The sequence below is a fragment of the Rothia sp. HMSC061D12 genome, from assembly GCF_001836735.1.
Lineage (GTDB): Bacteria > Actinomycetota > Actinomycetes > Actinomycetales > Micrococcaceae > Rothia.
This window is the reverse complement of sequence record NZ_KV830311.1, coordinates 94966-137903: the sequence shown is the minus strand read 5'-3', so window position 1 is coordinate 137903 and position 42938 is coordinate 94966. Positions and strand designations below refer to the sequence as shown.

The following is a 42938-nucleotide window of genomic DNA, read 5'->3' as shown; positions in this document are numbered from 1 at the left end:
TTAGTGGGTTTAGCCCAGTGCCTCAGCCAGCTGAATGCCCTGTGCCACGCCACCGAGGGTTGCAGCAATACGGATCAGGTCGTTGACCTGCTCCTTGGTTGCGCCCTCTTCACGCAGGGTGTGCTCGTGAGCCTCAACGCAGTGGGAGCAGCCGTTGACTGCGGACACTGCCAGAGCGAACATCTCGAAGTCCAGCTTCTCAATGCCACCGTTCTTACCGATAATCTGCATGCGCAGGTTTGCACGCTGGTCATCGTATGCACCGTGCAGGAAGCCACGGGTGCGGTAGAAGATGTTGTTCATGCCCATGATGGTCGCAGCACCCAGAGCAGCCTCGTAAGCGGTGTCGCTCAGGTGTTCCTTAGCCTCTGCAGCAATCTCAACAACAACAGAGTCAACCTTGGTTGCTGCTGCGGTTGCGAGGATTGCGCCCCAGAGCTGCTGCTCGGTGAGGGAGGTGATGCGGGGCAGGGAGGACAGGTTGAGGTTCATGTCCTTCGCGTAGGAAGGCAGAGCCGAACGCAGGTTATCGATGCTCATGGATTACTTCATCTCCTTGAATGCGTCGATGGTTGCTGCACCCTTCTTCCAGTTGCATGCGCACAGCTCGTCGGACTGCAGTGCGTCCAGCTGGCGGAGCACCTCGTCGGTGTTACGGCCGACGGAGTCAGCGGTAATGGAGACCGACTGGATGGTGTTGTGGGGGTCGATGATGAAGGTTGCGCGGTCTGCAACGCCGTCCTTGTTCAGGATGCCCAGTGCGCTGGTCAGCTCACGCTTGAGGTCGGATGCCATGACGATGGGCAGGTCCACGAGCTCCTCGTGGGAACGGCGCCATGCGTAGTGGGTGTACTCGTTGTCAACGGAAACGCCGATCACCTGGGTGTCGCGTGCCTCGAACTCGTCAGCGAGCTTGCCGAATGCAGCAATCTCGGTGGGGCAGACGAAGGTGAAGTCCTTCGGCCAGAAGAAGACGACGCGCCAGGTGTCTTCGTCCAGACCCTCGGAGGAGACGGTGGTGAAGTAGTCTTCGGGCTTGGTTGCTTCGATGTCAGCCAGCTTGCCGGGGACAACGCCGGTGAGCTCGTATGCGGGGAACTGGTCGCCGATGGTCAGAACTGCCATGGTGTTCTTCTTTCTGCTTTGTGCCGCGCGGATTCGTTGCGCGGCGCTTGTTCTAGTGGTGCCCATTGGGCGGGCTTGGTACCTATTTTATTATGAATAATTCATAATAATCAAGTGATGGCGACTGAAAACGCGAGTATTAAGTAGTGATTTGTATCACTGAATATTCTGGGATGTTCACAAAAGCTTTTCCGACGCGCAAACCCGAGGGTTTAAGCTCGAACCATGACCCCCGAACACAGCGAATTTTCTGAGCACAGTGACTTCTTAGAGCGCGGTGAATACGCAGAGCCCAACCAGCCCGAACTCATTACCGAGCGCCTCACCCTCCGCCACATGCGCGAGGCGGATATCCCCGACATCGTGGAATCATGCCGCGACGAGGTAACCCTCCGCTACACCCGCATTCCCGTGGGCTACACGCGCGCCGACGCTGAGGACTACCTGCTCACCACCGCACGCCAGATTGCCGCCGGGCAGATTCAACGCTGGGCGATTGACGCCTCCGGCGTGTTCGCGGGGAGTATCGAGCTGCGCCTACCTGACGGCACCCCCGAAAGCCCCGGAACCCGCGCCGAACTGGGCTATTACACCGCCCCGAAGGCGCGCGGCAAGGGCTATATGACCGAGGCGCTGCGAGCCGTCCTCGGCTACGCTTTCGACCCGCTCGGGCTGGGTCTCGAGACCGTCCGCTGGACCGCTCTGGCGGGTAACGAGGCATCTGAACGAGTGGCGGTTAAAGCGGGTTTCACCGGCATCTATGACGATATTGACCCGAACTCCGGCCGCCCCGACAAGAACGGTCACCCGGTGCAGCATCGGGTGCGCCGCGCCGATATGACCCGCGCGCAATTCGCGGCGCTCTGGGCTAACTAGGCTCGGAGGCAATCTAGCTACCTGATGCCGAAGCCGCGGAACGAGCCGCTCGGCTCCTCCCACTCGACGAGTACCTCATCCACGCGCCCGGCGGTGTCATCACCGCGCAGCACATCCACCAGGCGAGCGCAGGAGGCGGCGGTACCCTCCGCAACGACTTTCACACGCCCGTCGTCGAGGTTTTCGGCGTAGCCGGTCAGTCCCATGGGCTTGGCGGTTCCGGCGCACCACCAGCGGAAGCCCACACCCTGCACTTTGCCGCGCACGAAAGCGACGAGGCGGATTTCGGCGGGTTCTGCCGGGGTGCGGTCGGTGAAGAAATCAAAGAAACCCATGGGTCCTCCCGGGGTCATCTCATTGTGAGTGGTCTGATGGGGGTGAGCGCCGGTGGTGGCGCTCTGACAGTTTCTATAGCTTCAGTCTAGAGGGTGCGGGGTGCCTGTTGCTTGGTTGCCGCGCGCACGTGCCGTGGAGAGTTGAATATGGGTAGAGCAACCGAAGCCGCGCTCTGAAAAGGAGTAACATTAGGGGCATTCACTAAGCGGCAACGCCGACCACGCAGACATCTACCCGCATGCAACCCATCCTATGGAGGATCATTGAGCTCACGCCCTAAAAAAGCGCCTCTTGTCGGTAACCCGGCGAAGACACCCTACAAGCCCTGGCCTGCTCTCTGGTCCCTGGTTGTTGGCTTCTTCATGATTCTGGTGGACGGCAATATTGTCACCATCGCCCTGCCGCACATGCTGCAGGATCTGGATGCGTCGCTGTCGGCGGGTATGTGGGTGACGAGCGCCTACCTGCTGGCGTATGCGGTGCCGCTGCTCATTACCGGTCGTATGGGTGACCGCTTCGGTCAGAAGAACCTGTACATGATTGGTATGGGTATTTTTACTGCCGCTTCCCTGTGGTGTGGTCTGGCGCCGAATGTTGAGTCGCTGATTACCGCCCGCGTGGTGCAGGGCCTGGGCGCGTCGCTGATGACCCCGCAGACCATGTCTCTGATTACGCTGATGTTCCCGCCGAATGCGCGCGGTGTCGCCATGAGCATTTGGGGTGCGACTGCGGGTGTCGCCTCGCTGGTCGGCCCGATTCTGGGCGGCGTGCTGGTGGATACCCTCGGCTGGGGCTGGATTTTCTTCGTGAACATTCCGGTTGGCCTGGTCGGTCTGTTCTTGGCGTGGCGTAACGTGCCGGTGTTTGAGCAGAAGAAGCACAGCTTCGACTGGCTGGGCGTGGTCCTGTCGGCGGTCGGCCTGTTCCTGCTGGTCTTCGGCATTCAGGAAGGCTCCACCTACGACTGGGGCATCATGACCGATTCGTTCCTGGGCACCGGCATCGCGGTGAGCGTGTGGGGTCTGATTATTGCCGGCATTCTGGTGCTGGGCTTGTTTATCGGTTGGCAGGCGGTAAACCGCCGCGAGCCGCTGGTGCCGTTGAGCCTGTTCAGCGACCGTAACTTCTCGGTGTCGAATGTGGCCATCGCGGCAATGGGCGTGGTTGCTATCAGTATGGCGTTCCCCCTGACCCTGTACCTGCAGCAGGTGGAGGGTCTGGACCCGACCCAGGCTGCGCTGATGACCGCCCCGATGGCGTTGTTCTCGGGTGCGTTGGCGCCGGTGGTGGGTGCGCGCCTGAACCGTAACGACCCGAAGTGGATTGCCGTGATTGGCTTTACGCTGCTGGTTATTGGTTTTGCTCTGCTCCGCCCGACGATGGTTGCGGACGGCAACCTGTGGCTGATGGTTGGCCCGATGATTATTCTGGGTGCGGCGAACTCCTGCATTTGGGGTCCGCTGTCGGTGTCTGCGACCCGTAACCTGCCGCCGCAGCGTGCCGGTGCCGGTTCGGGCGTGTACAACGAGACCCGCCAGATGGCGTCGGTGCTGGGTTCGGCTGCGATTACGACGATTATGGCTTCTGCGATTACCTCGCACCTGTCCGCGTTGGGTCCGGCTGCCGCAGCGGGCGGTGGTTCTCACGGCGGTGCTGCTGGAGGCGTACTTCCGCAGATGCTGCGTGAACCCTACGCGGCGGCAATGGCTGATTCCATGATGCTTCCCCTGGTCGCCGCGGCAGTGGGCGCGGTCGTGTGCCTGTTCTACGCCTCCAAGAAGACCTCTGAGGCGAAGGGCGCCGCACAGAACGCTGAGGTGGAGGCCACTAAGTAGAAGGCTTATCAGAGCGCTTTACGTCATAAACGGTGCATAACTTGAGATGCGGTGCAAATACCGGGACAAACTAGATGCACTCTGTGTATGATGAGGCGGGTCACCGTCGAACAGAAGAGAACCAAGAATGGTTCCTTTGCCTCCACCGGAGGGTTCGGCAGTGACCCGCTGTCTTTTAAACGCCGTGCTCACTTGCGGCACACCGGTTACATGCTGGCGGCAGCGACACACATGACCACTGAACCACGCGGTAGCCGCCTGATACTCACCATAAAACCGGACCCGTACGACCCATACCGTGCGCAACGTCAGATGATGCAACCTCCCGCGTGGTCAAGATATGAAGAGAGATCCTATGTCTTTTCTGACCTCAACTCGCGTAGTGCGTACCGCGCTCGCTTCGGCGGCACTGCTTGTGCTCAGCTCGGTTGCAGCTCCCGCAGCCCAGGCGTACAACCCCGATATCGACGGCGACGGCATCCCCAACACCTGGGAAATGAAGGGCTACGACGCCAACGGCGACGGCAAAATCGACGTGGACTACCCCGGCATGGGCGCCAACCCGCTGAAGAAGGACATCTTCGTCGAGATGGACTACATGCCCGGCCTGCTCGCTAGCGAAGAAGAGCTCGACCGCATCACCGAATCCTTCGCCCAGCTTCCCCTCCGCAACCCGAACGGCACCACCGGCATCAACATCCACCTGGAGAAAGAGAGATGGCTAAAATCCCCACCTTGAGTTTGGTATTTTTGCCATTGTCTTCCTTGATTTGTTCAAGATCTTGAGCCAAAATCCTCACTTCCTCTTTCTAAAATCTAGTTTTTAAAAAAATAGGCTATCTACCAGAAGTAGATAGCCTATTTTTTATGAGATGCTTGGGTGCTTACGCTTTCAATTTGTCAAACTTTGCTTTGACATTCGCCTTGAATTCTTCAAGCTTAGCCTTGCGTTCGGCTTTACGTTCAGCCTTCATCTGTGCACGCGCCTGGTTGTAGAGGTCTTCTTGGACTTGCAGAGCTGCTTCGATTTCGGCTACGACGGTTGCTACATCCCAACGCACGATTTGGGTGTCGTACTTGGTGAAGTAAGCATCGATGACTGCTTCGTTGTCTTCTTGCACCAAGGCAACAACGGCTGTTTCACCGTTAGTCAATTTTTGAGAAACAACGTCAATCAGGCCAGCTTCTGCCGTATCAACGGTATCACCAGCAACCAAACCATAGAGGCTACCAATACCATAACCAAACAAGACGCCGATAGGACCACCCAAAAGCCCGATAACTGCACCGAGCAAGCCACCTTCTAGGGTTGCATCCGTCGTTGAATCTTCAAAATCATAGCGTTCTTTTTCAACGATATGACCGTTTTCATTTTTGACCAGGGCGATTTGAGCAACCTTGGTCGTCTGAGTTTGGCGGAAAGCCTTCAAATCTGCAAAGGACTGATAAGCTTCGCTTTCGGTGTTAAAGACTGAAATTACTAGGTTTTCCATAGTTGGTACCTCGTTCCTAAAGACTATATATACATTGTAATACAGTTCTCTTTTTTTGGGAACTACTTTTTGCGACAATTTACCTCGGCGGCAGCCGGTAGGCTGAGTCCTAAAGCAGAGGGGCCCGGCATCCAGTATGGATGCCGGGCCCCTCTCTGCTTGCTGTGGCGTTAGCGGCTGATGGTTGCCGAAGCGCGCAAACCAGCCAGGTCCTGGAAGGTGTACTCGCCGCCCTCGGTCAGCTGCATTGCGACGTTACCGCTGGTGATCTGAGCGGTGGTGGTCAGGGTATAGCTGGAGGTCACCTCGGTGAAGTACACCGGAACCAGCGAAGCCAGCACCTGCGCGTAGCTCACGCCGTCCTTCGCGGTGGCTTCCAGGTAGTCGGAGGTGCGGATGTCCAGTACGCCGGTCCAGACGTTGTCCTCGATGACCGGCTCGTAGAACTTCGCAGTGTATGCGATGCCGTTGAACGCAGCCACGGCGGGGTTGTTGGTCTTCGCGCCGCCCTCGCTCTTAGCGAGTGCCGGAATCTCAACGTCGTTATCGACGTCCCACAGCAGCGGGTCGGTGACGTCCTCGGCGGTGGGGAAGGTGAACTCGAAGGTCACCTGCAGGTGCGCCTGCGGGTACAGCCAGGAGCTACCCTGGAACTCGCCCTTGGAGTTGATGGGTGCAGAAATCCACAGACCCGCACCACCGTAGAGGCCTGCACCGACGCTACCGCCGGGGGTGAAGGTGCCGCCGCCGCCGCTCTGCGGGGTGGTGGAGGTTGCGGTGATGTTGGGTACCTGCACGGTGTAGGAGTCCAGGCCGTAGCGGGTATCAAAGTCGTTGGCGGGGTTCGAGTTGAACGCCTGAGTGAAGACACCGAACTTCAGGGTCGGGGTTTCTAGCGCATCGGTGGACGCCGCGTAGGCGGGTACCGCCGCTGCGGTTGCGATGACGGGGGTGCTCCACGCGGCACCCTTGATGAGTGCGCGGCGGTTCAGGCCATTAGTGGTGTTCGAGGAAGAAGTCATGGGATCTCTCTTGTCATTAAAAATGTGGTGATGCGTGTGAGTTGAATTACTGATACTCTAATGTAATTCAGCTCATCTTCAAAATTATCTCAACTTTTACTTCAATGTATGAACATTGCGGCACCCAGCTCACCTAGCGCGTGAAACGGGAGCATCATGGAAACCGTGGAGAACGCCCTCCCGGAAAACTCCACAGAAACCCCACCGGTCACCACACACTAAGGAACACAACATGGCATTTCTGAAGAGCGCACGCGTCACGCTTGCCTCCCTCGCAGTGCTCTGCCTGGGCACCATCGCAGCCCCCGCGGCAAACGCCTACAGCCCCGACATCGACGGCGACGGCATCCCCAACACCTGGGAACTGAAGGGCTACGACGCAGACGGCGACGGCAAAATCGACGTCGACTTCCCCGCAATGGGCGCAAACCCCAACCACAAGGACATCTTCGTCGAGATGGACTACATGGCGGGTCTGCTGCCCAGCGAAGACGAACTGGACCGCATCACCAAGATTTACGCCGACCTGCCCATGCGCAACCCCGACGGCACCACCGGCGTGAACATCCACCTGGACGCCGGTAGCGCCCGCAGCGCCAAGTACAACCTCGGCGGCGGCAATGAAATCAGCTACCAGGAGCTCGACAGCGAGTTCAAGGCGCTCCACCGCATCAAGGCGACCGAAGGTAAGTTCAACCCCGCCCGCGAAGGCACCTTCCACTACGTCATCTGGGGTGACTACTACGACAACAGCACCTCCTCCGGCATCGCTAACTTTGGCGGCCGCAACCTCATGGTCACCGTCGGCCCGCACTTCTGGGGTAAGGCAACCAGCGACATCCGCGTGGCAGTGTTCGTGCACGAGCTCGGCCACAACCTCGCGCTGAGCCACGGCGGCTGGGATGAAATCAACTACAAGCCCAACTACTACAGCGTCATGAACTACCAGTACACCCTTACCGGCGTGCCCATGGCTGACGGTAGCCGCTACTTCGGCTACTCCACCGCCGAATACCGCATGCTCAACGAGGCGAAGCTGTACGAGGCGCGCGGCTTCGGTCCCCGCGCGGCTGGCTTCCTGTACAAGGGCAAGCCCGCCAACCAGCCGATTGACTTCAACGGCAACGGCAAGATCGACACCGAGCCGGTATCCGTGGACCTGAACGGTGACGGCATGATCACGAACCTGGGTGCGGCAAACGATGTGAAGATGATCCGCTTCCAGGCGACCGAGCACCCCGAGAAGGACAAGGGCCCCGAGCACATTGAGCCGAGCGGCATTACCGCCGAACACGCTCGTTCGCTGGGTCTGATTTAAGCGGCGCAACGCCGATAAAGAGCCTTGTTGGCTCTATAAAACAGTAAAGGTGCGGATACCGAATCATCATTCGGTATCCGCACCTTTACTCTATGTGGCTTTCAGCTCAGCCTAGCGTTCAGCTCAGCAACAGAGCCTAGACTGCCTCGCTCACGCGGCCGGTATCCACCAGCACCTGCGCGATGTGGCCCAGCGCCTCCTCATTCTGCAGCGAAGAAACATCGCCCAAAGAACGGCCCTGGTACAGCTCACCGAGCAGACGGCGAGTAATCTTACCCGAACGGGTCTTCGGGATATCGGCAACCGCCACAACATCCTTCGGCTTAGCAATCGGGCCGATGTGCTCACGCACGTGTGCGGTCAGCGCCGCCTTCAGCTCATCCTCAGTCAGGTCCTTACCCTCATCGGTGAGCGTCACGTAGGCGACCGCCTGGTGACCGGTCAGCTCATCCTCCACGGGGCAGACACCAGCCTCAACCACAGCCGGGTGAGTCACCAGTGCTGACTCAATCTCAATCGTGGACAGACGGTGCCCCGAAATGTTAATCACGTCATCAATACGGCCGAGGATGTACACGTTACCCTCTTCGTCTTCCTTCGCGCCGTCGCCGGCCAGGAACCAGCCGCGCTCGCCGTAGTGGCGCCAGTAGGAATCCAGGAAACGCTGCGGGTTCTGCCACACGGTACGAGCCATCGAGGGGCCAATCTTATCGACCACGATGAAGCCCTGCTTGCCGGGTTCGACCGGGTCGCCGTGCTCATCCACCACGCGGGTGGACACGCCGGGAACGGCGCGGGTAGCGCAACCAGGCAGAGGAGTGCAGTGCGGGGTGCCCTCCGGGTAGGTGCCCTCGGGTGCGAACGCCGGGTCGTGCGGGCGCGGGGAGCACACGGTCGAACCGGTCTCCGACTGCCACCAGGTGTCGATGAACGCCGCGGTGCCGCCGCCCACGTGCTCGCGCAGCCAGCGCCACGCCTCCGGGTTAATGGACTCGCCCACCGAACCGAGCAGGCGCACGGTCGAGAAATCGTACTTGCCGGGCTCCGGGCCGTTCGGGAACGCACCCATGAGCGAACGAATCAGGGTCGGCGCGGTGTAGTAGTTGGTCACGCCGTAACGCTCGATGACCTCAAAGTGGCGACCGTAGTGCGGGGTGTTCGGGGTACCCTCGTAAATCACCTCGGACACGCCGTTGACCAGTGGACCGTAAATTTCGTAGGTGTGCGCGGTCACCCATGCGAGGTCGGCGGTGCACCAGTGAACGGTGGATTCTACCTTCTCGGGGTCGTTGACCGCCGACAGCTCGTCGGGGCGTAGCACGCCGTTCTCGTCCACGTAATCCGGCAGCAGATCGTACAGTAGCGCGTGGGTGTACGCGGTCTGCACCAGGTATCCAGCCATGGTGTGCACCAGGCCCTTGGGCTTACCGGTCGTGCCGGAGGTGTAAATGATGAACAGCGGATCCTCTGCGTCGTGCAGTTCGTAGGCGTGGGTGTCCGGCTGGTCGTCCACCAGGTCGTGGTACCAGACGTCGCGGCCCTCAGTCCACGGCACAGCGGCGTGCGCTACCGGGTCGGAGGCGCTGGTACGGTCCACCACGATGACGTGCTCGATGTTGTTCTCACCGGAGCATGCTTCGTCGGCGTTGACCTTCACGGGAACGACCTTGCCGCGGCGGTTCTGGCCGTCGGTGGTGATGAGCACCTTCGCGCCGGTGTCTTCCACACGGAACTTCAGCGCCTCGGCGGAGAAACCACCGAACACGAGGGAGTGAATCGCGCCAATACGCGCGCAGGCGAGGGTGAAGATAATGGTTTCGGGGATGACGGGCAGGTAGATGACCACGCGGTCACCCTTGCGCACGCCCAGGGACAGCAGGCCGTTGGCGGCCTTCGCGATGCGGCGCTGCAGTTCGGCGTAGGTGATGGCTTCGCGGTCGCCGGGCTCACCCTCGAAGTAGAGGGCGACCTTGTCGCCGCGGCCCGCCTCCACGTGGCGGTCCACGCAGTTGTAGGCGACGTTGAGCTTGCCGCCCTCGAACCACTTAATTTCGGGGATCGTGAACTGTTCGATGCCTTCCTCATCGAAGCCGAGGGACTTCGGCTTCTCGAAGCGGTGCGCGGTGTGCCAGGGCTCAGCCCAGGTGAGGCGCTGTGCCTGCTTCTCCCAGAACGCGACGCGTGCCTCGTCAGATTCGAGGGCGGGGTTCGGGGTGGGGTTCAGCGGGTCGGTGAACGAGTAGGGGGTGGGCAGTCCCATTATTCTCCCATCGGTTGCTGGCATTAGCACCCTTGCTTGCCGTGCCGCTGTCTGTGTGACCGTGGGGTCTGTGTGTGCGTTGGCGAGGGGGTTGCTGCGACGTCACGGAGCCAGGTCTCTCGGTCGCTCTGGATGGTTTGCCTTCTTAGTAAAGCGCGCTCCGGGCCAGGAAGCAAAGGAGCCCGTCATATTCGGAATGGTGAGTACCAGTTCGTAATATAACGACATATTTAAAGACCCCGCCCCGCGCTCACTGCTGTGGGGCGCGGGGCGGGGCACATCATCATCATTCAGTAGGCGACAGGTTTCCCCGCCGACTTCTTTCTCCGGCGCGTAGCGATGATTAGCTCACCTTCAGGGAGCAACCACGCGGCGGACATCTCTCCTAAAACTCAGCGTGAACGCCGAGCCTTTTCTATTAGTTGCTGGGGTACTTTGCCTTCACCCAACGCTCGAATACGCCCACCAGCGCGTCGGTAATCTTACCGAGCACCGCCAGCGCCACGATGGCGAGCAGCAGACGGTCGGTACGGCCGTTGTTCTGCGAGTCAGTCAGCAGGTAACCCAGACCCATGGAGGCGCCCAGCAGCTCGGCGGCGACCAGGAACAGCCACGCCTGAGCCAGCGCCAGACGCAGACCCGAGACCACCGACGGCAGAACCGCGGGAAGCTGAACCGTGGTGAACAGGCGCAGACCCTTCAGGCCGAAGGCGCGTGCCGCCTCCACAAGCTTGGGGTCAACGTGCGCCAGAGCCGCAGAAACCGTGGTGTACACCGGGAAGAACGCACCGATAGCAACCAGGGTCACTTTGGAATTCTCGCCGATACCGATCCACAGCAGAAGCAGCGGAACCCACGCCAGGGACGGCACGGCACGCAGCGCACCAATGGTCGGTGCGGCAATCAGACGCACCGGCGCAGAGAGGCCAATCAGCGCACCCAGCACCAGGCCGAGCACGGCACCAATGCTGAAACCAATCAGCACACGCTGAGTGGAAATCGCCACGTGGCGGCCCAGCTCGCCGCGCTGCGCCAGCTCAATGCCAGCGCTGACCACGCGGTCGGGGGAGGGCAGCTGAACCTGGGTGAACACGCCGTTGGTGCTCAGGATGTACCAGAGGGCAATCAGCGCCAGGGGCAGAATCAGGCCCAGGTACTGCTTACCGGCGAACGGGTTCGACGGCAGCTTCACAGAAGTAGCACGCTTCTCGGCACGCTCAGCGCGAGCGCTGGAGGCGGCGCTAATCGTTGCGGCGGTCATTACTTCTCCACCGCCTTGGCAATCTTCTCGACAGCTGCGCTGTCAGCCTTCTTCGCGAACTGGTCGTCCACAATGCTGTTCAGCGCCTTGTCCACGTCGGACTGGGAGGGGACGTCGCCGGACTCAACCAGAATCGGGCCGACACCCTTCAGAACCTCAACCTGCTTAGCGCCCGGAACCGGGTCAATGTCCAGGTGGGTGCGCTCCATGACGACCTGGGCGGTCTCGTGCTTAATGCCGGACTCCTCCTCGACAATCTTCACTGCCTCTTCGGGGTTCTTCTTAGCCCAGGCGCGAGCGTACTCGTACACGTCTACAATGGTCTGTGCGGCGGTCGGGTTGGACTGAATGAACTTCTCGGTTGCGTTCAGGAAGCCGTAGGTGTTGAAGTTCAGGTTGCGGTAGAAGAGCACGTCGCCGCTTTCCACCTCGGCGGCAGCCATGATCGGGTCCAGGCCGCTCCACGCGTTGACCTGACCGTTATCCAGGGCGGTGCGGCCGTCGGCATGCTGCAGGTTCTGAATTGTCAGATCCGATGCGGAAATGCCCTCCTGCTTGAGTGCCTGCAGCAGCAGGAAGTAGGGGTCGGTACCCTTGGTCACGGCAACGGTCTTGCCCTTTAGGTCCGTTACCTTGGTGATGCCCGAATCCTTGCGGGTTACCAGAGCCGACCACTCCGGCTGAGAGTACAGGCTGATGACCTTGATGGGGGAGCCGTTAGCGCGTGCCAGCAGAGCCGCCGAACCGGCGGTCGAGCCGACATCAATATTGCCGCTACGCAGCGCCTCATTCGCCTTGTTCGAGCCGGCCGACTTGACCCACTCAACCTTCTTACCCTCGGCGGCAAGGGCGGTTTCAAGCCAGCCCTTCTTGCGGATAATCAGGGACAGCGGGTTGTAGGTCGCGTAGTCAATGGTCACGGTGTTCTGGTCGCCACCACCGGCAGCACCGGAGGCGTTAGCGGAACCGGAACCTTCACCGGCGCAGGCGCTGAGCAGAGTAGCAAAAGCGGCGGCTGCGGCAAGGGACTTGAGGGCGGTACGGCGAGACGGGGAGTAAGTCATGATGAAATCTTTTCGCTTCTGAAGATGATGATGTGTGGTGATGAGAATGCGTTACGCGGCAGAGCTGGTGTTGCCTGCAGATTTAGGCGTTATCTTCCACGCCGAGCTCAGCGAGCAGTTCGCTACGCAGCGCCGTGATCTCTGCATCGGCGCGGTCACGCGGGTGAGAACGGTCAACGGTCACAATGCGCTGGATGGTGGCGGGCGCCTCCGGGGTGTCCTTACCGAGGACGATCACCCGGTCAGAGAGATACAGCGCCTCTTCCACGTCGTGGGTGACCAGCAGAATCGTGGTCGGGTCCTGACGGTGCACGTCCAACAGCAAATCCTGCATGTTGATGCGGGTCAGCGCGTCCAGAGCACCGAAGGGCTCGTCGAGCAGCAGCACGCCGGGGTTGCGTGCGAGCGCTCGCGCCAGGGACACGCGCTGAGCCATACCGCCTGAAATTTCCTTGGGACGGTGGGTTGCGTATTCGCCCAGGCCGACCAGGTCGAGCAGGCGCGCTACGGATGCTGCGCCTTCAGATTTTTTGGTGCCCTGCGGCAGTCCGAGCGCCACATTGTCGGCGACGGTGCGCCAGGGGAGCAGGCGCGGTTCCTGAAAGCCGATAGCTACGCGGGGGTCGAGACCGGTTACCGCCTTCTCGCCGATACGCACGGTACCTGCGGTGATGCGGTTCAGGCCTGCTGCTGCACGCAGGAGAGTGGATTTGCCGCATCCGGAGGAGCCGATGACGGAGATAATCTCGCCGGGGGCTGCGGTGAAGGAGACTCCGCGAAGAACTTCGTGGGTTCCGCCGGGCACGGGGAAAGATTGTCCGACGTCTTCAAAGCTCAAGGGGACGGCGGCGGTGGATACGGCGTGGTGGCCGCTGTTTTCACTGGTGGGTGCGTCAGTTACTGCACTGTTGAGTGTCATGTCACTTCCATCGTTCCTGGCGTTAGCACCGGGGGCGGAAGAATCCGTGCCGGTTGCTGCGACGTCGTGGAGCCAGGTCTCTCAGTCGCTCTGGATGGTTTGCTCCTCCAACCCTATGGGCTGTGGCGTGCCTCAATCAACCCTACGGGCGCGTATGAATTTCTATGACTCTTTATTTCGCATTTATCACGAAATATTTCGGTTCTACGTCACAAAAAGATTTTTTCGTCACAAACGTGACCTCCCTCCCGCGCGCCCCGTACACTCAAACCACGAGATCATGAGTCCCGGCGCTAAGCTCTGGCTAGCCGGGCGGCAACCCTCTCCCGTAGCGGGGTGCCCCAGATGATGATCTGGCCTCAACGTTACGAGGCAAGTACGGCGCGAACGCGCCACCTGCACGAAGGCCACCACCGAACGCAGAAGGCATCAGGAGGCGGCGCGCGGGGTGCAGGGTACAAACCCGATCGTCCCCGATCATTCGCGAAAGGAAAATCGATGGCTGAGCAGAAGAAGCGCATCGTAGTTAACGCATTCGAAATGACCTGCATTGGTCACCAGAGCTTCGACCTCTGGCGTCACCCGCGCTCCCGCGCAACCGAGTACAACACCATCAAGTACTGGACTGACCTGGCTAAGACCCTTGAGCGCGGCCTGTTTGACGCCGTGTTCATCGCTGACGTTGTTGGTATCTACGACGTGTACAAGAACTCTGCCGCTCCCGCCATTGAGGGTGCCGCTCAGGTTCCCGTGAATGACCCCGCAACCCAGATTTCTGCAATGGCTGCAGTGACCGAGCACCTCGGCTTCGGTGTGACTGCTGCCGCTACTTTCGAGCAGCCCTACACCCTGGCTCGCCGCTACGCCTCCCTCGACCACCTCACCGAGGGCCGCGTCGGCTTCAACGTGGTGACTTCTTACCTGCCGTCGGCTGCTGAGAACCAGGGCCTGCCCACCCAGATTCCGCACGATGAGCGCTACGATATCGCTGACGAGTTCCTGGACGTCTGCTACAAGCTGTGGGAAGGCTCCTGGGAAGACGGCGCAGTCATCAAGGACCGCGAGCGCGGCGTCTACGCTGACCCCTCCAAGGTCCACCCGATTGGCCACAAGGGCAAGTACTTCTCCGTGCCCGGCATCTCCCTGACCGAGCCGAGCCCGCAGCGCACCCCCGTGATTTTCCAGGCTGGCGCATCCAGCCGCGGTCAGAAGTTCTCCGGTAAGCACGCTGAGGCTGTGTTCATCAGCGCCCTGCGCCCGGACCTGACCCGCGTTGTGACCGACCGTATTCGCACCGCTGCCGAGGAGCAGGGCCGTAGCCGCGACGACGTCAAGATCCTCGCAATGCTCTCCGTCATCGTGGATGAGACCGAAGAGAAGGCAAAGGCAAAGTACGAGGAGTACAAGAAGTACATCAACCTCGACTCTGCACAGGCTATCATCGGCGGCTGGTCCGGTGTTGACCTGTCCCAGTTCGACGAGGACGAGGTCCTGAACTACGTGCAGACCGAGTCGATTCAGTCCTTCCTGACCCCCTTCACCCTGCAGGCGAAGGACAAGAAGTGGACCCGCAAGGCCATCGCTGAGCACACCACCCTTGGCGGCATGGGCGATGTCATTGTTGGTGACCCGGTTCAGGTTGCTGACGAGCTGGAGCGTTGGATCGACGAGGGTGGCCTGGACGGCATCAACCTGGCATACCACGTCTCCCCGGGCTCCTTCGAGGACTTCATCGAGTACGTTGTTCCCGAGCTGCAGAAGCGCGGCCGCTACCGCACCGAGTACGAGGGCAACACCCTGCGTGAGAACATCTTCGGTAAGGGCCACACCAAGGTTGCTGACAGCCACCCGGCTGCTAAGTACCGCGGCGCATACGTGGGTAAGCCTTCCGCGGCTGACACCCCGGCTCGCGCGATCGCTGAATAAGCGTTGCCGCTGAAGCGTACCGTGTAGGTTCGCTCAAACTTAACGATTGAAAACAAGAACGCCCGTTCTGCTGGAGGATTTGTATCCCCGGCGGAGCGGGCGTTTCTTTATACTGGGTGGCATGACTGAACTGAACCAGGTTGAACTTAACCATGATGACCGCTGCCCCTGCTCGAGCGGCGAGGTGTACGGCGCCTGCTGCGGCAGGTTCCTGGGCGAGTTTGCCGCCTCCGGCACGCTGACTGCGCCTGCGCCGGAGCAGCTGATGCGCTCGCGTTTTACCGCGTTTGCGACGGGGGACGCGGCGTACCTGCTGGCGAGCTGGCATCCGAGTACCCGCCCGGCGACTCTGGAGTTGGAGGATGATATCCGCTGGTATCGCCTGGATATTCTGGGCGCTTCGGGTGGCCCCTTTGACGCCTCTGGTACGGTGGAGTTCGTTGCGTATTACCGTTCGGTGCCGGGCACGCCTGCGGAGGAGCGGGTGAAGGGCAACATGCATGAGCTGTCGCGCTTTGAGAAGGTGGGCGGCGCCTGGTTCTATGTGGATGGTGACGTCCGCTAACTCTAGCTCTCGCCGCCTCTGTCTCGTACAGGGTGTGGGCACATAAAGAAATGGCAGAATCATTCCGAAACCGGAACGATTCTGCCATTTCTTGTTTTAGCTAGCTTCTGTCTTTTAGAAGCTTTTCGAAGTCAACCTGAGATATCAGCCAGACCAAGCCAAGAGGCACGCTCTGCCCCAATAGCAGGAATCAAAATAGGGGATGCGGTCATAACTAAGAGGCCTTCCTGAAAACAGAATCTTGAAGAATGCGTTCTGCCTCAGCGGAACTTCGCGGATCCCCCAAATCTAGAAGATCTACCGCCACATGCAGGGGCAGAATATGGGGCGGGTCATCGCATTCACGCAAGATAACATTCGCTGAATCTGCGGACGCCGGAACCAGATTGTACAGAAAAATGATGTTCTCTAAATCCTGATGCGAGATATATGCATCAACCATTGAGCCGTACACCTGCGAAATATCGCTACTAATGCCGGTCAGCGACAACGCAGGGTCTTCCAAAATTGCAGGAATTTCAGCGGGAGGGGCTTGTAGGTGATGCACTTTCAACCCGCGGCGGGCTCGGTATCGTTCAACAGAAGCTGGACCCTGTTCCTGAATCGCTGAGGCGCGTTCTTTTGCCCTGCGGCGTTCCTCAGCAGATAGAACAGACAACTGCCCATCGCAGTAACGCGCCAAAGCGTTGAATGCTTCAAAAGAAATAGGGCGGCCAGCATTACTGCGGTGTGCTGCGGGAATGGCTTCGACAACCCAGCGGCTTCCCAACTTACGCCCCTGGAGCATTCCGCGTTCTAGGCGGGCGCGTACGCTTCGCTCTGAAACCTTAGCTTCTTGAGCATACTCTTGAACGGACATCATGGCAGAATCATACCGGAAACGGAATAATTCTGCCATGATTTTTCCTTGCACCCAGGCGCGATAAGGAACGTGTAAGAGCGAATCAGATACACAAAAGGCAGGTCCTTCGGCAGCTTGAAAACTTACGTTCTCAACCGCCTCGGGAACCTGCCCTCAGCAAATATGTGCTCCGTTGGACTTAGTGGGTCCAGCCGTTAATGATGCCCATACCGAAGTAAATCACGAACACTGCGGAGACCAGGTACATCAGCCAGTGCACGTCCTTGCCGCGGCCCTGCACCAGGCGAATGAAAGTGTAGGACACGAAGCCTGCACCGATACCGTTCGCAATCGAGTACGACAACGGCATGAAGATAATGGTCAGGAACGCCGGGATGCCCAGGCCCCAGTCGGTCCAGTCAATGTTCACGGCCTGGCGAATCATCAGGAAGCCGACCACGACCAGAGCCGGGGCGACCGCCTCGAAGGGAACGATGGTGACCAGCGGCGAGATGAAAATCGCCAGCAGGAACAGCACACCGGTCACAATGTTCGCAAAACCGGTGCGTGCACCCGCACCAATACCGGTAGCGGACTCCACGAAAATCTGGTTCGCCGAACCGGACGCGCCACCACCGACAACGGAACCGAAAGCGTCCACGAGCAGGACCTTGTCGATGTCCTCAACCTTGCCGTCCTTCATGGTGCCAGCCTCGGCGGCAAGACCCACCGAAACGCCCATCGCGTCGAAGAACACGGACAGCAGAATGGTGAACACCAGCAGCGACGCAGCCAGCGGGCCGATGTGGGTAAACGCGCCGAACAGGTCAGCGGAACCGATGAGGGAGAAGTTCGGGGTGGTGAACTTCATGTCAGCCAGGGAGGGCACGTTCAGGGACCAGCCAGTTGCAGCCTTCTGCACGGAACCGGAGGGGACAACCGCCTCCAGAATCAGGGACAGCGCGGTGGATGCGAGCACACCCCACAGGATCGCGCCCTTCACGTTACGGATGAACAGGGCGATGGTGAAGAACAGGCCGAAGAGGAAGACGAGGGTGGGCCAGCCGAGCAGGTGACCGCCCGCGCCGAGGCTCACCGGAACGGTGGTGCCAGCTGCGTCAGGCATGCGGCGGATAATGCCGGAGTCGACCAGACCGATAAAGGAAATGAAGAAGCCGATACCGACCACAATCGCGGTCTTGAGCGACTCGGGGACCGCCTCAAAAACCGCGGTACGGAAGCCGGTGAGCACCAGAACGGTCATGATCAGACCGGCAAGAACGACCAGGCCCATGATGTCTGCCCAGGTCAGGTTCGGGGTGGTGGCAATGGTGGAGGCGAGCAGCGCATTCACGCCGAGGCCTGCCGCCATGGCGAAGGGCTGCTTGGCGATAACACCCATGAGGATGGTCATCACGCCGGCAACCAGCGCGGTCACAGCCGCGACGGGTGCGATACCGAGGGTGCGTTCGGATGCGTCAGCACCGGTACCGATGACGAGGGGGTTCAGCACCACGATGTAGCTCATGGCGAAGAATGCGGCGAGGCCACCGCGGAATTCTGCGGCGATGGAGGAGCCGCGTTCGGAAATCTTGAAGTAGCGGTCGAGTGCGCTGGTGGGCGCTGCCGCCTTCTGGGGTTCAGACATGTGAGGATCCGTTGATGTTGTTCGGTGTGTACTGTGTTGCGCCGCCGGTTTCCGCCGCCGGTTTCCGCCGCCGGTTTCGCGGGTAAAGCTCGCGGGAAAATCCCGGGTTGGGCGCCACAATGGTTCAACCATTGTAGGCGCCGCCTCCTAGCTTGTGCCGTTGAAACGCGTTGTGTGCGGCGGTTCAATCGGCGATGTGGTGTTTCCCCGACCCCTGCAACCAGAATTGGGTAGTTGGGGTAGAGGGAAGAATAGCGCAGGGCGGGGTACCGGCAACCCAAAGGTGCCGATACCCCGCCCTGATGGCGCCCGCGCCTCCACATGTGGAGGGTGAGGCACCCGATGTATTTAGTGCATCCAGCCGGTAATCAGGCCGTTAGCGAAGAAGATGAGGAACACAGCGGAAACCACGTACATGAGCCAGTGAACTTCCTTGCCGCGACCCTGCACCAGGCGGATGAAGACGTAGGACAGGAAGCCTGCACCGATACCGTCCGCGATGGAGTATGCCAGCGGCATGAAGATGATGGTCATGAACGCGGGGATACCCAGACCCCAGTCGTTCCAGTCGATGTTCACTGCCTGGCGAATCATCAGGAAGCCAACGAACACCATTGCGGGTGCAACAGCTTCGAAGGGCACGATGGTGACCAGCGGGGTCAGGAAGATTGCGACGAGGAACAGTGCGCCGGTGACGACGTTCGCGAAGCCGGTGCGTGCGCCCGCGCCGATACCGGTTGCGGACTCCACGAAGATCTGGCTTGCGGAGGAGGAGGTGCCACCGCCGGCTACGGAGCCGAGGGCGTCCACGAGCAGGACCTTGTCGACGTTCTCGATCTGGCCGTCCTTGATGGTGCCTGCTTCGGTTGCGAGACCGACGGAGGTGCCCATTGCGTCGAAGAACGCGGAGATGAGGATGGTGAAGATCAGCAGAACAGCTGCCATGCCGCCGAGGGTGCCGAAGGCAGCGAACAGGTCAGCGGAGCCGAACAGGGAGAAGTCGGGCAGCTTGCTGGTGTTGGAGTCCCAGACGGGGACGTTCAGGGACCAGCCGGTGGGGGAGGCCTGCGAGCTGCCGGAGGGCACGACCTTCTCCAGGATGATGGAGAGGGCGGTGGAGGCGAGCACGCCGTAGAGGATTGCACCCTTCACGTTGCGGATGAACAGCGCAATGGTGAGGAACAGGCCGAAGAGGAAGACGAGGGTGGGCCAGCCGAGCAGGTGGCCGCTCACGCCGAAGGAGACGGGCACGGTGGTGCCTGCTGCGTCGGGCATACGGCGGATGATACCTGCGTTGACGAGGCCGATGAAGGCAATGAAGAAGCCGATACCGACGACGATTGCGACCTTGAGCGATTCGGGGACCGCGTTGAACACTGCGGTGCGGAAGCCGGTCAGCACGAGGATGGTCATCAGCACACCAGCCCATACGACCAGGCCCATGATGGCTGGCCAAGTCAGGCCGGGGGTGGAGGCGATGGTGGTTGCCAGTAGCGCGTTCACGCCGAGGCCTGCCGCCATGGCGAAGGGCTGCTTGGCGACGACGCCCATGAGGATGGTCATGACGCCTGCGACCAGTGCGGTCATTGCTGCGACCTGCGGCACGCCGAGCGCGTTGCCGGATGCGTCCTTGCCGAGGCCGATGATGAGGGGGTTCAGCACGACGATGTAGCTCATCGCGAAGAAGGTGGCGAGGCCGCCGCGGAATTCTGCGGCGATGGTGGAGCCTCGCTCAGTGATCTTGAAGTAACGGTCCAGTGCGCCCTTGGCTTCTGCCTTGGGGCTCTGGGGAGCCGCGGTGTTCTCAGAAGACATTCGTGAAAATCCGTAGATACTCATAGTCGGGGCGGGGTTCGGGGTTCCGATCCCGCATAAAAAAGTGCCACTTCCCGGTGTGTTGGGGAGGTGACACTGTTGTACCGAAATATTCTACGGTTAAAGTTTCTCTAAGCGTTAATCCAGGAAATTCCCAGCTTTCGTTCAGGAAGCCTAATAAGGCACGATAAAAACTCTAAAATCCGCTGACTAGTAAAAAAATATATGACATGAATCTAAATAATTCGAAAATCTATACCATTTAGGTTATAAAGGTGGTAGTCTTCTAGCACCAGGCCTGGGGCGGTGAAGTTTCATACCCGCCCGCTACAGACGGGGATTCAACGATGAAAAATGCTCTGAGAGTGTGCGCAGTATTGTGCACGGTTCTGACCTTTCTGCTGGGTAGCGCCCTCATCTCTGTCCTGGAGACGCAGACTCCTCTGGGTACCAATGCGCAGGCACAGCTTTCTCTGCGTGCTTCGCAGCAGTCTAAGTCTGAGCTGATTCAGAACTTTGATACTCTGGTGGATCGCTACGCTACCGATGGTGCCCAGCTACTCAAGGTGGTCGCCGACCCCGAAGATTTCTGGCACGGAAAATCCATCTACGTTTTTGGGGCAAATTCACTGAGCTCTGACGGTGAAACTATCGATTGGTTCGACCCGGATAAGCACGGGAAAAAATATCCATCACGAGCACTCGGGGATTCTTCGCTTGACGGCCAATACGCGCTAGCAGGTAGCCAAGAATTTGTGCGTGCTTTTGAAAACCTTGCCCGTGAACAAGGCATGGATGTTAAAGTTACCTCCGTTAACCCGGTGCGTGTTGTCTACGGGGCAGTTACTTCTTCGGGCTCTCTGACGAGCCTTATCTGCCTGGCTGTGCTCTTCTGTACCGCAATCATGGGGTGGTTGTCGGTCCGTTCGCGAACTAAGAATATTCTGCTTCTGAACGGATACTCCCCGCAGCGCCTGCAGCTAAGGGATGTACAAGACCTCCTGCTCCTGGCGCTACCTCCTGCAGCGGTAACAGCATTGTGCATGGGATGCGTAGAGGGGTTCGTGTACGGTGTGGCGCATCTTCCTCAACTGATGGGGGTTACGGCGCTAATTTTTGCCGTGTTTACCGTTCTCATGCTGGTTGCTCTACTGCTGATCAACCTCATGACTTGGCCGAGTATTACTGCTGTGGGACGTAGGGAACCGGCGTATCGACGTTTTACAGTTCCGAGTGCAATCGCTAAGTATGCTGTGGTGGTTTTAGTGGCGTGCACTATTCCGGGTCTGGTCTCAAGTGCTCAAGTGAGTTTGGGTAGGAGCGATTCGGCGGCTGGCTGGTCTCTTCTTTCTGACCAGTACACCTTACGGGTGAACGTGCCTGAAGCGACGATTCGGGATGAACAGGCGCTCGCCTCCTACGACCAGGCTACAGTGCGTGCTTTAGGTTCTCTTGAATCACGGAACGGTGTCCTCTTGTCCTATGCGTTGGAAAACGTTAAGGGTTTGGAGGGTAGCGGATACGATGGCGCCCTTATGGTGAACCGCGCCTATGTGGACCTTCTTCAGCAGCGTCTTGGCTTGTCGTTCAAGAACGTTGAGGATAGCAACTTCCCTGGGTCTCAGTCTTTGCGTGCAGAGTATTCTTTCCACCAGAAAGACCGGGAGGATCGCGGATTTACTTTGCTCACTGTGGAGGATAAAACCAACTCGTCGGGGGTAAAGGTGCCTGCTTTGAGCTCTCAGGATTCACGGCTTCTGAACTATAAAAAGCCTGTTCTTGTGGTAACCGAATCGGCGACGCAGAATCTACAACCTTCCTTTATTTCTGCGGCCTTGACTACCGGTAACATCATGGTCTCTCAGCCTGCGTCTGTACGGGCTGCCTACAACGCTGAGGAAATTGGGCAGACCCTACTTTCTGTGGACCGTGCGGGAGAGGAACACCTTTACATCGCGCAGCTGGAACGTAACCAGTATGTTGCGCATCTAGTGGGCCTAGCAATTCTCTGTGCGGCACTCGTTATTGGCACAGCAATTAACACGTACATTACCCTTGCGGCTCGTGCTCGTAATGATTTTGTTTTACGTACTGCTGGTCTGCCTCTCAGAACAATTTTTAGTGGGTACCTTCTGAAGGAAGCCTGCATTGTGGGCCTTTGCTCTGCTGCTGGGTTGGTACTTCTTCTGGTGCAGGGAGCAGAGTACGCTTTTTCAGCGTTGGCGGCACCGCTGTTGTACGGCACTATTCTGGCGCTGGTGCTGAGACTGAGTTTTAACCGTATCTTCTCCGCGACGGTTCACCGTCGTCACGTATAGGAGTGAATGATGAGGAATACTGTTTATCCCTCTGGCAATGTGGAACACCCTGAGGTAACTATCGCCTCCCGCAACATTGTGGTGTATGCGCAGGGGCAGCCCATTCTCCAGAGTCCCCACTTTGAGGCATATGCGGGGGAAGTAACCGGAATCGTGGGTCCGAGCGGATGCGGTAAGACGACGCTTTTGAATGTTCTGGGTCTGCTGATGCCACCTCACGAGGGCGAGGTGGTTATCGGGGGCCGCCATATGGAACGTGCTCGTGAGAAGGAACGTCTTGCATTCTGGGCTGATGAAGCTTCCTTCGTATTTCAGGATTACGGAATTATTGAGGAATGGAGCGTTATCGAGAATATTCTGCTTGACCGTAAGACCTTTGGCCGTGCTCGTATTACGGATGAGAGCCGCGAGCTTCTGAGCGTCATTGGTCTTGAAGGGAAGGAACGTACTTCGGCTGCCCTGCTGAGTGGTGGTGAGAAGCAGAGGGTGGGTATCGCTCGGGCAATCCACAAGGGTGTTCGCTACATTTTTGCGGATGAGCCGACGGCAAGTCTTGATGCTGAGAACCGGGCATTGGTTGTTGAGCTGTTGAGCTCTGCTGCTCGGCGTGGAGCCACAGTTATCGTGGCGACTCACGACGCAGATATGATGACCGCCTGCGATAGGCTATGCCGTCTTGAAGCCCCTACCCGAATTCCCGATTCGGGACTAGCGGATGTAAGCGTAAATTCTCATCAGAAGGAGAAGGAATCATGACGACCAGGAGCCCCCTAGCTCGTGATGAGTATGATCGTGTGCCGGAAAATTCAGGAAGCGATGCCCCTCAAAAGAATGGATTGCGGCATCTGCCGCGAAAAGTGGTGGGCGTCCTAGCGGCTTGCGTGGTGTTTGTTGGTGCTCTGCTGGGCTTGTACTGGGGCGGGGCTTTTGAGCCATGGCTGAATGAGTATTCGACCACTACACCAGCCTGTGCAACAGCTTCTTCACCGGAGGATGTGCAGCAAGCTCTCGCGCGGACTGAAGAGCTTAATGCTATTCGTTCGGTTGCGAAGAATGTTGAGTTCTCCCAGACTCTTCTGTGCGATGGGCAGAAGGCTGTTTTGACGATTACGTATACTGACCGGTCGGATTTTAAGCGTCTGAACGATGCTGTGACTTCGGCTCACCTGGGTGCTGCTGCTGAGATTAAGCTCAAGAGGTAGGCGCGTAACGAACGGTTGTTTATCGCCCCTGCGCGAACAACGATGACATATTAAGTTAGTGAACCCTAAGTTACTGCTATATTCGAGGTGAAACATGCGTCGCCGGATGCCAGGTTCTGTGTGGTGAGCCTTTTTCGGCATAGATGAGAATTCGGCATAGATGAGAAGGAACCCACCGTGACTGAAACTCCCCAAGAAAACACCGCTGAGAATTACCCCGCCGCAGAATCCCTGCCGGTACGCCAGCGCGCCATCGTAGCAACCGACCGCCCCGCCCGATACATCAAGCAGCTCGGCTCGCACATGGGCCGCAAGCTCGGCACCGCAGAACTGCCCGACGGTCTGCGCCTCACCTTCAACCGCGACGGTATTTTCCGCGGCTACGGTGACCTGCGCGAAACCGACGGTGCACTCATCATGGAGGTGCGCGCCGAAAACGACGAGTTGGCTGCTGGTCTGGCGGATGTGCTGGACCGCCATCTGGTCCGCTTCGGTGAGCGTGACGAACTGGTCGTCACCTTCGAGGCGGTACCCGCCTCCTAGTCCCTGCTTTCTAGTCTTCGTTCCCCTGCCCCGCCCTCCTGCACCTCGGAGGGCGGGGCAGTTCTATGCCCGCTGCGTGCGGAGGCGCCCGGGGTGGATGCGCCGCCCTGCCCGGATTAGGCGACCCCTCCTGAATTAGGTGACCCCGCCCGGATTAGGTGACAGAAAATTATCCTATTTAGTGGGCGAAGACATATAAGCCACCGAACACCCGTCAATCCCCGGTAAAATAGGCAAGAAGTGAACACTAAGCTCACCGCCTGTTCGCGCCGCACCGGGCGCCGGACGGTGAACTTCGAAAGGAAGATTTTCGTGTCTGAAGCAGCACGCCCCCTGCGCGTCGCCGTTATTGGTGCAGGTCCCGCCGGTATTTACACCGCCGACATCCTCACCAAGTCTGAAGAGGTCCGCACCGGCGCCGTCGAGGTCGCCATCGACATCTTCGACCGCTACCCCGCCCCCTTCGGCCTGATCCGCTACGGTGTGGCACCGGATCACCCCCGCATCAAGGGCATCATCACCGCACTGCACAAGGTCCTGGACCGCGGCGACATCCGTTTCTTCGGCAACGTTGAATACGGCAAGGACCTGACCCTCGCCGACCTGCGCGAACACTACGACGCCATCATCTTCGCAACCGGCGCGATTTTTGATGCACCCCTGAACATTAAGGGCATCGACCTGGACGGCTCCTACGGCGCAGCAGACTTCGTCTCCTGGTACGACGGCCACCCCGACTACCCCCGCACCTGGCCGCTCGAAGCTGAGCAGGTTGCAGTGCTCGGTAACGGCAACGTCGCCCTGGACGTCTCCCGCATCCTCTCCAAGCACGCTGACGACCTGCTCGTCACCGAAATCCCCGACAACGTCTACGAGGGTCTGAAGGCTTCCCCCGTGACCGACGTGCACGTCTTCGGTCGCCGCGGCCCCGCACAGATGAAGTTCACCCCGCTCGAGCTGCGCGAACTCGCACACTCCCGCGACGTGGACATCGTCCTGTACGAAGAGGACTTCCAGTTCGACGCTGCTTCCGAAGAAGCAATGGAGAAGAACGCACAGACCAAGGTCATGATGAAGACCCTGCGCGGCTGGCTGGAAGACCAGAAGACCAACGAGCAGACCGCATCCCGCCGCCTGCACCTACACTTCCTGCAGTCCCCGCACGAGATTCTCAGCGAAGACGGCAAGGTCGTGGGCCTGCGCATGGAACGCAACAAGCTCGACGGCAACGGCGGCATCATCGGCACCGGCGAGTACGTGGACTACCCCGTACAGGCTGTCTACCGCGCAATCGGCTACTTCGGTTCCGAACTGCCCGAAATCGGTTACGACGACAAGCGCGGCGTCATCACCAACGTTGAGGGTCGCGTCGTGGACGAGAACGGCGAGGTCGTTCCCGGCCTGTACGCATCCGGTTGGATTAAGCGCGGCCCTGTCGGCCTGATCGGCTCCACCAAGTCTGACGCGCTCGAGACCATCACCCACCTGCTCGAGGACCGCGAGAACCTCTACACCGCAACCGAGCCGGAGGCAGAGGCATTCAGCGCCTACCTGGACTCCAAGGGCATCAAGTACACCACCTGGGAAGGCTGGCACCGCCTGGACGACCACGAGAAGGCACTGGGCGCCGCATCCAAGGACGCTGCCGGTGAGCCTCGCGCCCGCGTGAAGGTTGTGGACCGCGACGAGATGATCAACATCTCCCGCGGCGAGTAATCCTTACCTCTAGTACGTAGAGCATAGAAATCGACCCCGTACCGTGAGCCGGTGCGGGGTCGATTTTTGTCTGTATATAAGGAGGTGGGGGAGTCACGGGGTGCAAGCCCGAGAAGCTCCTGCCCGGAAGAGTTATCGAAAGAGCGGTTAAAGAAACCCACCCCGCACCATGAGGTCATGCGGGGTGGGTTGGGTAGGTGCCGAAGACACTCGAGGACATACCCTCCGGCTACCCGGACGCGCAGCGAGCCCATGCAGTGACTCCACGTGCGGCGCATCCCTTAACGGGGTCTAGAAAGCTAAAGAAACACCAAGATTAGCTCTCTAAACAAGCGCATAGCCGTACGGTGTGTAGACTATGCACACTTTTTGAGGACGTCTTCAATGCCCAAAATGGCCTTGAGTACGGTTTCAGTTTCAGTACCCAGCTTCTTGCGGGCTTCACCAGAAATGACGGCCTTCACGATGTTCTTGAAGGTCTTCCACTGCTTGAAGGCGTTAACGAGTGCCTTAATAAGCTTGTAAATGGCGATGCCCAGCTGAATGACAAACTTTGCAATACTGACAACGCAGGCAATAACACCAACGGGGGAGAGCGCTGCGTGGGCGCGTCCATCAGACTTACGAACAGCGGCCTTAGCGCTTGCAATCTGACGGCCTGCGTCAGTGCCCTGGACGGTGGTCAGGTTGCCCAGTGCGCTCTCAATGCCGCTATTAACGCGGTTGGAGGATCCAGGCTTCGCATACTTCAAACGGGCAGGTACCTGCTCTAGGCGGCGCAGAATCAGCTTGAGCTGCTGGTCGGCAGTCATTGCCTTCTGCGGGTGCGCCATCTGCTGTGCCTGCGCTGCGGGTGCAGCTGCACAGCCGAGAGCGATGGTTGCGGTGCCTACGCCGAGTGCACGGAATGCCGTGCGGCGATTCATCGTTGCGGACACTGGATCCCCCTTTGGATCTCTATGCGGTTTATCGGTGCTGTAATGTGCGGTGACTTTACGTCTGGGGCTCCGGAAGTGGCCCCGTGCAAGGTCCGGAAGTGACCTCACGCCCTCTATAGTACGGTGCTCAAAGAGGGGGCTTCAAGCTATTTCAGGGGGTATTTTCAGCTGGCTTTCATCTCTCCTTGTCAATCGCTAGAGGTTTATCAAATCTTTATATTTCTGCGTCGTCATAATTGCGCAGATATCTGCACTGAGAGAAAAATAAGCGTCTGACAAGCCGGTTTATTGTATTCCCAAGAGTGAATATTTGCATCTACGTGCATTCTGGCCTGTAGTTGCTTTGCACGGCACATTTTTGAGGGCTCCGGGGAGGCTGGGGTGAACCCTCTAGAGAGGTGTTGCTGTGCACTCTCTTGCAGATATCTGCACCCAGGGTAGCGTCTTGCCTGCATGTCCTATATAAGCGCGTAGAAAGTTGTCGAAAATTTTTTGGAGATATTGTGGAGTTTTTTGGCCGCTGCGATGCGCATAAGAGGGGTGTATAAGAGATGTGAAGGTGGGTTTTCGGAATTCTTGCGGGACTGATGTCGGCATCTTCAAAACAAAATTTCGGAGGAGTTTGTAGAAAATCTGTAGAAATGGAGGTGGCGAAAAAGTCTTTCTCTGGGCTCCTGTAGGTACCCAAACGTGTCTAAAAACCTTCCAAAAGCCTCTGATATGGGGTGTTGTGAAGAAATTTTAAAATTTTTTGAAGTTTTTCTGAATCCTCATTGACAAGCTTAAATACATATGTGCCAGGCTATAAATGGTCGAAAATGGGGGTCAAAATCGGGCAAAATCGAACAAAACGGTTTGCACGCCTCCGCAAACCTGTCATAGACTAGTGGAGGTTCGAACGACGGGATGAAGAAAACGGAACCTGTTCGATCGACTAGGCCCCCATCGTCTAGCGGCCTAGGACGCCGCCCTTTCACGGCGGTAGCACGGGTTCAAATCCCGTTGGGGGTACTTGCAAATCTCACGATTTGCAAAGCCAAGTTAGATGATATAGAGTTTACTTCTGTTGATTCCAACAAGGCCCCGTAGCGCAGTTGGTTAGCGCGCCGCCCTGTCACGGCGGAGGTCGCGGGTTCAAGTCCCGTCGGGGTCGCTCTGGCCGCGTAAGTTCAGATGATTATTCATCCGAAGACGCGGTCATTGCGTATCTAAAAGTAAATACGCAAGGCTCTGTAGCTCAGTTGGTAGAGCGTACGACTGAAAATCGTAAGGTCACCGGATCGACGCCGGTCGGAGCCACGAAATCCGCCTCCAGGCTTCTACAGTGGGGCGGGTTTTGTTTTTAAAAAACTTTGCGGTTGCAGATACTGCAAAACCGTCGAAAAGGCGGCATCTTGGGAATAAAACCCTGAGATGCCGCCTTTTCGTATATAGAATTGTATACAGATTGTATACAGAGGCACCTGCCCTATAGCCACTGCAGAAAGCACCAACGCACCCATGACCGCCCAAAATTCAGCCGCACAAAATTCAACTCACCAACGCCTAGAGGACTCACCCCAAATTCCGTGGGCAAAAAATGCTGCCACTGGTAGCACGCAGGCGGGCGGAATCCGCTTCGAGAACATCACCAAAAGCTACCCGAGCCGAACCGGTGAACCCACCACGGTGCTCCAGAACCTGAACCTGCATATTCCCGCCGGGCAGATTACCGTGTTCGTCGGCCCCTCCGGCTGCGGTAAAACCACTAGTCTGCGCATGATTAACCGCATGGTGGAGCCCAATAGCGGCACCATCACCATTGACGGCGTGAACGTGCACGAGAAGAACCCCTACGAGTTGCGCCGCGGCATTGGCTACGTGATGCAGCAGGGCGGGCTCATGCCGCACCGCACTGTCGCGCAGAATATTGCCACCGTACCGCGCCTGCTCGGTGCCTCCCGCAAGGAGGCGCAGGCACGCGCCCTCGAACTGCTCGACGTGGTCGGTCTGGATTCTTCGTACGCCAAGCGCTACCCCTCCCAGCTTTCGGGCGGTCAGGTCCAGCGCGTTGGTGTGGCGCGTGCTCTCGCCGCCGATGCGCCCGTCCTGCTGATGGACGAGCCGTTCTCCGCGGTGGATCCGGTGGTGCGTACCGACCTACAGAAAGAGCTGCTGCGCCTACAGGGGCAACTCGCCAAGACGATCGTGTTCGTCACCCACGACATTGATGAGGCGCTTCTGCTCGGCGATACAATCGCCGTCTTCGCGGAGGGTGGCCGCCTCGCACAGTTCGGTACTCCAGAAGAGATTCTCTACAGCCCCGCCGATGATTTTGTGCGCTCCTTCGTGAGCCGCTCCGTTGCCGGCCTGCTGGATGAGCAGACGGTGCGCCAGGCGCGTGAACGCCGACTTGCCGCCTCCCGAGAAGCACAGAATGGTGCGGTAGAAGGCGAGAAAAGCGAATGAGTCTTCTAGAAAATAGTGTGATCGCGGCACCACCTCTCACCGCGCATCCCCTAGTGGCATCACCCCTCGCCGCAAGCGACATGCACTGGGAATGGGTCGCCACCAATAGTCAGCGCATCCTCGAGCTGACCCTCAGCCACCTCTACCAGGGCGTCGTGCCCGTCGCGATTGGCGCTCTCGTCGCGCTGCCGGTCGCCTACTACGCGAGCCGTCGCCGTGACCGCGGTTCCGAACGCCGCATCGGTGCGCGAACCCTCATGCACCTCTCCTCGCTGCTGTACACCATCCCCTCGATCGCGCTTTTCGTGCTGATGCCGCTCATTCTGGGCACCTCCATTATTTCCCCGCTGAACGTGCTCGTCGCCCTGAGCGTCTATTCCTTCTCGCTCATGGTGCGCTCCGGTGTGGATGCCTTCGACTCCGTACCCGATAGCGTGCACGAATCTGCACGCGCCCTCGGATACACGCCCCGACAGGCGCTGATGGAGCTCTATCTGCCCCTCGCTACGCCCGTCATTATGGCGGGAATCCGCGTGGCAACCGTGGCAAATATTGCGATGGTGTCCGTGGGTGCCCTCATCGGTGTGCCCTCGCTCGGCACGCTCTTCACCGACGGGCTCGCGCGTAATATCCCTTCGGAAATCCTGGCTGGCGTAATCCTTAGCCTGCTGCTGGCGCTGGTCCTCGATCTGCTTCTTATCCTTCTGACAAGGGCACTTACGCCCTGGCAGGCGGCTACGGTTGCGAACCGCCGCAGCCCCGAAAGGAAGGCATAACCCGTGAACGTCATAGAACGAACCTTCGCCTACCTCATGGACGGCGCCAACTGGCAGGGAAGCGGCGGAATCCTCGTGCGCCTGCTCGAACACCTGAGCGTTACCGCCCTCGCTACCGTCTGCGCGGCACTCATCGTCGTGCCCCTCGGCCTCTGGGCTGGGCACCACCGCCCGGGTTACGGCACCAACCGCGGCCGTAGCAACCTGCTCATGAGCACCGTTGCTGCCACCCGTGCGCTGCCCGCACTCGGTCTGCTCACTATCCTGGCACTCTGGCTGGGCGTCTCGACCCTGCCCTCCCTCATCGTGCTCATTATTATTGCGGCGGCGCCCCTGCTCGCCGGAGTTCTTGAAGGCCTCGCCGCCGTGCCGGAAGACCTCGTGGACGCAGCCCGCGCCCAAGGCCTGACCGAATGGCAGATTCTGACCCGCCTCGAAATCCCGCTCGCCGCCAACATGATGCTCGGCGGGCTCCGCTCCGCACTCGTGCAGGTCATCGCAACCGCGACCATCGTCGCCTACCTGAGCGGCGGAACCCTCGGCAGGTACCTCTTCGACGGGCTCGCCGTGCGCGACTACCCGCGCATGCTCGTCGCAACCCTGCTCGTGGCGCTTCTCGCCTTCGCCGTGGATGCGCTCATGGGCCTTGTGCAGCGTGCGCTCACCCCCGCGGGGCTCACCATCAACCGGAAGAAGGCATGAACCCGATGAATCAGACGCATCAAACCTTCACGCGCCCTACCGTATCTCGTCGCACTGCCCTAACCGCCGCCGGAGCGCTCGGCATGGCGGGTATTCTCAGCGCCTGCGGGCTCAGCGGCGACAAAGTCTTCAGCGGCGAACACGAAGGAATCATCGTCGGCTCAGCGGCCTTCGCCGAATCCCAAATCCTCGCCGAAATCTACGCCGGAGCCCTCGCCCGAGCGGGATTCAACGCCCGCACCCAGCTGAGCATCGGCGCCCGCGAGGCGTACCTGGGGGCACTCGCCTCCGGTGCGGTGGACGTTATCCCGGACTACTCCGGCAACCTGCTGCTTTACCTCGACCCGAAGGCTACAGCTAACACTGCGCAGGAGATTCTGCAGGCGCTACCCGCCGCCCTCGGCACCCTCACCACGGGTGGCTCCGGGGCTGAAATCCGCGCCCTGAACGCCTCCGAGGCGGAGGATAAGGACTCGCTCGTCGTTACCGAGCAGACCGCCCAGAAGTACGGTCTGCGAAGCCTTGAGGACCTCGCCTCCCGCTGTACGAATCTGAAGCTTGGCGCCGCCCCGGAGTTCGCCGAGCGCGCCTACGGCATCCCGGGTCTAAAAGAGAAGTACGGATGCGTCCCCGCCGAGTTTGTGCCCCTCTCGGATGGCGGCGGCGCGCTGACCGTCAAGGCCCTGCTGGATGACACCGTGCAGGTGGTTGACCTCTACTCGACCACCCCCGCAATTGAGCAGAATCAGCTGGTGGTGCTGGAGGATCCGAAGAACATGATTCTGGCTCAGCAGGTGCTGCCCATTATCAATACGTCGCGAGTTCCCGACTCTGCGGCGGAGGTTCTGAACCGCGTTTCGGCGAAGCTCACTACCGCTGATTTGCGTACTTTGAATGACCGTGTTTCGGGTACCTCTAAGCAGGAGCCCGCGCAGGCGGCGGCTACCTGGCTGAACGAGCACGGCTTCTAAGATTCTTCCTGATATTCCATATTAATTCCTCTATAGGAATGTCTATAAACAAAACCGACCTGGGAATATTCTAGAAATAGAATATTGCCAGGTCGGTTTATATTGCCCTTATCCCACACGTTAGGGGAGGGGCATATAGTAGCTTTTAGCCCTCAATCAGCAACGCCAGAGCCTCGTAGGGGCGCAGGCTCAGCGTCACCGTCTCAGCTGAATCAGATACAGCAGAATCCGCCGCAGCGGAATCGACCGTAGAATTCTTGTAATTACACACCAGCACGCGACCGGAACGAACGAACTCAGCCGGAACCTCAACCTCGGTCGGCTCACCGTAGAAGTTCGTCAGCACCAGCAGACGCTGTGCTGGGCTACCGTCCTCGGAGCCAGCCTCAGCGGGCAGCTCACGCAGGTACGCAAAAACCCGCTCGTGATTCAGCGCGTAGGGCGCGTACGAACCCACAGAAATGACCGGGTACTGCTTACGCAGGGCAATCAGGTTGCGGTAGTACGGAAGAATCACACCGTCGCGCTCCTCATCCTCCACCGAAATACCGGCGCCGGTCGCCGCATCACGTACCGGGCCGGGAGCCAGCCACGGCGACTCGGAGCCGAAACCGGCAGTCACCGGATCCGCGGTCCACTGCATCGGCACACGCGAATTATCGCGAGCCTTCGACGCCACAATTTCCAGAGCCTGCTGCTCGCTCAGACCGCGCTCACGCAGCATCGCGTAGGCGTTGTGTGCCTCCACATCCACGTACTGCTCGATCGAGGAGTAGACCGGGTCAATCATGCCGATTTCCTCACCCTGGTACACGTACGGGGTGCCGCGTAGCAGGTGAATCACGGTCGCCAGCATGGTTGCCGACTCGGCACGGTAACGCTCAACGTCACCAAAACGGTTCAGCGCGCGCGGCTGGTCGTGGTTATTCCAGAACAGCGCGTTCCAGCCGCCGCCGGCCTGCATACCCAGTGCCCAATCGTTCAGAATCTGCTTCAACTCGGCAAAACGGAACGGAACCTTCGACCACTTCTCGCCGTTCTCGTAGTCCACCTTCAGGTGGTGGAAGCTGAACACCATATCCAGCTCGTGGTTCGCCGGGTTGGAGTAGCCCACGCAGTTCTCGATGCTGGTCGAGGACATTTCGCCCACGGTCACGGTGTCATCATGCTGACCGAAGGAGGCGCGGTTCAGCTGCTGAATGCGGGTGTGCACAATCGGGGTGTCGGTGTATTGTGCCTTGTCCACGGTGCCTTCGGGGGCGTCGAGCAGCTCTTCACCCTTGCCGATGACGTTAATGACGTCAAAACGGAAGCCGCGCACGCCCTTCTCGTACCAGAAGTTCACGACCTTAAACAGTTCGTCGCGCACAGTCGGGTTGTACCAGTTCACGTCAGCCTGGGTGCGGTCGTACAGGTGCATGTAGAACAGGGGAGTGCCGTGTTCATCCGTGTACTCGCCAAAGCGGGACCAGCAGGAGCCGCCGAACTTCGATTCCCAGTTGGTCGGTTCGCGCAGCTGACCGTCCTCGGCGTATTTGCCGGGGCGAATGTAGAAATAATCCCAGTACTCGCGTTCACCGGCGAGCGCACGCTGGAACCACTCGTGCTCGGTCGAAACATGGTTGAGCACCATGTCGAACATGACGCCCACACCGTGCTTGGCAAGGGCGGCAATCATCTCTTCGACGTCCTTCATGGTGCCCAGGTCGGGGTTGATGGAGTAGTAGTCGGAGATGTCGTAGCCGTTGTCGTTCTGCGGGGAGGCGAAGAACGGGTTGAACCACACCATGTCCACGCCCAGGGAGGCAATGTAGGGAACCTTCTCGATGACGCCGCGCAGGTCGCCGTAGGCGCCACCCGCCGAGGAGTAGAAGGACTTGGGGTACACCTGGTAGATGACGGAGGACGCGAAATCCTTGCCGCCTGCCGGGGTGGTTGCCGGGCTGATTGCCGGCGTGAGGGTGAGCGATGCGGTGGGTGCCTGTGTCATAGAAACCTTCTGAAACGTAAGCAGGGTTCAGCGTGTATAAATCAGTGCGTTAGAAACGAACTGCGCCGGTGCTACGGATGGTGCTACGTATGCACAGCGAGGCCCGTACGCGGCAGGCACAGCGGCCCGCCGCCTCCCGGTGCCGTTCGCCGACTGAATATCGCCGCCCGCAACCTGGGCTCATTCCAGATTAGGGGGCATAATGGGGTGATGTCCCTATCTACCCCAAAGGGGGCAATTCTGCCGCAGATCCGGCACAACCCCCGTGGCCTCAACACTCCCACCGATAGGCGGTTGCAGGCTCGTGCGCGTTTCGATGCATGAAACCAAAGTGACCCTGAGCTGAAGAGCGTTGGACGCCGCGCGTAAAATCAGTACTTGCATCACTACGGAAGGTAAAACAATGCCAGAACTGCGTTCACGTACTTCAACTCACGGCCGTAACATGGCTGGTGCCCGCGCCCTGTGGCGTGCCACCGGTATGGGCGATGACGACTTCGGCAAGCCCATTATTGCTATCGCGAACTCCTTCACCCAGTTCGTGCCCGGCCACGTGCACCTGAAGGACATGGGTGAGCTGGTCGCCGGCGCGATTCGTGAGGCTGGCGGCGTCGCCAAGGAATTTAACACCATCGCTGTTGATGACGGTATCGCGATGGGTCACGACGGTATGCTCTACTCGCTGCCTTCCCGCGATCTGATTGCTGACTCGGTCGAGTACATGGTCAACGCGCACCGTGCCGACGCGCTGGTCTGCATCTCTAACTGTGACAAGATCACCCCCGGTATGCTTCTGGCGGCTATGCGCCTGAACATCCCCACTATCTTTGTGTCCGGCGGCCCCATGGAGTCCGGTGAGGGCATTGAGGGTATTGTTGAGCACCGCCTCGACCTGATTGACGCCATGGTGATGGCTGTTGATGACAGCGTCAGCGATGAGGCGCTCGCTCAGGTTGAGAAGAACGCGTGCCCGACCTGTGGCTCGTGCGCGGGTATGTTTACCGCGAACTCCATGAACTGCCTGAATGAGGCGATTGGTCTGGCGCTGCCCGGTAACGGCACCACCTTGGCTACTCAGGTTGCTCGTAAGGAGCTGTTCCTGGATGCTGGCCGCCGCATCGTTGAGCTGGCTAAGCGCTACTACGAGCAGGATGACGAGTCGGTTCTGCCCCGCTCCATTGCGACCAAGGAGGCGTTCGAGAACGCTATGGCGCTGGATGTGGCGATGGGCGGTTCGACCAACACCGTGCTGCACACCCTGGCGATTGCTCACGAGGCGGGTGCTGACTTCACCCTGAAGGATATTGACCGTATTTCCCGTCAGGTTCCCTGCCTGGCGAAGGTTGCCCCGAACTCCACCAAGTACCACATTGAGCACGTGCACCGTGCCGGTGGTATTCCCGCACTGCTGGGTGAGCTGAACCGTGCCGGCCTGCTGCACAAGAACGTTCATTCTGTTCACGCTGATTCGCTGGACGAGTGGCTGGACGAGTGGGATATCCGCGGCGGCAAGGCGAGCGAGAAGGCGAAGGATCTGTTCCTCGCAGCTCCCGGCGGCGTGCGCACCACCCACGCGTTCTCCACCGCGAACAAGTACGAGTCCCACGAGACTGACGCTGAGAACGGCTGCATCCGCGCCGTGGAGCACGCGTACACCAAGGACGGCGGCCTGGCGGTCCTGTACGGCAACATCGCTCAGGACGGCGCAATCATCAAGTCCGCTGGTATTGATGAGGAGCTGTTCCACTTCAAGGGTCGCGCCTTCGTGGTCGAGTCGCAGGACGAGGCTGTGCACGAGATCCTGTCGAAGAACGTGAAGGAAGGCGACGTTGTCGTCATCCAGTACGAGGGCCCGAAGGGCGGCCCGGGTATGCAGGAGATGCTGTACCCGACCTCTTACCTGAAGGGTCTGGGCCTGGGCAAGAAGTGTGCACTGATTACTGACGGTCGTTTCTCGGGTGGTACCTCGGGTATTTCGATTGGTCACGTCTCCCCGGAGGCGGCTGCTGGCGGCGCAATCGGCCTGGTGCAGACCGGCGACGAGATTGAGATTGACGTGAACAACCGCATCCTGCGTGTAAACGTTTCGGATGAGGAGCTGGCTGCTCGCCGCGAGGCGAAGGGTGCCGCACCGTGGCGTCCGACCAAGCCGCGTGAGCGTCACGTATCGAACGCCCTGAAGGTGTACGGTATGCTGGCTGCTTCGGCTGATAAGGGTGGCGTGCGCATCCTGCCCGAGGACGTATAAGCCCCTCACATATCGTGTGAGAATTTAATATCTTGCCCTGATGGGCTGGCGCCCCGTTCCGCGGTTTTTCTGCGGGCGGGGCGCTGTTCTTTGCCCGCGTCTTTGTCTGCCGTCGTGGGATACCTGGTGCGGCGTATTGCCTTGTCAGTTGCGGTGCAGTAGGGTGTAAGAAGGTATTTAGGTACCCGCTTCACCGACTCAGCACAACCACTCAAACACAACGCAATTCGCAACCCTCACAAGGACGTATTCATGGTTACCCTGCCCGCACGCGCACAGCGTGCTTTTACTCGTCGTGCCCTGACGGCTCTTGCCTGTATCGGTGCGCTCGCTTTGAGCTCTTGCTCCGCTCAGCCGCAGGCTGATGATTCTGAAACCGCCCCGATGATGGTGGCGACTTCTTCTGCGCCCGTTGATGCGAAGACCCTGTTCACCGCGGCGGATGGCTCCTGGAAGCCGAATACTGTGCAGATTTCTGCCGGTCTGGATGCGCCGGCAACTTTTGATGCTGTAGCAACCCCGACCAATGAGCCGAGCACGGACGCTGAGTATGAGGCGGCATACGCTACGGCAAGCGGCTCCGCGAACACTATTGATGCGGGCACCCGCTGCGGCGTGACCAGCCTGCTGGGTGGTTCCGCCGGTATTTATGTGTATGACGGTTCGGATTGTGCGAAGGCTCAGGAGGCGGTGCGCCTCTTCAACAGCCGCAAGAACCAGGACGGTTCGGCGAGTGTTGAGTGGTACCAGTGCGCTACGAAGGTGCAGGGCCGCGACTACATTACGGGTGCCTGCTTCACGCAGGGTGGTAGCGTTGAGAAGCCGCGCCTGGCGCTGATTCCGGCACAGACCCGCATGCTGTCGGGTACGCTGACTTTCGCTGAAGCGTACGGTGGCGGCACTTTCGGTCAGGGTGATTCTGCGAAGACTGTTGAGGCGCTGCGTTTCACCAGCCCGGACTCTAAGGTCGCGTGCTCGGTGACCCCGTCGGGTGTGGATTGCCAGGCGCTGGTGGGTGTGACCCTGGAGGGTTGGGATGCCGCCTCCGGTGCCGCGCAGCAGCGCGTGCACATGGTGCAGGGTCAGGCTCCTGAGGTGAGCCTGGTCGGTCAGACTGCCACCCCGGAGCCGGTGAATACCGAGGGTATTACTGCACTGCCGACCGGTCAGGTGGTGACCGCGTATGGTTACACCTGCAAGTCGGTGAATAGCGGTAAGGTGCATTGCGTGAGCGCGACGAATGGTTTCACGCTTGATTCGGTGGAGGTCGGCCTAGAGCGCCGATAAGCCGAGAGCGCCGCTAAACCGAGAATGAAGGCGAGGCGCGCTGCGAGTTGCCGCGCTCGCCTCGATAACTGATATGCGAAGGTGCCCGGCACCCCTCACGTAGGGGGTGCCGGGCACCTCGGTCTTTAACGTTGCTTAGCGGAAGTTGACGATGCGAACGTCCAGCTCGGAGGAGAGCAGCGGCTCCCATGCGGCGACAGCATTCTGGAAGTGCTCGGCGCCCATGTGCTTTTCGAGTAGTTCCTGGGATTCCCATCGCTCGATGAATGCGAAGTCGGTGTCGGAGACGGCACCGAAGTCGTAGCTGACGTTGCCTTCGTCCTGGCGGCTTGCGGTCACGAGCGGTTCGATGGTCTTGAGGAATTCTTCGACGTGCTCGGGCTTGACGGATACTCCGGCGTAAACACCAATCATGGGGCTCTCCTTATGGGGTGGGCGGCGTGAGGCCGCGTTGTATATGACTCTTTTACCGTACACCTTCACCCCCGGTTCGGGGAGGCAATGGTCGTGGTTTTCTTGCGCTGTGGCGGCGGGTGAGAGGATTTTCGGCTGGCCCATTCGCTCACCGTAAAAAAGGCGTTTTATATTTGCGTGCCCCTTTCTTTTCGACCTATAAAAGAATGAGGACGATACACCGCATGAATGGAAGGAGAAGCGGTATGGCACGCATGGGGGGTGACACTCATGGGATTTTCACCGGCGCATATCAAACGATGCACCCTGACTTGGGAGGCTCCCGACTATAGCGCCTCGTACCCTGCCGGGTACACGAATCAGGGCGTTGCTGTGATTGCGGTGGCTCAGGAGCATCGTACGGCGCAGGGTTTTTGCTATTCGGCGTTGTCGACGGTGGTTTTTATTTCTAAGCAGGACGGCACCCGCACGGTGGTGAATGAGGAGCTGATGCTTTTCACTCACGTTCATTCCCTGATGGAGTGCTGTGATGAGGTGCATCCGCGTCTGCTGGGCCGTGCCGTGCTTTCTGCGTGGGATGTGGTTCCTGAGCAGTACCGTCAGAACCTGGTGACGATTGCTGCTGACCGTAAGAATTTGAAGCATCTTTTCCGTGATTGCGACCAGTTGAAGGGGATTATGGAGTACCGCGCCTTTGAGAAGGTGCTGGACCCGTACGATAACCATTCTTTGGGTGAAGTGCATGTGAAGCTTGCTGGCACGCCCGCGTATGAGCGGATGCAGGCTGAGGTGTGTGCGGCACGTACCGCTGTGGATGAGATGGTGGAGGAGGCACTGACCCCTCGTCCGCTGGCTCAGCTGCAGGACTATAGCGTTTTCACGGATTGTTCGTTCCGTTCGACTCACAATAAGAAGTATCAGCGTGGCGGCCGTATGGGTATCGCCGGCGTGAGTGAGGACGGCTTCTATTTTCATGCCCACTATGATGGCGTGAACATTATGACCGGTGAGCTGTCTGCAATGTTGGCGGCTTATACGGTGTTCCATAGCGGTTCGCGCCGCCTGATTATTCATACGGATTCTTTGGGTGCGTTGACGTTTGTGTTGCGTTTGGCGCATAGCCGTTGGGCTTTTGAAGCCTGGGTTTCTGAGGGCATTCAGGATGAGCGTGTTGTGGCTCAGATGCGTGCTTTGACGGAGGCTATCCGCGAGAAGCGTGTGCTGGTGAAGCATGTTCCGGGCCATACGGGCCACGGTTTGCAGGAGAGTAGCGACTCTGTGTCGAAGATGCATCGCCATTTTCCGGGGCAGATTGTGGATAAGCGTCACCAGAGCGAGTTTAATCAGCGTTGCGAGTCGATTATTACTGCTTTGTCGGGTTGTGCGAAGGCTGTTCGCCTGCTTGCGCCGGAGTGGTTGCAGATTAAACCTTCTTCAATCCACACGGGAAACCGTTTATGGCGCTAAACTAGTCCAGGGTAGAAATGAACGCGCGATACATTCGCCGCATACGAAAGTATGCAATGTCGGAGGTGTCGCGTGTTTCTTTTTGCCCTTTTGCCTTTTCTGCATGCGCTTGTGTGCGGCGGGCCTGCAGCGATAGATGTACAGCGGTGGGGATAGAATTGTGTGAAGAATTTTTTTGATTCTCCCGATTTTCAGCGGGCGCACACTTTACTTATTCTTTGGGATCCAATTTATGCAGTTTCTTCCTCCTCCCGGTTCTTCTCTATATATCCCGCTGGTGGTGCTGTACGCGCTGACGGCGCTTTCGCCGGTGCTTTTTATCTGCCTCTACCTGCGGGAACGCCGTAGCGTGTTTGTCGGCTGGCTACTGATTGTGACCGTGGGGTTGCTGGGTACGAGCCTGGGCGCAATGGCGGTTGTGTCAGAGAACCAGATTTTGCTGGTGCTGGCGCTCCTCATTGTTATCATTCCGGTGATTCTTTCGCTTTTTACGCCTCTGGGTTTGACCGGTCTGTTCCTTTATAGCGGTGTGCGCCTTATTGCTCGTGAGGGTTTTTCGCTCACTAATTCTTTGGCATTGGCTGCCGGTGTCGCTCTTATTGTGGGGCCGTTCTTTGTTCCCGGTTCGGTGGAGAATGTTCCGTTTGGCGGCGTGTGGGGCACTATTTATTTCTATTTTTCGCTGGTGCTGACCTATTTCACTATCTACGCGGTGGGCTTTACTGTGGCGGCAGCGTTGAACCTGGTAAATTTCCGCCAGCAGGCTGACTATGTGGTGGTGCTTGGTTCGGGTCTTATTGGTGACCAGGTGACTCCGCTGTTGGCGGGTCGTATCGATCGCGGCATTGAAATTTACCGTAAGAACCCCGGCTCGAAGCTGATTATGTCTGGCGGTCAGGGCGCGGATGAGGAGGTGCCCGAGGGCGTGGCGATGACTCGCTACGCTGTATCCCGCGGCATTCCCGAGGCGGACATTATTGTGGAGGACCGCGCGGTGAACACCCGCGAGAACCTGCTCTTCTCTTACGCCTTGATGCCGGAGGTTGCCGAGGGTAAAACCCCGAAAGTTGCTGTGGTAACAACCAGCTACCACCTGTTCCGTGCGTTGCTGTTGGCACGTTCGCTGGGTCTGGAATGCTGGGGTGCGGGGGCTCGTACGAAGCTGTATTTTGCGGTGAATGCTTTTATCCGTGAGTTTATTGGGTATTTGAGTATTACTCGCCGTCGCCACATCATCACTTTGAGCCTGTGCACGGTTCTCTACATTGCAGTGGCGCTCTTCGTGTGGTATTTGTACTCCGCCGATTTGAAGGGCCCGGGCGAACCGATGTAGCATCCAGCTGCGGCTCTAGCCGGTAGCCCCGTCCTAATGTATAGCGCTGCTCTAGCATGTGGCCCGGCGCATCCCAGCGATGGTGCATACAAAAGCTCCCCTGATCTCGGTTAATCTGAGCTTCAGGGGAGCTTTGAGGTTATTTACCAGCGTGAGTGAACATAATCTTCACAATCGCGAGAACAATAACGGCGAAGGTGAGCCACACAGCGCTTCGGAAGGTACGCCAGCAGAGCGGTTCGCCGCGGTAGCGAGCAATCGCGAAGTTGAGGCTAAAAATACGCCACACCACGGTCGCAAGACAGAGGAGAATAGTGTAGTCAAAAATGATCTCGTAGGTGGCGCCGGGCGGTAGGATTGCCGCCAGAATCAGCAACAGCACGGGGTATACGGTCGTACCCAGAATCGGGCTTGCGTTGCCCAGCGCGTGCTTGACGAATTCTCGCGGCGGGGTGCCGCCGTGCAGTACCCGGTACTCCTGCATTTCTGCGATGACGTGGGCAATGTAGGTGGTCAGACCGGTACCCGTAATGTAGAGAATCGCGGTGCCGTCAAAGATAGCGTTCGCGTCGTAGACGCTCAGCAGAGCCGCCAGCACCAAGAAATTACCGTAGGTGTACGCGGAGATGCGGTGGGCTACATCGTGTGCATCGAGTTCAGCGAATTTGCGCCGTGCTTTACGAATTAGAAGGGGCAACCGATAGTCCTTTGGCGAGTGCGGGGATGAAAACTCAGACCCTGCGAGTGTGCGAAAAATAGTTTAGAGGAGCGATGACCACAGTCGGCAGAGGTTCTCCGTCATCTTGATGCGGCGCGGGCGCTCCGCCCACTGGGTGTACAGCAGCTCGGTGCAGACCTGCTCGTATTCGGCGCATACTTCATCCAGCATCGCCACCATTTTGCGGTCAATGACGAACGTTGACACTTCCATGTTCAGCGAGAAGGAACGCGGGTCCATATTGGACGAGCCAATGAACGTAATTTCGTCGTCGACCATCATGAACTTGGAGTGCAACACGGTCGGGCTGGGGTACTGCAGAATACGCACACCCGCCTGCAGCAGCTGCTCGTAGTAGGAACGCTGCGCCATGTTCGGCAGGAACTGGTCGCCCTTCTCGCACACAATCACGGTGGTTTCAATACCGGAGTAGGCGGCGTTCGTGAGTGCCTGCAGTAGGGTCTCTTCGGGCACGAAGTAGGGCGAGCAGATGGTAATACGCCGCTCGGCGTTGTAGATCAGGTAGTTAATGAGGCGCAGGTTGTTTTCGGTTTCAAAACCGGGGCCGGAGGGCACAACCTGGGCGCGCATCCCATCCTTGTAGTAGGGGATATTGGTGTTAATTTCTGCCAGGATCAGCTGGTTCGTTTCGGAGTACCAGTCGGAGACGAAAACGGCGTTGAGCTCTTCAACGATGGGGCCGGTGCAGGAGAAGGTCAGGTCCTTCCACTCCAAGCCCTTCTTAATGTTTTCGGGCATGTCGTAGGAGCGGTGAATAGCGTTCTGCGAACCGGAGAACGCGACGCGTCCGTCCACGACGAGGACCTTGCGGTGGTTACGCAGGTCGGGTCGCTGCCACTTGAGTTTCCACGGTTTGAGCGGCAGCATGAGGCGCCACTGCATACCCGAGTCGTTGAGCATTTTCACGAGTTTCTTATAGGACGGGTATTTGCGGGAGCCGATGTGGTCGAGGAGTACGCGCACCTGTACACCGCGTTCGTGGGCTGCGAAGAGGGCGTCCCAGAGGACTGCGCTCGCCTCGTCGTAGGCGGTGATGTAGAACTCGAAGTGCACGTATTTGGTGGCGCGGTCGACTTCTTCCGCCATGGCGACCATTGCCTCGTGGTTGTCGGTGTGGAGGGTGAATTGGTTGCCGCCGACCAGGGGGAGTGAGCCCAGGGTGTAGTTGAGCTGGCTGGCTGCCTTTGCGGGGTCGGAGAGGTCGTCGGTGCGGGTGAGGAAGGGCTTGTTCTCGCTGACTTCGCGGATCAAGTCGTTCATGGCGTGTTGGCGTGCGCGGCGGTAGGCGGGCAGGCGCGAGGAGCCGAAGACGAGGAATGCGATGAACCCTACGAAGGGGATGAAGAAGATGGCCATGAGCCAGCCCAGGGCAACCACGGGTTTGCGGTTGTAGGGGAGCCAACAGAGGGCTGCGAGTCGGATGAGGATATCGGCTATGCCGAGTGCGAGGCGTAGCCAGTCGGGCAGGAAGTCGAGGTAGGCGGGGGCAAACAAGTTCATCCCTCTATTATGCCGGTATTTCGTGTGGGGCGGGGGGGGGGG

At 59.0% G+C, this 42938-nt stretch carries 36 protein-coding genes, 3 tRNA genes and 2 riboswitches; of the genes, 22 read left to right on the top strand and 17 right to left on the bottom strand.

The window, feature by feature from the left end; translation table 11 throughout:
* Positions 1-9: 9 nt before the first annotated feature.
* Together HMPREF2682_RS08955 and HMPREF2682_RS08950 are read right to left on the bottom strand one after the other, a co-directional pair.
* Positions 10-540 carry an alkylhydroperoxidase, AhpD family gene (locus tag HMPREF2682_RS08955; RefSeq protein ID WP_049333921.1) on the bottom strand — a complete coding sequence of 177 codons (531 nt, stop codon included), beginning with the start codon at positions 538-540 and terminating at the stop codon, positions 10-12.
* Between the two features lie 3 nt (positions 541-543).
* Complete coding sequence (locus HMPREF2682_RS08950) at positions 544-1125, bottom strand: peroxiredoxin (protein ID WP_049340204.1); 582 nt, start codon at positions 1123-1125, stop codon at positions 544-546.
* Between the two features lie 225 nt (positions 1126-1350).
* Between HMPREF2682_RS08950 and HMPREF2682_RS08945 the strand changes: the two genes are divergently transcribed.
* A complete protein-coding gene (locus tag HMPREF2682_RS08945) occupies positions 1351-2001 on the top strand; it encodes a GNAT family N-acetyltransferase (RefSeq protein WP_070833415.1) in 651 nt (216 codons plus the stop codon).
* Between the two features lie 17 nt (positions 2002-2018).
* On the opposite strand, the gene HMPREF2682_RS08940 is transcribed toward HMPREF2682_RS08945, so the two are convergent.
* On the bottom strand, positions 2019-2336 hold the full coding sequence (locus HMPREF2682_RS08940; RefSeq protein ID WP_070833412.1) for an acylphosphatase: 318 nt from the start codon (positions 2334-2336) through the stop codon (positions 2019-2021).
* A 264-nt stretch (positions 2337-2600) separates the two neighbouring features.
* Between HMPREF2682_RS08940 and HMPREF2682_RS08935 the strand changes: the two genes are divergently transcribed.
* Together HMPREF2682_RS08935 and HMPREF2682_RS09585 are read left to right on the top strand one after the other, a co-directional pair.
* Positions 2601-4172 carry a DHA2 family efflux MFS transporter permease subunit gene (locus HMPREF2682_RS08935; RefSeq protein ID WP_070833410.1) on the top strand — a complete coding sequence of 524 codons (1572 nt, stop codon included), beginning with the start codon at positions 2601-2603 and terminating at the stop codon, positions 4170-4172.
* A gap of 355 nt (positions 4173-4527) precedes the next feature.
* Positions 4528-4911 (top strand): hypothetical protein, encoded by a 384-nt coding sequence (locus HMPREF2682_RS09585; RefSeq protein ID WP_070833408.1) that lies wholly within the window; start codon positions 4528-4530, stop codon positions 4909-4911.
* Positions 4912-5056: 145 nt separating this feature from the next.
* On the opposite strand, the gene HMPREF2682_RS08925 is transcribed toward HMPREF2682_RS09585, so the two are convergent.
* On the bottom strand, positions 5057-5665 hold the full coding sequence (locus HMPREF2682_RS08925; protein ID WP_060824001.1) for a DUF1269 domain-containing protein: 609 nt from the start codon (positions 5663-5665) through the stop codon (positions 5057-5059).
* A 170-nt stretch (positions 5666-5835) separates the two neighbouring features.
* The gene (locus HMPREF2682_RS08920) at positions 5836-6687 is read right to left on the bottom strand and encodes a transcriptional initiation protein Tat (protein WP_070833407.1); all 852 of its coding nucleotides are present in this window, start codon (positions 6685-6687) and stop codon (positions 5836-5838) included.
* A 232-nt stretch (positions 6688-6919) separates the two neighbouring features.
* Here HMPREF2682_RS08920 and HMPREF2682_RS08915 point away from each other — a divergent pair, with 232 nt between their 5' ends.
* Positions 6920-8005, top strand: a complete 1086-nt coding sequence (locus HMPREF2682_RS08915) for a C4-dicarboxylate ABC transporter substrate-binding protein (RefSeq protein WP_070833406.1) — start codon at positions 6920-6922, stop codon at positions 8003-8005.
* A 136-nt stretch (positions 8006-8141) separates the two neighbouring features.
* Here HMPREF2682_RS08915 and HMPREF2682_RS08910 read toward each other — a convergent pair whose 3' ends face one another.
* The 4 genes from HMPREF2682_RS08910 to HMPREF2682_RS08895 all read right to left on the bottom strand — a co-directional run bounded on the left by HMPREF2682_RS08910 (position 8142) and on the right by HMPREF2682_RS08895 (position 13509).
* Positions 8142-10265 carry an AMP-binding protein gene (locus HMPREF2682_RS08910; protein ID WP_070833404.1) on the bottom strand — a complete coding sequence of 708 codons (2124 nt, stop codon included), beginning with the start codon at positions 10263-10265 and terminating at the stop codon, positions 8142-8144.
* Between the two features lie 418 nt (positions 10266-10683).
* A complete protein-coding gene (locus tag HMPREF2682_RS08905) occupies positions 10684-11526 on the bottom strand; it encodes an ABC transporter permease (RefSeq protein WP_070833402.1) in 843 nt (280 codons plus the stop codon).
* The gene (locus HMPREF2682_RS08900) at positions 11526-12590 is read right to left on the bottom strand and encodes an aliphatic sulfonate ABC transporter substrate-binding protein (RefSeq protein WP_070833401.1); all 1065 of its coding nucleotides are present in this window, start codon (positions 12588-12590) and stop codon (positions 11526-11528) included. The genes HMPREF2682_RS08905 and HMPREF2682_RS08900 overlap by 1 nt, the downstream gene beginning before the upstream one ends.
* A gap of 82 nt (positions 12591-12672) precedes the next feature.
* The gene (locus tag HMPREF2682_RS08895; RefSeq protein WP_070833399.1) at positions 12673-13509 is read right to left on the bottom strand and encodes an ABC transporter ATP-binding protein; all 837 of its coding nucleotides are present in this window, start codon (positions 13507-13509) and stop codon (positions 12673-12675) included.
* A gap of 4 nt (positions 13510-13513) precedes the next feature.
* A riboswitch (SAM riboswitch) is annotated at positions 13514-13610 on the bottom strand.
* Between the two features lie 175 nt (positions 13611-13785).
* Positions 13786-13894, top strand: a riboswitch (SAM riboswitch).
* Positions 13895-14007: 113 nt separating this feature from the next.
* Here HMPREF2682_RS08895 and HMPREF2682_RS08890 point away from each other — a divergent pair.
* Positions 14008-15435, top strand: a complete 1428-nt coding sequence (locus tag HMPREF2682_RS08890; protein ID WP_070675403.1) for an LLM class flavin-dependent oxidoreductase — start codon at positions 14008-14010, stop codon at positions 15433-15435.
* A gap of 121 nt (positions 15436-15556) precedes the next feature.
* Positions 15557-16000, top strand: a complete 444-nt coding sequence (locus HMPREF2682_RS08885; RefSeq protein ID WP_070833397.1) for a YchJ family protein — start codon at positions 15557-15559, stop codon at positions 15998-16000.
* A gap of 214 nt (positions 16001-16214) precedes the next feature.
* Here HMPREF2682_RS08885 and HMPREF2682_RS08880 read toward each other — a convergent pair whose 3' ends face one another.
* From HMPREF2682_RS08880 to HMPREF2682_RS08870, 3 genes are all read right to left on the bottom strand, one after another.
* Positions 16215-16898, bottom strand: a complete 684-nt coding sequence (locus HMPREF2682_RS08880; RefSeq protein WP_070833395.1) for a hypothetical protein — start codon at positions 16896-16898, stop codon at positions 16215-16217.
* 142 nt (positions 16899-17040) lie between these two features.
* Entirely contained in the window at positions 17041-18489 is a 1449-nt protein-coding gene (locus HMPREF2682_RS08875) for an NCS2 family permease (RefSeq protein WP_070833393.1), read from the bottom strand.
* A 348-nt stretch (positions 18490-18837) separates the two neighbouring features.
* A complete protein-coding gene (locus HMPREF2682_RS08870; RefSeq protein WP_070833391.1) occupies positions 18838-20304 on the bottom strand; it encodes an NCS2 family permease in 1467 nt (488 codons plus the stop codon).
* 347 nt (positions 20305-20651) lie between these two features.
* Here HMPREF2682_RS08870 and HMPREF2682_RS08865 point away from each other — a divergent pair, with 347 nt between their 5' ends.
* The 5 genes from HMPREF2682_RS08865 (at position 20652) to HMPREF2682_RS08845 (ending at position 26083) form a co-directional block, all read left to right on the top strand.
* Positions 20652-22622: a hypothetical protein gene (locus HMPREF2682_RS08865; RefSeq protein WP_070833388.1), complete on the top strand. Its 1971-nt coding sequence runs from the start codon at positions 20652-20654 to the stop codon at positions 22620-22622.
* Between the two features lie 6 nt (positions 22623-22628).
* Positions 22629-23378, top strand: coding sequence for an ABC transporter ATP-binding protein (locus HMPREF2682_RS08860; protein ID WP_070833386.1), 750 nt, complete (start codon positions 22629-22631; stop codon positions 23376-23378).
* 239 nt (positions 23379-23617) lie between these two features.
* A complete protein-coding gene (locus tag HMPREF2682_RS09580) occupies positions 23618-23824 on the top strand; it encodes a hypothetical protein (protein ID WP_239669159.1) in 207 nt (68 codons plus the stop codon).
* A 177-nt stretch (positions 23825-24001) separates the two neighbouring features.
* On the top strand, positions 24002-24367 hold the full coding sequence (locus HMPREF2682_RS08850; RefSeq protein WP_070833383.1) for a DUF2218 domain-containing protein: 366 nt from the start codon (positions 24002-24004) through the stop codon (positions 24365-24367).
* 312 nt (positions 24368-24679) lie between these two features.
* Entirely contained in the window at positions 24680-26083 is a 1404-nt protein-coding gene (locus tag HMPREF2682_RS08845) for an FAD-dependent oxidoreductase (protein WP_070833380.1), read from the top strand.
* 356 nt (positions 26084-26439) lie between these two features.
* On the opposite strand, the gene HMPREF2682_RS08840 is transcribed toward HMPREF2682_RS08845, so the two are convergent.
* Positions 26440-27021 (bottom strand): hypothetical protein, encoded by a 582-nt coding sequence (locus HMPREF2682_RS08840; RefSeq protein WP_005507238.1) that lies wholly within the window; start codon positions 27019-27021, stop codon positions 26440-26442.
* Between the two features lie 938 nt (positions 27022-27959).
* On the opposite strand from HMPREF2682_RS08840, the gene HMPREF2682_RS08835 reads away from it, so the two are divergent.
* From HMPREF2682_RS08835 to HMPREF2682_RS08805, 7 genes are all read left to right on the top strand, one after another.
* A tRNA-Glu gene (locus HMPREF2682_RS08835) sits at positions 27960-28032 on the top strand.
* Positions 28033-28100: 68 nt separating this feature from the next.
* Positions 28101-28174, top strand: a tRNA-Asp gene (locus HMPREF2682_RS08830).
* Between the two features lie 73 nt (positions 28175-28247).
* Positions 28248-28320, top strand: a tRNA-Phe gene (locus tag HMPREF2682_RS08825).
* Between the two features lie 201 nt (positions 28321-28521).
* Positions 28522-29469 (top strand): ABC transporter ATP-binding protein, encoded by a 948-nt coding sequence (locus HMPREF2682_RS08820; protein WP_070833378.1) that lies wholly within the window; start codon positions 28522-28524, stop codon positions 29467-29469.
* Positions 29466-30245, top strand: a complete 780-nt coding sequence (locus HMPREF2682_RS08815; protein WP_070833376.1) for an ABC transporter permease — start codon at positions 29466-29468, stop codon at positions 30243-30245. Before HMPREF2682_RS08820 ends, HMPREF2682_RS08815 begins: the two co-directional genes overlap by 4 nt.
* A gap of 3 nt (positions 30246-30248) precedes the next feature.
* The gene (locus HMPREF2682_RS08810; protein WP_070833373.1) at positions 30249-30947 is read left to right on the top strand and encodes an ABC transporter permease; all 699 of its coding nucleotides are present in this window, start codon (positions 30249-30251) and stop codon (positions 30945-30947) included.
* A gap of 5 nt (positions 30948-30952) precedes the next feature.
* On the top strand, positions 30953-31918 hold the full coding sequence (locus HMPREF2682_RS08805) for an ABC transporter substrate-binding protein (protein WP_070599258.1): 966 nt from the start codon (positions 30953-30955) through the stop codon (positions 31916-31918).
* Between the two features lie 145 nt (positions 31919-32063).
* Here the strand turns inward: HMPREF2682_RS08805 and HMPREF2682_RS08800 are convergent, their stop codons facing one another.
* Entirely contained in the window at positions 32064-33908 is a 1845-nt protein-coding gene (locus tag HMPREF2682_RS08800) for an alpha,alpha-phosphotrehalase (protein WP_070833370.1), read from the bottom strand.
* A 403-nt stretch (positions 33909-34311) separates the two neighbouring features.
* Here HMPREF2682_RS08800 and ilvD point away from each other — a divergent pair, with 403 nt between their 5' ends.
* Positions 34312-36156, top strand: coding sequence for a dihydroxy-acid dehydratase (gene ilvD / locus HMPREF2682_RS08795; protein WP_070833367.1), 1845 nt, complete (start codon positions 34312-34314; stop codon positions 36154-36156).
* Positions 36157-36408: 252 nt separating this feature from the next.
* Positions 36409-37443, top strand: a complete 1035-nt coding sequence (locus tag HMPREF2682_RS08790; RefSeq protein WP_070833364.1) for a 2-oxoglutarate dehydrogenase — start codon at positions 36409-36411, stop codon at positions 37441-37443.
* 135 nt (positions 37444-37578) lie between these two features.
* Here the strand turns inward: HMPREF2682_RS08790 and HMPREF2682_RS08785 are convergent, their stop codons facing one another.
* Positions 37579-37857, bottom strand: a complete 279-nt coding sequence (locus HMPREF2682_RS08785; RefSeq protein ID WP_070833354.1) for a putative quinol monooxygenase — start codon at positions 37855-37857, stop codon at positions 37579-37581.
* A gap of 270 nt (positions 37858-38127) precedes the next feature.
* On the opposite strand from HMPREF2682_RS08785, the gene HMPREF2682_RS08780 reads away from it, so the two are divergent.
* Together HMPREF2682_RS08780 and HMPREF2682_RS08775 are read left to right on the top strand one after the other, a co-directional pair.
* The gene (locus HMPREF2682_RS08780; RefSeq protein ID WP_049338251.1) at positions 38128-39324 is read left to right on the top strand and encodes an RNase H family protein; all 1197 of its coding nucleotides are present in this window, start codon (positions 38128-38130) and stop codon (positions 39322-39324) included.
* A 232-nt stretch (positions 39325-39556) separates the two neighbouring features.
* Positions 39557-40657, top strand: a complete 1101-nt coding sequence (locus tag HMPREF2682_RS08775; protein WP_239661596.1) for a YdcF family protein — start codon at positions 39557-39559, stop codon at positions 40655-40657.
* 139 nt (positions 40658-40796) lie between these two features.
* Here the strand turns inward: HMPREF2682_RS08775 and HMPREF2682_RS08770 are convergent, their stop codons facing one another.
* The gene (locus tag HMPREF2682_RS08770) at positions 40797-41354 is read right to left on the bottom strand and encodes a hypothetical protein (RefSeq protein WP_049340248.1); all 558 of its coding nucleotides are present in this window, start codon (positions 41352-41354) and stop codon (positions 40797-40799) included.
* Positions 41355-41417: 63 nt separating this feature from the next.
* Positions 41418-42896, bottom strand: a complete 1479-nt coding sequence (cls, locus tag HMPREF2682_RS08765) for a cardiolipin synthase (protein ID WP_070833351.1) — start codon at positions 42894-42896, stop codon at positions 41418-41420.
* Positions 42897-42938: the final 42 nt, after the last annotated feature.

What these genes read in the sequence shown, in the direction of transcription:
- HMPREF2682_RS08955 (WP_049333921.1), bottom strand. Translation starts at nt 540, where the DNA reads ATGAGCATCGATAACCTGCGTTCGGCTCTGCCTTCCTACGCGAAGGAC.
- HMPREF2682_RS08950 (WP_049340204.1), bottom strand. Translation starts at nt 1,125, where the DNA reads ATGGCAGTTCTGACCATCGGCGACCAGTTCCCCGCATACGAGCTCACC.
- HMPREF2682_RS08945 (WP_070833415.1), top strand. Translation starts at nt 1,351, where the DNA reads ATGACCCCCGAACACAGCGAATTTTCTGAGCACAGTGACTTCTTAGAG.
- HMPREF2682_RS08940 (WP_070833412.1), bottom strand. Translation starts at nt 2,336, where the DNA reads ATGGGTTTCTTTGATTTCTTCACCGACCGCACCCCGGCAGAACCCGCC.
- HMPREF2682_RS09585 (WP_070833408.1), top strand. Translation starts at nt 4,528, where the DNA reads ATGTCTTTTCTGACCTCAACTCGCGTAGTGCGTACCGCGCTCGCTTCG.
- HMPREF2682_RS08925 (WP_060824001.1), bottom strand. Translation starts at nt 5,665, where the DNA reads ATGGAAAACCTAGTAATTTCAGTCTTTAACACCGAAAGCGAAGCTTAT.
- HMPREF2682_RS08920 (WP_070833407.1), bottom strand. Translation starts at nt 6,687, where the DNA reads ATGACTTCTTCCTCGAACACCACTAATGGCCTGAACCGCCGCGCACTC.
- HMPREF2682_RS08915 (WP_070833406.1), top strand. Translation starts at nt 6,920, where the DNA reads ATGGCATTTCTGAAGAGCGCACGCGTCACGCTTGCCTCCCTCGCAGTG.
- HMPREF2682_RS08910 (WP_070833404.1), bottom strand. Translation starts at nt 10,265, where the DNA reads ATGGGACTGCCCACCCCCTACTCGTTCACCGACCCGCTGAACCCCACC.
- HMPREF2682_RS08905 (WP_070833402.1), bottom strand. Translation starts at nt 11,526, where the DNA reads ATGACCGCCGCAACGATTAGCGCCGCCTCCAGCGCTCGCGCTGAGCGT.
- HMPREF2682_RS08900 (WP_070833401.1), bottom strand. Translation starts at nt 12,590, where the DNA reads ATGACTTACTCCCCGTCTCGCCGTACCGCCCTCAAGTCCCTTGCCGCA.
- HMPREF2682_RS08895 (WP_070833399.1), bottom strand. Translation starts at nt 13,509, where the DNA reads ATGACACTCAACAGTGCAGTAACTGACGCACCCACCAGTGAAAACAGC.
- HMPREF2682_RS08890 (WP_070675403.1), top strand. Translation starts at nt 14,008, where the DNA reads ATGGCTGAGCAGAAGAAGCGCATCGTAGTTAACGCATTCGAAATGACC.
- HMPREF2682_RS08885 (WP_070833397.1), top strand. Translation starts at nt 15,557, where the DNA reads ATGACTGAACTGAACCAGGTTGAACTTAACCATGATGACCGCTGCCCC.
- HMPREF2682_RS08880 (WP_070833395.1), bottom strand. Translation starts at nt 16,898, where the DNA reads ATGGCAGAATTATTCCGTTTCCGGTATGATTCTGCCATGATGTCCGTT.
- HMPREF2682_RS08875 (WP_070833393.1), bottom strand. Translation starts at nt 18,489, where the DNA reads ATGTCTGAACCCCAGAAGGCGGCAGCGCCCACCAGCGCACTCGACCGC.
- HMPREF2682_RS08870 (WP_070833391.1), bottom strand. Translation starts at nt 20,304, where the DNA reads ATGTCTTCTGAGAACACCGCGGCTCCCCAGAGCCCCAAGGCAGAAGCC.
- HMPREF2682_RS08865 (WP_070833388.1), top strand. Translation starts at nt 20,652, where the DNA reads ATGAAAAATGCTCTGAGAGTGTGCGCAGTATTGTGCACGGTTCTGACC.
- HMPREF2682_RS08860 (WP_070833386.1), top strand. Translation starts at nt 22,629, where the DNA reads ATGATGAGGAATACTGTTTATCCCTCTGGCAATGTGGAACACCCTGAG.
- HMPREF2682_RS08820 (WP_070833378.1), top strand. Translation starts at nt 28,522, where the DNA reads ATGACCGCCCAAAATTCAGCCGCACAAAATTCAACTCACCAACGCCTA.
- HMPREF2682_RS08815 (WP_070833376.1), top strand. Translation starts at nt 29,466, where the DNA reads ATGAGTCTTCTAGAAAATAGTGTGATCGCGGCACCACCTCTCACCGCG.
- HMPREF2682_RS08805 (WP_070599258.1), top strand. Translation starts at nt 30,953, where the DNA reads ATGAATCAGACGCATCAAACCTTCACGCGCCCTACCGTATCTCGTCGC.
- HMPREF2682_RS08800 (WP_070833370.1), bottom strand. Translation starts at nt 33,908, where the DNA reads ATGACACAGGCACCCACCGCATCGCTCACCCTCACGCCGGCAATCAGC.
- ilvD (WP_070833367.1), top strand. Translation starts at nt 34,312, where the DNA reads ATGCCAGAACTGCGTTCACGTACTTCAACTCACGGCCGTAACATGGCT.
- HMPREF2682_RS08790 (WP_070833364.1), top strand. Translation starts at nt 36,409, where the DNA reads ATGGTTACCCTGCCCGCACGCGCACAGCGTGCTTTTACTCGTCGTGCC.
- HMPREF2682_RS08785 (WP_070833354.1), bottom strand. Translation starts at nt 37,857, where the DNA reads ATGATTGGTGTTTACGCCGGAGTATCCGTCAAGCCCGAGCACGTCGAA.
- HMPREF2682_RS08780 (WP_049338251.1), top strand. Translation starts at nt 38,128, where the DNA reads ATGGGATTTTCACCGGCGCATATCAAACGATGCACCCTGACTTGGGAG.
- HMPREF2682_RS08775 (WP_239661596.1), top strand. Translation starts at nt 39,557, where the DNA reads ATGCAGTTTCTTCCTCCTCCCGGTTCTTCTCTATATATCCCGCTGGTG.
- cls (WP_070833351.1), bottom strand. Translation starts at nt 42,896, where the DNA reads ATGAACTTGTTTGCCCCCGCCTACCTCGACTTCCTGCCCGACTGGCTA.